Below are 55,752 nucleotides of genomic sequence, written 5' to 3'. Positions count from 1 at the left end.
GGGCGACCTCGAACCCGGCGCCCTCGGTGCCGAGCATCGCATCACTGCTGACCCGGACGCTCTCGTAGCGGACCAGTGAATGTCCGGGTTCGTGCCGGTGGGCTCCGAACAGGTGGTGACTGGCCTCGATGACCACACCTTCGGATTCGGCCGGGACCAGGAAGGTGGTGGCGCCTTTGTGGACCGGGACGTCGGGGTTGGTGATCGCGACGACGATGAAGAACGATGCGACCGCCGCGTTCGACGACCAGTATTTGCTGCCGGTGATGATCCAGTCGTCGCCGTCGCGCTCGGCGCGGGTGGTGAACACACCCGGATCGGCCCCGCCTTGGGGTTCGGTCATCGAGAAGCATGAGAAGACCTCACCGGCGAGCAGCGGCGCGAGGTAGCGCTCACGTTGAGCGTCGGTCCCGAACCGGGCCAGGATCTCGGCGTTGCCGGTGTCGGGTGCCTGGGTGCCGAAGATGATGGGTCCCCAGTCGGTCCGACCGAGGATCTCGTTGATGAGTGTCAGTTTGACGGCACCGTAACCCTGTCCACCGAGCTCGGCGCCCAGGTGCGCGGCCCACAATCCTTGATCGCGGACTCGTTGTTTGAGTGGGTCGACGATCTTGCGACGCTCATCGTCGAGTGGCAGATACTCACATCCGGGGAAGAGGACGTCGAGGGGCTCGACTTCCTGCTCGACGAATGTTTTTATCCACTCGAGCTTTTCCTGGAATTCCGGTTCGGTGGAAAAGTCCCATGTCATGGTCAATGCTCCTTCGTGTTCACGGGATGCCGCCGTCGACCCGAAGGGTCGCGCCGCTGGTGTAGCTGGATGCGCCGGACATCAGATAGAGGGCGGCGCCGATGATTTCGGGTGGATCGCCGGCCCGCTGTAGGGCGTGGGCTTTGGTTGCCTCTTTGGTCGCCTCGAGATCCCAGTGTTTGCTGACGTCGGTGTAGAACGGCCCGGACATCAGTGTGTTGACGCGGACGGTGGGTCCCAGGGTCAGTGCCAGGCCCTCGGTGAGTGCGTTGAGCCCGGCTTTGGCCGCGGCGTAGGGAATGATCCAGGGCGCTGGCCGGATGGAACCAGTCGAGCTGACGTTGATGATCGATCCACCGCCGGCCTTCGCCATCCGCTCACCGAAGAGGACCGAAAGGCGGAAAGGTCCTTTGAGATTGAGGTTGACCACCGAGTCGAACATCTTCTCGCTGATGTCGGACACCGAGTCGTAGACCGGGGACATTCCGGCATTGTTGATCAGGACATCCGCGCGACCAAATCGGTCGTAGACGGCGTCGGTCAGTCCGTCGAGTTGATCCCAGCGACCGACGTGAACCCCGAAAGGCATGGCGGTGCGGCCGGTCGCGTCCTCGATTTCCTTGGCCGTGGTCGCGCACGACTCGAAGTCGCGACTGGCGATCACCACATCGGCCCCGCACTGCGCCGCACCGAAAGCCATTTGACGCCCCAGGCCGCGGCTCCCGCCGGTGACGACGACCACCTTGTCGGTCAGATCGAACAGAGTATCGGCATATCCCATGTCACACACTCTCTTTCTGCGTGGTCAGGTCGGCGGCGGTCGCGATCAGGTCGAGGATCAGTGGGCCGAAAGTCTCGATCTTGTCGTCCTTGCGGTCGCCCTTGACCAGTGCCGCGTAGCTCTTCTCGAGGACCACACCGAGTTTCCAGTTGGCCAGCACCAGGTAGTAGTGGATGTCAGCTGTCGACCGCCCGCTGATCTTCTCGTAATGGGCGATCAGTTCTGACCGTTTCGGCATGCCCTCGAGGTCGACGTAGAAGTCGGTCTTCGGGGATTCGCCGTCCCAGCCCAGCAGTGCCCAACCGAGGTCGAGCAGGGGATCACCGATGGTGGTCATCTCCCAGTCGATGATCGCCGCGAGCTTCGCCGGCGCACCGTTCTCGAACATCACGTTGGCAAATTGATAGTCGCCGTGCATGATTCCCGGAGACCAGCTGGCCGGCCGGTTGTTGCGAAGCCAGTCCGCGGCTACGTCGAGCCCGGGGAGTTCACGGAACCGGTAGCTTTCCAAGAACGCGAGCCAGCGGTCTACCTGACGTTCGTGAAAGTTCTCCGGCCGTCCGAATCCCGTCAGACCGCGGGCCTGCCAGTCCACCTTGGACAGCTGGGCTATTCCGCCGACCAGTTCGAACGCCAGCTCGCCGCGGGCTTTGAGGTCGGTGTCGAACGGCGCGGCCCACGACCCTGTCGGGCTCCACCCGTCGATGGCCTCCATCAGATAGAACGGCGATCCCAGTACCTCGCCGGTCGGCTCGCCACCGATGAGTTCGGCGTGAGGAACTTCAGAACCCTTGAGTGCGGCCAGTAGTCGTAACTCACGGCGCAACCCATCGAGCCGGGCATCGTCGGCGCCCGTCGGCGGCATCCGCAGCACACCGGTGAGGCCACTACGTGTGACAGTGAACAGCTCGTTCTGAGATCCGCCGGTCAGGCGTTCGATCTCCGGTGCCTCACCGATGCCGGGTGCCCCGACGTCATCGAGCCACTTGGCCAACGCGGCCTTGTCTTCTGGATTTTCCACAGCTACCTCCGAATCGAGAATGTCGATACCTGGAGAATAGCGTTCTCCATTATGGAGGTCAAGAGGTTCCCAAAATGAGGTTCAGATGTGACCGCCAGTCGTGCTGGATGTTGACTCGCCAGGTCGCACGGCCCTATGGTCGGGGACATCGGTTCGGCGCGTGAATGATTGGATCGCACTCGAACGGATGTGGGTGACTTGGCCCGGTTCTCGGTGGAGAGGATGAGGAATGCCTTCAGTAGTGGGCTTTGTCGGTGCGGGCCAGATGGGTGAGCCCATGGTGATACGCATGCTCGCGGCGGGCCACGAAGTGCATGTGTATGCCCGCAGGGACAAAGTACTGGACAGATTGCGGGCCCGGGGAGCGTATTCGGCACCGTCAGTGGCGGAGCTCGGGCCGTGCGACGTCGTCGTCTGCACGCTGTTCTCAGACCTGCAGCTCGAGGATGTGGCGCTGGGCAACGGAGGTCTCATCGCTGCGATGAAAGTCGGAAGCACGTTGGTCTCGCACACCACGGGTAGCGTCGAGACGATCCGTCGACTCGCCGACGTCGCGGCAGCGGGCGGGGTAAACGTGGTCGACGCGCCCATCAGTGGGACTGCGGATGAGATCCTTGCCGGTACGTTGACTGTGTTGCTCGGCGGAGACCCCGAGCCGATCAACCGCGCAGTGCCAATCCTGGAAAGCTATGCACAACAAATTGTTCGGACCGGAGAGCTCGGATCTGCGTTGAAGGTGAAACTGATCAACAACCTGCTGTTCGCCGCCAACCTCCAACTGGTTGCGGACGCTGTGAGGCTCGGCCGGGAACTCGGCATCGAAGTTGACGGTCTGTTGGATGCGGTGCAGCACTGCAGCGGTGCCAGCTCGGCATCCAAGCGAGTCGTCGAAGTCGGCGGACTGGCGAACTTTGTGGACCGGGCGCGCCCGTTTCTCAGCAAGGACATCACGGTATGCCTCGATGCGGTGCGAGATCTCGGTGCACAGCAAGGAGTCCTCGGCGCCGTCGCGGTCGATGGACCGCTGGAATTGCGCGCAGATCCGTCGCGGTGAACCGTCCACGACGAGCTGTCAGTCTTCGACGACCTTGATCGCGCTCATCGGGCAGCGACTTGCGCCGTTGCGTGCTGCGGCCTCCATACCCTGGGGGACAGGAAAATCCGCGTTGGCGGCGTAACCCTCATCGTCGAGTTGGTACAGATCGGGCTCGTGTAGGGCGCACATCCCGTGCGCCTCGCATTCGTCGAGGGCGATGTGGATCCGCATGGTGATCTCCTAAAAGTCTTGTGGCATTTCAGGGCGTGTCGCCGAGGGTGAGTCGGCGTCGCCAGTGGTTTATCTCAGTCTCCGCGGCGCCGGCGTCGGCGAACCATCCGTCCACGCCGCCAGGCCATCCGGTGAGATGACCGATCACGTCGTCGATGGCCTCCGGTGACGTGGTCAGCCAACTGCGTGGCAAGGTGATCGTCGGTGCTGACTTGGGACCCTTGGCTTTCCACCGATCACGAAGAAGCGCCATGTTGGCCGTGGTGGCCAGGTAGTCATCTCGGACTGCCCAGGGTTCGACGCCCGCGACCAGCAGCAGTGCGGCAACGACGAGGCCGGTGCGGTCTTTGCCCGCCGTGCAGTGCACGAGGACCGGTCCGTCGCCGTGGGCAACGATCGCCAGGATTCGAGCGGCTCGATCAGCCTTGGTCTCGAGCGTGGTGAGGTAGAGAGCGCGCAGGTCGGGAGGTAGGACGTCGCCGGGCGCGGCCGCATCGTTGAGAGGAAGGGGGTGCACGACGGTGCCGCTGTCCCAGTCGAACCCGGTGCGATGCCGCTCTTTGACCGATCGCAGATCGACGACGGTGGCGGGTGGCCACGCACCGACGTGCGCCGGAACGGAGTCGCCGACATGGGGTGCGTCGCTGCGATACAGCACGCCGGAGACGGTGTGCCCGCCTGTGATCAAGGGCAGACCCCCGACATCTCGCAAGTTCACCAATTGATCGATCGTCGGCGCGCTCACGAGCGTGCCGGGGGTGGATCGGCGACAGCGAGTTCCCTCAACCGGGCCCGATCGGTCTTGGCCATCGCGGTCTGGGGGATGGCATCAACCACGATGACGTGATCGGGAGCCTTGTAGTCGGCCAGCATGGTCGTGGTCCATGCCCGCAGTTCGGCCAGTGTCGGTGGGTGGGCGGGATCGGCCGGTACGACGAACGCGACCCCGATCTCACCGATGACTGGGGCGCTGTGACCGATCACAGCGGCATCGCGGACGGCGGTATGACGGGCGATGACCTGTTCGACCTCGACGGGATGGACGTTGAAACCTCCGCGGATGTACATGTCGCCGAAGCGGCCGGCCAACACGAGATTGCCTTGCGGCGTGAACTTTCCGAGGTCGCCGGTCACGAAGAAACCTTCGGAATCGAACGCACCGGACGTCAGCTCGGGATCGCGCCAATATCCCCGCATCACGCATCCGCCCTTGATCCGGACGCGACCGACCTCACCGGACGGCAGTGTGGTGCCGTCGCTGCCGGTGACATGCACCGTCATCCCGTACTGAGGTCGGCCGACGGTCCGGAACTGGACCTCGGGAGAGTCCTCCGGGTCGGTCCCGCAGACGGTGGGCGATTCGGTCATGGCGTAACGGACGACCAGAGGCACCCCGATCAATTCGGCGGTGCGCTGGACCAGGTCGGGGGAGGCCGGTGCCGTGGCGACGACACCGACACGGAGGTCCGGGAAGGACGTGCGATCGAGACCGGGTTGTTCCAGCAGCTTGGCCCACTGGGTCGGTACACCGCCGCCGACCGTGACCCGTTCATCGGTCAGGGTGCGCGCCATGCCGGCTGCCGTCCATGGCGTCGGCGGGATGACAATGGCGGTGCCCCAGAGTAATTGGTCCCACAACTTGGACATGTATCCGGCATGGGAGAACGGAGTGGATGTCATCCGGCGGTCGTACGGGGCACTCATGATCCCGGCGGCCTGGGCGGAGGCGGCGAGGTTGGCGGCGTCGAACCAGGCGCCCTTGGGCAGACCGGTGGTGCCGCTACTGAAGATGATGGCCACCGGATCGTCGCGACCGATATCGACGGCCGGCAGATCGCCACCCTGATCGGAATACCACGTTCGGAGTTCTTCGAGGCTCACGCTCGCTCTGGTGGACTCCAATTCGGGCGGCGGCTGCGATCCGTACACCACGAGCGCCGGCGCGGACACCGCCAAGATAGATCGGGTCTCGGTCGGACCCAGTCGACCGTTCACACCCGAGGTGATGGCTCCGACCATCGCGGCCGCGGCGTAGCAGGTGGCGTAATCGATTCCGGAGGGGAGCAGCAGCGTGACGACGTCACCCTTGCCGACCCCGGCATCGACGAAGTGCCGGGCTACGGCCTTCGACTGAGATATCCACTGTGCAAACGTGGTTCGTGATCCTGGCTGGACGTAAGCGTCACGGTCTCCGTGCACCCTGGCGGCGGCGTCGAGCAGTTCGCGGGTGTTGGCAAAGGTGTCCTCTAGTGACGGACGGGTCGTTGTCGAGCGGGTCTGGGTGGTCACGGCTCTTCCGAGCCGAGCAATACGGTGCCGCTCGAGCAGAACCAGCCACCGGTTCCGCTGACGCAGGCGATCTTCGCGTCCGGAACCTGTCGGGCACCGCTCTCGCCCCGCAGCTGTCGGGCCGCTTCGACGAGGAGGAAGAGGCCACGCTGTCCCGGATGGCAGGCCGACAGACCGCCGCCGTCGGTGTTGGTCGGCAACTCGCCCCCGAGGCGCAGACTCTGTTTGGCCGCAAAGGCACCGCCTTCGCCCCTTTCGCAGAATCCGAGGTCTTCGATGGTCAGCAGGAGCATGTAGGTGAAAGCGTCGTAGATCTCGGCGACATCGACGTCGGACGGCTTGAGGCCGGCCCGTTCGAAGGCGAGGGGACCGGTCACCGTGGCGGGACCCACGGTCATGTCGTCCCATTGGCTGGTCAGCATGTGCGAGGTGGCATCGGCCGATCCCAAGACCCAGACCGGTGGCGACTTGAGGTCGGGTACCCGGTCTTCGGCGACCAGGATGACTGCGGCCCCACCGTCGGAGCGGATGCAGCAGTGCAGCTTCGTGAACGGATCGGCGATCATCGGTCCGGACAGCACGTCGTCGATGGTGATCGGATCCCGGTACATCGCTTCCGGGTTCTCGGCGGCGTTGAATCGCGCCGACACCGCGACCTCGGCGAGTTGCTCGATCGTTGTCCCGTACTGGTGCATGTGCCGGCGGGCGGCCATGGCGTACTTGGAGATCAGGGTGTGCCCATAGGGTGCATCCCACTGCAAGGGACCGCGCGCGCCCCAGTTGATGTTCGCGCCTCGCAGTCCCTTCTTGATGTCGGCACGTGCGGTGGATCCGTAGGTCAGCAAGACGACGTCGGCGTGCCCGGCGGCGATCGCGTCGGTGGCGTGGGAGACCATGACCTCCCATGACGCCCCACCAACCGAGGTGGAGTCGATCCACCGTGGCTTGATGCCGAGGTATTCGCCGACATCGGTGGGGGGCAACGTGCCCTGACTGGTCGACGCGAGCCCGTCGATGTCGGCAGGAGTCAGACCGGTGTCCGCGAGCGCTCGCCGACTGGCCTGGGCCATGAGTTCGTAGGCATTCTTGTTGTCCACCTTGCCCACATCGGACAATGCGACACCGGCGATGGCAACTTTGCGATTCATTGTGCAGCCTCCAGATCGAGCAGATCGGCGAGTACTTCGGACGCGCCGGCGAACAGCTGCTTGTAGACGATGGCCCGCTTCAGGTAGAGATGGGCGTTGTGCTCGTAGGTGTAGCCCATGCCACCGTGCACCTGGATGCTGCCGCTGCCGTTGCTGATCGCCGCCTGACCTGCGACGGTCTTGGCCGCCAGGATCTGGAACTCGGTGTCGGGGCGGTCGGCCTTGAGGGCGGCGGCGGCGAACAACGTTTGTGCCGAGGCGGATTCGGCGCGAACAGTCATGTCCACGACGGCGTGTTTGATGGCCTGGTGGACCCCGATCGGACGTCCGAACTGTTCGCGGGTTTTTGCGTGTTCGGTGCAGATCTCGGTGATCGCTTCGGCCAAGCCGGCGAGGTACGCCGAGGCGAGGATCTGACCGCGGCCCCAGATCCACTCGGTCTTCGCCGGAAGCCAGGCGGTGACGCGGCCCGAGGTGACCGTGGCCCCGCCCAATCGCGTTCCGGGATCTACCGATTCGGCTGAGGTGATCTCCCCGAACTCGCTGAGTTCGATGAGCGCGGCACCTTCGCGGGAGACGAGCAGGGCGTGGCTGCACCCTGCGCAGTCCAGGAGGTCAAATGACCCCTTGAAGCCGTCGGCCCCGATCTCTCCGTCTCCGCGCAGTTCGGCGAGACCGATCATCGCGGTTCCGGCGCCGATCCGGCGGACGAGTTCGTCCTCTCCGGTGGCGGCGGCGACCCGGGCGCCCAGGGTGGAAGCGAGGAAAGGACCGACCGCGAGGTGTTTGGCCAGCTCCATGAACAGCATGACCTCGTCGTCGATCGACTGGCCGGACCCGCCGAACTCTTCGCCGAGACCGAGTGTCAGCAAACCCAGTTCCGCGCCGTCGCGCCAGACTTCGGGATCGACCAGCGTCGTATCGTCCCGGTGCTTGCGGATCTCGTCGATGGGCGGCCGAGAGCTGATGAAGTCTCCGGCGGCAGCGACCAATTCGAGTTGATCGTCAGAGGGGAGCAGATTCATGGTGTGCTTCTTTCCTTCAGCGTGGGAGTCCGAGGACCCGGTCGCCGACGATGTTTCGCTGGATCTCGGAGGTGCCGCCGCCGATGGACTGGGAGAACGCGTAGAGGTAGTTGCCGACCCAACCGTTCTTGTCCCATCGGGAGGTGCTGCGCAGGGCGTCCGACCCGATGATGTCCATCGCCAGTTCCGCCACCTGTTTGGCCAAGTCGGCGTAGAACAGTTTGAGCATCGACCCCTTGGGGCCCGGGGTGTCCGTCTGCATGCTGCGACAGATTCCGACGTACGTCATGGCTCGCAGCGAGGTCACGGCCGCGCGGGCACGTGCCAGTCGCCGGGCGATCTCGTCGTCGGCGATGGCGGGACGGCGGCCGTCCGGTCCGACGTGGTCACGGGAGAACTCGATGAGGTCCTCGACGACCTTGGCGAGACGGACCTGGTTGGCCGTGAATGCGGTGCCACGCTCGAACGAGAGCGTCGACATCGCGACACTCCAGCCGTCATTGATCTCACCCACGATGTTCGACAACGGGATTCGAACGTCGTCGTAGAACACCTCGCAGAACTCGGCGCCACCCTCGATGGTCTCGATCGGACGGATCTCGATGCCGGGCGTTGCCATGTCGCAGATGATCCAGGTGATCCCCTGGTGTTTGGATCCGGTGTTGTCGGTGCGTACCAGCAGCTCTTGGTAGTCGGCGATCGTCGCGAAGCTGGTCCAGATCTTCTGGCCGTTGACCACGAGATGATCGCCGTCGATGACGGCCTTGGCGCGCAGTGAGGCGAGGTCGGAACCTGCTTCGGGCTCCGAGAACCCCTGGCACCAGATCACTTCTCCGCGCAGGATCTTTCGGAGGTGGAAGTCTTTCATGGTTTCGTCGGCTCTGGTGATCAGAGTGGGGCCGGCGTGCGAGAGCCCGACGAAGTTGGCGTCGATTCCTGGAAATCCCTGCGCCGCATACTCTTCGTACCAGATGAGCTGCTGCAGCAGGGTCAGGCCGCCGCCACCGTATTCTTTCGGCCAGGCAATGCCAGCCCAGCCGCCGTTCCACTGGGTGCGCTGCCACGCGGTGTCGTACTCACGGATGCCGTCGGCCTCGCGGGGGCGGGGCTCGGTGGGCTTGTTCTCCCGGAGCCACGTGCGCACCTCATCTCGGAACTCCAACTGTTCGGTGCTGAAGTCCAAATCCATGTGGGGGCCTTCCGTCGTCGTGCGTCGCGGTCTTCACTTCTATAGTGACACTATTGTCAGATCTAAATCACTCGGAGTCAAGTGTCAGATTTTGTCCGGTCCCGGGATGAAGCGCGCGGTCAGTGCCTCGCTGCCGCGGGCCAGCACCGTGACGTCGGCGCCGACCAAGACGAACGAAGCGCCCGCGGCCATGTATCGCTGAGCGAGTTCCGGGTTGAACGCGTTGACGCCTGCCGCCTTTCCGGTGGCTTTGATCTGCGACAACGCTTTCTCGATCAGTGCCACCATCTCGGGATGTTCAGGCTTGCCCAGGTATCCCAACGACGCTGCCAGATCAGCCGGGCCGATGAAGACGGCGTCGACGCCGTCGACTGCGGCGATCTCATCGAGGCGCTCGAGAGCAGCCGCGGATTCGACCTGGACGGTGAGTGACACGGAGTCATCTGCTGTGGCCAGATAGTCAGAAATGCGATTCCAGCGTGAGGCTCGGGCGAGGGCGCTACCGACTCCACGAATGCCCTCTGGTGGGTAACGCGTGGCCGCGACCAGCGCCCGGGCCTCGTCAGCGGATTCGACCATCGGAACGATCAGATTCGTCGCACCGATGTCGAGGAGCTGTTTGATGGCGATCGGGTCCCCGGACGCCGGACGCACCAACACCTGGACCGGGTAGGCCGCGAGGGCCTGGAGCTGCGCCAGAGTCGACCTGATGTCGTTGGGGACGTGCTCGAGATCGAGCATCAGCCAGTCGAGACCGGCGCCGGCGCAGATCTCGGCGCTGTAGGCGTTGCCGGACGCGATCCACATCCCGATCTGGGCGCGGTCTCCGTGGATCTGCCGATTCCAGGTGTTGGATTGCGCAGCGTTCGTCATTCGGAACTCTCCTTGGCGAAATGTATCGACACGGTCCCCATCGGTCCGTAGTCGGCGACGAAGGTGTCACCGGGCTCGGCGAAGACCGGTGCGGTGAAGGAGCCGGCCAGGATCACCTCGCCCGCGTTCAACGAAACCCCATGAGGTGCAAGTCGGTTGGCGAGCCACGCCACACCGTTGGCCGGGTGGCCCAATACCGACGCAGCAACACCGGAATCTTCGATCGAGCCGTTCTTGAGCAGCAGTGCGGCAACCCATCGCAGGTCGACGTCCATCGGCTTCATCACCCGCCCGCCGAGCACGATGCCGGCGTCGGCTGCGTTGTCGCTGATGGTGTCGACGATGGTGCGCAGGTGCCCGGTGTCCGGATCAGCCATCTGCACGCGCGCGTCGAGGATCTCGAGTGCCGGCGTCACGTACTCCGCCGCCCGCAGCACGTCGTACAGGGTCACGCCGGGTCCGGTCAGCGGCTCGCCGAGGATGAAGGCGAGTTCGACCTCGATGCGGGGCCGGATGAAGCGGCCGGCCGGCACGATTCCGCCGTCGTCGAAGAACATGTCGTCGAGCAGCGCGCCGTAGTCGGGTTCGGTGATGGAGACGGCGCGTTGCATCACCTTGGACGTGAGACCGATCTTCCGGCCGCGAACCACGGCGCCGCCGGCGACCTTCAGGCGGATCAGTTCCCGCTGGACCGCATACGAGTCCTCGACGGTCATCTCGGGATACTGCAGCGAGATCTGCCGGATCGGGACCCGCGTCTGTTCGGCCTCGTGCAGGCGGCGCGCCAGCTCGGCGATCTCCGTATCGGGCAGGGTCGTGTTCGTCATCGCCGCAAGAACTCCAGCGCAGCCGGGTTGAAGGCCGCGGGATCCTCGAAGTGCGGCCAGTGCCGGACCTCGGCCATCTGGAACACCTCGGCATTCGGGATCAAGCTGGCGACGATGTGCGCGGTGCTCTGATACTCGCCGTCGTCCTTGCCTGATGCCACCACCATGGTCGGGGCGGCGATGGTCGCCCACTTCTCCTCGGGAATGAGGTTGCGATCACGGGCTTCGGCCTCCTGCAGGATCAGCAGATGGTCGATCGTGGTGCGGGTGTCGTCGCGGCGGTAGATCGCCTGCCGGAGTGCGATGAGATCAGGCAGCCGGTTTGATTCATCCGCGATGAGGTGTGCGAACACCTTGTGGAGGGACTCCCAGCTGGGGTTGTTGACCGCTTCGGTGCGCTCGGCGCGGATGCGGGCCATGTTCGATGCGGTGGCGATCAGGCCGGCGGGCGACATCAGGATCACCTTGTCGACCCGTTCCGGGTGCTCCACCGCGATGGCAGCCGAGACCCAGGCGCCCAGGGACATGCCGATGAAGTGCGCCTTCTCCATTCCGAAGTGCTCCATCACGCCGAGGATCTGTTTGACGTAGACCGCGATCTCGTAGTCGTAGTCGGGCTTGTCGGAGAAACCGTTGCCGACCATGTCGATCGCGACGCAGTGGTAGTCCTTCGAGAGTGGACCGAGGTTCGGCGCGAAGGTCTCCCAATGTCCGCCGGTCCCGTGCAGCAGGATGGCGTGCGGTTTGTCGGGAGATCCAGCCTCGGCGAACCGTGTCCGCACCCCGCCGATGTCCACGAAGCCCTGCCGGAACTCCAATTCCCGCAGATGGCTCCAGATGCTGCGGTACTCGTCGGTGTCGGCCGCGGGGGCGGAAATCACTGTCTCAGTCATGGTCGGGGCCTCCGTTGTAGTACGTAATTCTCCACTGTGTGCACTTTCAGTCTTAGCACTCTTAGCGCCTTGAACTGGGTAGGTACCAGAAATTGAGTCTTGAATGCTCGGAATCGAGGGATTGTTTCTGACACCCGTATACGATATGACTATGAGGCGGGATCACCGCAAGAGCAAGTGCCTTGGACTAGTTGGTCACAACTTTTCCGAAAGTCACCAGAACAAGGTTGGGCGAACGGGTCGTCGATGACTATCACCGAACATGAAGATGCTGACGCCGGACACGGCGACGCCGATGCGCGCCGGGTGCGCCGTCGAGAACTGGCATCCCTGATCAACGAGTTCGCGGCGGTACGCGTGTCGCTGGACTCGACCGGTAACGGGGACAGGCTGCTCGTCGAAGACCTCGAGAGTGATGACTACATCTTCCTGTCACCGCTCGAACTCGTCAGCCTGTGTCTGGCGACGCCCGACGACAGGGAGGACTGGCTGCGCGTCGGGAACTACCGGGACGAGCGCCGTGACCGCTCTCTGGGACCCGTGCGCGGGAGGACACCGTGACGGCGACCGCAGGGATCGTTGGCTTGGGTATGACGCCGATGTCCCTCAAGCCGGGGGACAGCCCCCTCGAACTCGCCTGTAGCGCGAGCCGAGATGCAGTGGCCGACGCCGGGATCGAGCTGTCAGACGTGGACGGACTGCTGGTCGGTTCGTCACAGGGGATCCGGCCGGACCGGCTCGGCGTCGGGTTCGCATCGTCGGGTGGATTCTCTGATCTGCGACTGCTCGAGCACGTGGAGATCAAGGGCGCCACCACCATTGCGATGATCCAGCGGGCTCAGCACGCGGTGGAGACCGGGGCCGCACGCGTGGTCATGTGCGTCTTTGCCGACGCGCCCCTCGTTGCCGGGAAGGCTGCGGGCTCCACCTATGCGCAGAGCGGCGGCCAATCCGGATCACGTGGCCTGGAGCGCGCCAGTGGCGTGCTCGGCTCAGTACCCACCTACGCCCTGCTCACTCAGCGATGGATGCATGTCAGTGATGGTTTGCCCGAGGATCTCTGCGCGGTGGCCACGACGACGCGCACCTGGGCGCTCGACAATCCCGATGCGGTGATCCGCACACCGCTGGACATCCAGGGCTACCTGGACAGCCCGATGATCTCCGATCCGCTGCGACGGCTCGACTGCGCACGGCCCGTCAATGGCGCCGTAGCGGTCATCGTCAGTGCCGACCCGGCAGTGGGAAACCCGGTGCGCGTGGACATCCGCGGTACCGGCCGGGATCATCCGGTCCGTCACCGGCGCACCGGAGCAGAGTCCTGGTTCGGCGGGGGCAGGCGATGCGTGGACGACGCGCTGGCCAAGGCCGGGATGACTCGCGACAACTTGGACACGGTCCAACTCTATGACCCCTTCTCGGTGGTAACGCTGATCCTCCTCGAAGAATACGGACTCACCGGGGGAGCGCCGGCCGGAAAGTTTGTGCGCGAAGGCAACACTGCTGCGGGCGGCACTCTGCCCACCAACACCGGCGGCGGTCAGCTGTCCGGGTTCTACTTGCAGGGGATGACCCCGTTGGCCGAGGCGCTCGTGCAGTTGCGCGGCACCGGCGGCGGTCGGCAGGTACCGGGCGCCTCGACGGCGTTGGTCGGCGGCATCGGGGGTCGGATCGATCACCATGCCGCCCTGATCCTGGAGCGTGCGGCATGAGTGTCGCGACCGATTGGCTGCTCAGCGATTCTCTCGCACCAATGGTGACGGGTGACCCGCTCGAACAGCTGTACGTCGGCGCCGCCCGGGGAGCGCTGGTGCTCCCGTTCTGCGCGGTGTGCTCTCTTGCACTGGACCTCGAGCAGCACGTCTGCGATGGCTGCGGGTCTCACCGGATCGATTGGCTCGAAACAGCTCCGACCGGAGTTGTTCATTCGTCGACCCTGATGCACCGCCTCGAACCGGGACTGGTCACCGCGTCCGGTCCGTACCCGATCGTCGATATCGAACTCGCCGGCGGCCACCGGTTGATCATGACCACGGTCGAGTCGGTGACCCGGGCGCCGCGGATCGGCGATGTCGTCGACATCGGTTTCAGAAATCTCGCCGGAGTAGCGATCCCGGCCGTACAGCCCATCAATTCCCCTGATACGGAGGCCATCAATGACAACCACTGAGTCGAACCCCGGCACCGCCAATGACTTCGACGTGTCGAAGATCGTGCAGGAAGACCGCGTGCATGGTTCGGTTTACACGTCACCGGAGATCTTCCAGCGCGAGATGGACACCATTTTCCGCTCCGGTTGGGTCTACGTCGCGCATGACAGCGAGGTTGCCGAACCCGGCGACTACCTGACCCGTCGGATCGGCAGCGAACCGGTCGTCGTGTCCCATGGCAAGGACGGTGAGATCAGGGTTCTGCTCAACCGGTGCTCGCACCGCGCGAACAAGCTGTGCAACGCCGAGAAGGGCAATGCCAGCTCGTTCCGGTGCCCGTACCACGGGTGGACGTTCAGCAACACCGGTTCGCTGACCGCTGTTCCGATGAAGGAGGGCTACGGCGAGGCTTTCCGCGCTGTGAGGTCCGAGCTCGGGATGGCCGAGGCGCCTCGGGTCGACAGCTACGGCGGCTTCATCTTCGCTTCTCTGGCCGCCGACGGCCCTTCGCTCACCGAACATCTCGGCGGTTCGATCGCGGCCTTCGACCGCCTGCTGAACCTGTCGCCGACCGGGACGATCGATCTGCGTGCCAACTGGATGAAGCACCTGCATCACGCCAATTGGAAGATGGTGGTGGAGAACAACGTCGATGGCTATCACGCGCTGTTCACCCATGCGTCGGTCTACGACGCGATCCGCCCGGCCAAGGTGTCGCACATCCCGTCGAAGACCGACGTGGTGGTTCGGGACCTCGGCGACGGTCACTCCGAGATCGACTACTCTGCCGAATATCGCAAGCTGGACGAGGAGTTCATCTGGTACGGCCGGATGCCCCGCACCAAGCTACCCAAATATGTTGCGGCGCTGGAGAAGAAGTACGGCGAAGAAAAGGCACACGATTCGATGGTCGTCGGTCCGCCGCACACATTGATCTGGCCCAATCTGTTCCTGGCCGAGATGAACGTGATGTTCGTCGAACCCATCGGTCCCGACGAGACGATCGCGTACACCACGGCGGCCCTGATCCCGGGACAAGACGATCTGAACGTGCGCACCCTGCGTCGCTCCGAGGGCGCCATGGGGCCAGCCGGATTTCTCATCGCCGACGACGGTGAGATCGGCATGCGTAACCAGGCAGGTCTGGCAGCCCGGGATCCGGAATGGCTGCGGCTGTCCCGTGGACTCGAGACCGACATCACCGACGAGACCGGAATCGTGAACAGCGACAAAAGCGCCGAGACGCCCCAGCGGGGCTTCTATCGCCAGTGGGCCGGCGTCGTGGGACAGGAGATCAGCAAATGAGCACCCTCGATGACACCGACGTCTTCTCGTCGGCTCTGCAGCCGCTGCCGGCGCCGTCGCCGGAAGTGGCAGGCTTCTTGTATCTCGAGGCCCGGCTGGCCGACGAGGCGCGGTACTCCGAGTGGGAGTTGCTGTGGGACGACGACGCGCTGTATTGGGTGCCCATGCATCCCGACGACGATCCCGCGACCAACCTGTCGTACATCTATGACAACCGCCGACGCATCAAAAGTCGTGTTGCACAGCTCAACACCGGGAACCGGCATTCGCAGACCCCGCCGTCGGTGATGCGACGCCAGTTGACCAACATGGAGGTTCTCGACTCCACCGACGACACAGTCACGGTCGGCTCGAACTTCGCCCTCTTCGAATACCGACACACCCAACGGGTCTGGGCCGGCCGGGTGATCCACAAGGTCCGCCGCCATGCCGGCGGATTCAAGCTGGCGAGCAAAACCGTCCACATGATCAGCGCCGGTGGACCGGTCGACACTCTCGCATTCCTGATCTGAACCACCATCCCATCCCGCGAAGGACACCCCTTCGCGCCGAAGTACCTGTGAGGCAACGTGCTTGTAGGCGACATCTCCACGAACAACGCTCGTCGATACCCGGACAAACCCGCCGTCGTCGAGTCCGGGCGGACCCACACCTGGGGTGACGTCGATGAGCGGGCCCGCCGCCTGGCCAACCACATGCTTGCCGCGGGGCTGCGCAAGGGCGACCGGGTCATCGTGATCGCCCGCAACTGCATCGAATGGCCGGAGATCACCTTCGCCTTCGCTAAGGCGGGACTCGTGACCGTGCCGGTGAACATCCGGCTGGCGCCAGACGAACTGGCCCATGTCCGCGACGACTCGGGGGCGGTGGCCGCGGTGGTCCACACCGATCAGGTCGAGCGGTTCGGTTCAGAGCTGGGCGATCTGAAGGCACTACTCGAAATCGGCGGAAGCACGGTGGGAGCTGACTACGAGACAGCACTGCGCGCCGCCGACGACAACGATCCGACGCCGGAATCGCTGCGGCCGGACGATATTCAGTTCATCCTGTACACGAGCGGCACCACAGGCCGTTCCAAGGGCGTTATCAATACCCACCGCGGCATGCTCGCGCAAGCCGTCGACACCAGTCTGGTCACCGAGACCAACCGAAGCGACGTGTTCCTCGCGACCACTCCGTTCTTCACCGCGGGCGGAATGGTTCGGACGCTGTCGTGGACGTACCTCGGCCAGACCATGGTGATCCACAAGCGATTCGATCCGCAGGCGGTCATAGACGAGATCGAGCGCAGCGGAGTCACCTTCACCACGTTCATCCCCACAATGTTGCAGCGCACCCTGCGGATCCTCGAAGAAGGCCCGCCGCGGGACATGTCGAGTCTGCGCCGGATCAGCTACGGTTCGGCACCCGTTCCTCCGGGCCTGGCCAAGAAAGCAATGGATCTGCTCGGGTGCGATCTGCAGCAGCGCTACGGACTCACCGAATGTGGCGGTCAGGCAACCATCCTGACGCCGCAGGATCACCGCGACATGGTCGACGGCAAGACGAGCATCCTGACCTCCTGCGGCCAGGAGACCCCGATGTGCTCGATCAGGATCGTCGATGCCGACGGGAACGACCTGCCCACCGGTGAGGTCGGCGAGATCGTCATCGTGAGCGAAGCCAACGCCGTCGGGTACTGGAATCGTCCGGATCAGACCAAGCAGTCGTTCCGCCCGAGTGGCCTGTGGTCCGGTGACCTCGGATACCTGGACTCCGAGCGCTACCTGCACATCACCGGCCGCAAGACGGACATGATCATCTCCGGTGGCTTCAACGTGTACCCGGCCGAGATCGAACGCGTCATCGGACATCATCCCGCAGTGGAGATGGTCGCCGTCGTCGGTGTCCCGGACCCGGAATGGGGCGAGACGCCCATCGCTGTTGTGGTCCCCAAGGGAAACATCCACGAAGACGCCGTGACGGCCGAACTCACCGCGCTGTGCCGCGCCGAATTGGCCGGCTACAAGCAACCGAGACGCTTCGAGTTCCGGACCGAGTTCCCGCTCGGACCGGCCGGCAAGATCCTCAAGCGTGTGATCGCTGATTCGCTGGTCCCGGCCCCGGAGAAGGTTGCGGCCTCCCAGGTGTCGTCGTGACCTCCACACAGAACAAGCCGGTGGTCGCGATCGCAAAGGCGACGAACTACTGGGATCTCCTGAGCGAGCGGGTGGAACTGAGCCCGTCGCGGGAGTTCGCCGTCGACGAACACGGACGCCGCTTCACCTTCGCCGCCCTGTCGGATCTGGCAGAGACCACGGCCGCAGCCCTTTACGCCCACGGCGTCCGGGTCGGCGACGTGGTGTCGTGGCAGCTGCCGAGCAGTGTCGAATCCATGGCGCTGTCGCTGGCCCTGTCGCGCCTGGGCGCGGTGCAGAATCCGATCATCCCGATGCTGCGGGAGAGTGAGGTCGCGTTCATCACCGGGCAGGTCGGCGCATCGCTGCTTATCGTGCCCGCCGGGTTCCGGGGTTTTGATCACGGGGCCATGGCGATCGCGGTCGCCGAGCGGACCGACGGCCTGCGGACCTTGATCGTCGACGAGACGTGGATGTCCGGGGATCCCTCGACGCTGCCGACCCGCTCGGAACGCGACGACAACGCGGTGAGCTGGATCTTCTACACTTCCGGGACCACAGCGGCGCCCAAAGGCGTCAAACACGGTGATGCCGGATTGATCTCTGCTGCAAAGACCTTTGTCACCAATGTGCAGGTGACTCCCGATGAGCGCTGCGCCGCCTACGTGCCGATCACACACGTGGGAGGCATCGCCCACGTCTTGAGCAGTCTGTTGGTCGGGCACACCCTGATCACAGCGGCCGCCTTTGTTCCCGAGGACAATGCGAAACAGCTGATCTCCGAGGGCGCCACCCTGATCGGTTCGGGCCTGCCGTTCACCACCGAATACGTTCGCATCTCACGTGAGAGCGGTGTTGCTCCACTGTTCCCTCGGGCACGTGCCACTCTCGGTGGCGGGTCGGGTCGACCGGCCGAATTGAGCCGGGCGACATCACAACATCTCGGGGGAGTAGGCATCATCTCGGGATACGGGATGACCGAATGCCCGTACCTGACATGGGGTAGTCCGGACGACACGGACGACGAACATGCGGTCTTCGAAGGTACACCCGGTCCGCAGGGACGGGTGCGCATCGTGGGTGCCGATGGCACCGAACTGCCAGTCGGCGAGATCGGCGAGATCCGCGTGCACGGCCCACAACTGTTCCACGGCTACGTGGACTCGGCCCAGGATGAGGGTGCGCTCGACGAGCAGGGATTCTTCCGCACGGGCGATCTCGGTTTCCTGAACACTGCCGGCCGGCTCTCGGTGACCGGACGGATCAAGGACATCATCGTGCGCAAGATGGAAAACATCTCGGCGCGCGAGGTCGAGGAAGCGCTGATCAACGATCCCGCCATCGCCGACCTCACTGTGATCGGCATGCCCGACAACGTATCAGGGGAGCGGGTGTGCGCGGTGGTGGTGCCGAACGATCCGAATGTACCGCCGGACCTGGATTCTATCCGCGCATACCTCGCGACCACGACCCTCAACAAGCGCAAGTACCCGGAACAGGTTGAAGTAGTCGACCGGATTCCCCGCAACTCTCTCGGGAAGATCACCAAGTCGCAGGTGCGCAGCGATCTCCTCGACCCCGCAGAAAAGGTCTCGGTGTCCACGATGACGTCCGAATCACAGTACACAACAGTGGAGTTCGAGGTCGCCGACCACATCGCCACCATCACGCTGAACCGGCCTGATCGGCTGAATTGTTTCAACGAGACGATGGCCAATGAAATGGCGGAGATCTGGGGACGGGTCCGCGATGACGACGACATCCGCGTCGCTGTGCTGCAAGCCAACGGTGACCGCGCCTTCTGCACCGGTGTGGACGTCAGCGAAGGCGCCTGGTGGACACACATCAACCGATTCAACCAGGAAGACCCCGGCGTTCTGCTGGGACCGAAACAACATCGGGTCTGGAAGCCGGTTGTCTGTGCGCTCCATGGGATGGTCGCCGGTGGCGCGATGTATTTCGTCAACGAGTCCGACATCGTCATCTGCAGCGACGACACCACCTTCTTCGACCCCCATGCCAACGCCGGCATCGTCTCCGCGCTCGAACCGATGGGCATGCTGGCCCGTGGGATACCACTGGGCGAGGTATTGCGGTGGGCGCTGATCGGTAGTGACGAGAGGATGACCGCTGACAGTGCTCTGCGGACCGGCATCGTCACCGAGATCACGTCCCGAACCGAACTGCGTGATCGTGCGCAACAACTTGCAACCGAGATCGCCGGACGGCGCCCGGAGGCCATCCAGGGCACGGTGCGTGCGATCTGGGAGTCGCTGGACATGACACCGTCCACCGCGCTGCGAACCGGTCTGTCGTACACGCAGATCGGGAATGTGGGATCAGGCCGGAGCGATTCCCGGAAGAACAAGCGCACCCCACGTTTTCGCTGACCCGCCCGCCAGGTTTTCTAAGGAGTTCACGTGAGCACACATACCCTCACCGACCAGATCGCCAGCTATCCACTGCTCATCGGAGGCGACGAAATGGCGGCGGAATCAGGCAAGACGTACGAGAGTGTCGATCCTTTCACCGGTGAGCCATGGGTGCAGGTTCCCGACGCCGGTGCCGCAGACATCGACAGGGCGGTGAAGGCCGCGCGCGCAGCGCTGTCCGGACCGTGGGGCGACCTGACCGCCTCGGCCCGAGGCAAATTGATCTGGCGCCTCGCCGAGCTCATCGCGCGGGACGCCGACGAACTGGCCGAACTCGAGGTCCGCGACGGTGGCAAGCTGCTCCGCGAGATGTCCGGACAGATGCGCGGATTGCCCGAATACTTCTACTACTACGCGGGAATGGCCGACAAGCTCGAAGGTAGCGTGATCCCCACCGACAAGCCCAATTTCCTCGTGTACACCACCCACGAGCCGGTCGGTGTGGTCGGCGCGATCACCCCGTGGAACTCCCCATTACTCTTGCTGTCGTGGAAATTGGCCGCCGGCCTCGCCGCGGGCTGCACGTTCGTGATCAAGCCGAGCGACCACACCCCGGCGTCCACCCTGGCATTCGGGAAGCTCTTCGCCGAAGCCGGCTTCCCGCCGGGCGTGGTCAACGTGGTCACCGGCTGGGGCCCGGAGACCGGCGCCGCGCTGGCCTCGCATCCCGACGTCGACAAGATTGCGTTCACGGGGTCGACCGGAACCGGAATCCGGGTCGGTCAGGCCGCGGTGGCGAACATGACCCGGTTCACCCTCGAGCTCGGCGGCAAATCGGCGCAGGTGGTCTTCGGAGATGCCGACCTCGATGCCGCGGCCAACGGAGTCATCTCCGGGATCTTCGCCGCCACCGGACAGACCTGTCTGGCGGGCTCCCGGCTGCTCGTCCACGAGAGTGTGGCCGACGAACTGATCCAGAGGGTCGTCGCCCGCGCGTCGACGATCGTCCTCGGCGATCCCAAGGACCCACGTACCGAGATGGGGCCCGTGTCCAACGAGCCGCAGTATCAGAAGGTGCTGTCGCACTTCGACTCTGCGCGCGAACAGGGCGCAACCATCGCCTACGGCGGTGAGCCCGCCGGCGAACTGGGCGGGTACTTCGTCAAACCGACCGTACTGACCGGAGTCACCGCGGACATGCGTGCGGTGTCCGAGGAGATCTTCGGACCGGTGCTCACGGTCTCGACGTTCGCCGACGAGGACGAGGCGATCACGGTCGCGAACTCCACCGAGTTCGGGCTGGCCGGTTCGGTGTGGACCAAGGATGTGCACCGCGCCCACCGGGTCGCCGCGAAGCTGCGGGCGGGCACGGTCTGGATCAATTCCTACCGGACCGTCGCACCACACGTCCCCTTCGGTGGAGTGGGTGCCAGCGGTATCGGCCGCGAGAACGGCATCGACGCCGTCAAGGATTTCACCGAAACCAAATCCGTCTGGGTCGAACTCAGCGGTGCCACGCGCGACCCCTTCACGCTCGGCTAAGGCCGCGCACCCCGAACGAAAGGTTCACACCATGTCAGCCATCGAAGCCGTCATCGTCGCCGGAGCGCGCACCCCGGTCGGCACCTCCTTCAAGGGAACCCTGCGCGACACGACGGCGATGGAACTCGCCGAAGTCGTTGTCGCAGAGGTCCAGAAGCGCTCGGGCCTCGAGCCTTCGCAGATCGATGACATCATCCTCGCCGAGTCGAACTACGGCGGCGGCGATGTCGCGCGGCACGCGGCGGTGGTGACCGGGATGACCCAGGTCCCCGGCCAGGCCATCAACCGGCATTGTGCGGGCAGCCTGACCGCGATCGGAAACGCGGCAGCGCAGATCATCTCCGGTGCCGAGCGGGCAATCATCGCCGGCGGCACGCAATCGATCTCCACCAGCCCACTGCAGTCCTTCCGGACGCCCGGCACCGTCGACGAGTTCACCAACAAGTGGATGCCGCCGACCCATCCGGACAGCCCTGAGGCCCCGAACATGGACATGTCGATCACGGTCGGGTGGAACACCGCGACCGAACTCGACCTGACCCGCGAAGAAATGGACGCCTGGGCACTTCGTTCACATCAGCGAGCCATCGCCGCCATCGACTCGGGGGCCTTTGTCGACGAGATCATCCCTGTCTCGGCGCGACAGCAAGACGGCACGTTCGTCGAGTTCACCACGGACGAGCACCCGCGTCGCGACACCACAGCGGAACGGCTGGCCGGTCTGAAGACCCTGCACCCCGAGATCGAGGGATTCTCGATCACGGCCGGTAACTCCAGCGGCATCAATGACGCCGCCGCCGCCGTCATGGTGGTCGGCTCCGATCTTGCCGCGGCCGAGGAGCTCGAGGTCTTGGCCACCGTGAAGGCCTGGGCAGCAACCGGTATCAACCCGGCCCACACCGGCCTTGCTGTTCTGGACGTCATTCCCAAGGTCCTCGACCGCGCCGGCATCGGGGTGTCCGATGTGGCGCTCTGGGAAATCAATGAGGCTTTTGCCGCGGTGCCGGTCGCAGCGTGCAAGAAGCTCGGCATCAGCGAGGACATCGTCAACGTACTCGGAAGCGGATGCTCAATCGGTCATCCGGTGGCGGCGTCGGGCGCGCGCATGATTCTCTCCCTGATCAACGAATTACGCCGTCGCGGAGGCGGATACGGTGTCGCGGCGATGTGCGCCGGTGGTGGACAAGCCGGAGCAGTGGTCATCGACGTGCCCTCGCCCGCCAAGAGCTGAACCCAACCACAACAATCCGAAGGAATTGACATGACGGTAGATATCAACGCGGCAAATAAAACGCTGGCCGGCCTGCGCCCGTTCCCGGTCGCCATCACGACAGTCGACGGCGGGTTCGCCAACGGCCTGATGTCCTTGTCTGCCGGTTCGGCGAGCATCATCCCCGAAGCTCCGAGGGCGATGTGTGGGCTGACCAAATACAACATGACCCATGACATGGTCCTGAACTCGGGCGTATTCGTCATGCACATGCTCAGTGCCGGGGACGACGAGGTCGATGCGTCGATGGAAATCCTGATGACACTCGGCGGCAGCTCGGGCCGCGATGGTGACAAGATCGGGAAGCTGCGAACCAAGACCGGCGAGACGGGAGCGCCGATCCTTCTCGACGCGCACAGCTACGTAGAGTGCCGCGTGGTCGGATCCCTAGACGTCCAGGAGAGCACTATCTTCGTCGGCGACGTTGTCGCCTCCGAGGTGTTCAGCGAAGCTCAACGCATCAAAATCGGTGAGGCCTGGGGCAAACTACCCGAGGACTGGATCGAGCAGTACGACGCCAACCACGTTCCACAGTTGCAGAGCGCCAAGGACCACCGCTTCGGTCAGAAGGTCTGAGGCCACACATGACTGTGGATGCCGTCACAGACGTCCAAGGTCCGCCGCTCGGATCTTGGGAGCTGCCCGATGAGTTGCGCATGCTTCGCGAGACGGTGCGGCGGTTCATGGAGCGCGAGGTGCACCCGCTCGAGGCCACCCTTCCGCACGACGCCGCCGGACTTCCTCGGGATCAGTTGATCCGGTTGCAGGACATAGCCCGCCGACTCGGACTGTGGGCCCTGCAGACCCCGGAGGAGTTCGGCGGTGCGGGACTGAGCGTGCTCGGCCAGGTGGTGGTGGCCGAAGAAGCATCCAAGTGCCGAATGGGAGCGTTTTTCCCGGCGTTGGGTGCTTTCGGCGGCAATCCACCCAATGTGATGTTCAAGGCGTCGGCCGAGCAGTTCGAGAAGTTCGCGCAACCGATACTCGACGGCCGGATGACCAAGGCCTACACGGCCATCAGTGAGGCGACCGGCGGGTCGGATCCGGCCCGGGCCATCACCCTCAAGGCTGTGCGAGACGGCGACGACTACGTTCTCAACGGCAGTAAGATGTGGACCTCACACGCCGAGAACGCCGACTGGGGTGTGGTGTATGCCCGGACCGGTGAGGGCAGGGCCGGCATCTCGTGCTTCATTGTTGAAAAGGACACACCCGGACTGTCCTTCAGCCGTATCGGTGTGATGGCGTCGTTCTCGCCGTACGAGCTGCATTTCGACAACGTGCGACTGCCGGTGTCGAACCTGATCGGCGCCGAAGGCGGCGGGTTCAAACTGGCCAGCGACTTCCTGATCTACAGCCGGATCATCTACGCCGCCGGGCCGATCGGTATCGCGCAAGAAGCCCTGGACGCGGCGTGCCGCTGGGCCAAGGACCGAGAGGTCTTCGGCGGCAAACTCTCTGACAAGCAAGGCATTGCCTGGATGTTGGTCGACGCCGAAGTGGAACTGCGGGCGGCCCGGCTGCTGATGTATCAGGCGGCCTGGAACGCCGACCTCGGTAAAGACGTCAAGGTCGATGCGTCGATCGCCAAGATGTACGGCACCGAGGTGGCCTACAAGGTCATCGACAAGTGCATCCAGGTCCACGGTGCTCTCGGCCTCTCCGACGAATTGCCCCTGGAGCGGTGGTTCCGCGATCTGCGCGTGAAACGGCTCGGCGAAGGCGCTACCGAAGTGCAGCGTGTTGTGATCGCCCGCGAACTCTTCAAATGAAGGTGTGACGATGGCTTTGAAGTTCAATTTGATGTTCCCGATGCGTGCGGTCAAGCATTACCGCGAATGGATCGGGGACGGCAGTCTCGGTGAGGTCGCGAAGTATTCCGAAGAAGCTGGGTTCGAAGGCTTCTCGATGAGCGAACATCCCTATCCGGACCGTGAGTGGCTCGCGAACGGCGGCCACCACGCGTTCGATCCGTTTGTGTCGCTGGCGATCGCTGCCGAGGCGACGAAAGACATTCGACTGATCACCTACCTGATGGTGGTGGGATACCGCAGTCCGTATCTCGGTGCCAAAGCTGTTACCAGTCTGGATCTCTTGTCCGGCGGCCGGGTGACACTCGGTCTCGGTGCCGGTTACCTGGAATCAGAGTTCGATGCCCTTCGCGTCGACTACAAAGGTCGCGGCAAACTCTTCGACGAGGGCATCGACGCCATGCGCGCGACCTGGCGAGGCGAAGAACACGACGGTCCGGCGTTCGGTGTCGCAGGCCATGTGGCGTTGCCGCTGCCGCTGACCGTCGGCGGTCCGCCGATCTGGATCGGCGGCAACAGCAAGGCTGCGCGGCGTCGGGTGATCGAGAAGGCCGACGGCTGGATGCCCATCGCCCAGAAGGCCGAGATGGCAGCGATCACCAAAACCCCGCCCCTCGAGGACATCGGGGCTCTCGGTGCACAGGTCACTGCACAGAACAAGCTGCGCGCGGAGGCAGGCAAGTCCGACATCGACGTCTCGTTCGTGCCGTTCGAGAGTGGCGTGCTTCGCACGGGTGGCGCCAAGGAGTTCGTAGCCGCCGTGGCGCCGAAGCTGGCCGCCTACGAGGATGCCGGGGTCACCTGGATCACTATCGAGCCGACCAGCCGCACGTTCGCTGACTTCAGAACAGACCTCGCCGTGATGAGCGATGGACTCGTCAACCGGCCGCCCGCTCGCGCGTAGAAGGAGTCACAGATGACAGAGGCGCAGGCCTACGACACCGACGTTTTCGTCGACATGATCGAAGCGTTCCGAGACCTGCAGGCGACACTTTGCCTGGTCGCGCCGCCGCCCGAGGCGACCACCGAGCTGACGGCGACAATTGAGGATGTGACTAATCGGCTCAAAGAATTCGAGGCACCCGAGGGGGATCGCGTCGCTCGTGAGCTGGGGTTGCGGGGGATCGGACATCCGGTCCTCGTTCCGTACCAGGCGACCGACATGTCCGACACCGGCATGCTCGGATCGGTCACGTTCAGTTACGCACACATGGGAAGCACCAATACCGTCCACGGTGGAGTGATCACCATGCTGTTCGACGACGTCCTCGGGATGTTCGTCAGCCGTAAGGGTCAACCGAATTCCCGAACGGCGTTTCTGAAGGTCAACTACCGCAACACCACCCCCGTCAACCGCGAACTGCGGATGACCGCATCAATCGACAAGATCGAAGGGCGCAAGACGTTTGTGACCGGCACCCTGTCCGATGGCGACATCGTGTGCGCCGAGGCGGAAGCACTGTTCGTCCAGCTTCTGCCGGGTCGTCCGTGATCGACGGCTTCGGCCGGACCCAATTAGGGAGAAGATGATGACATTTGAGGATGCCGGTGTTTTGGTTACCGGGGCGGGATCCGGTCTCGGCCGGGCAATCGCGATCCGTCTGGCGAAAGACGGTGCGAAAGTAGTTGTTTCGGACATCAGCCAAGAAGGCGGCGCTGTCACGGTCGACGCCATCGAGGCGGCGGGAGGAAAGGCTGCCTTCATCGAGGCGGACGTTTCTGATGCCGACAGCGTCGAGGCGCTGATCGCAGGGTCGATCGAATACCTCGGCGGACTGGATCTGGCCGTCAACAACGCCGGTATCGCCCACACGCCGGGGGATCTGCACCAATTGTCGATCGCGGAGTGGGATGCGGTGATGGGTGTCGACCTGCGCGGCACGTTCCTGTGCATGCGTGGCGAATTGGCACATATGGTGGAGGCCGGTCACGGCAAGATCGTCAACATGGCGTCGAATGCCGGCACCAAGAATGCGCCCGGTATGGCCGCCTATACCGCTGCCAAGCACGGTGTCGTGGGTCTGACGAAGAATGCCGCGCTGCAGTACGCTCGTCGCAACATCCAGGTCAACGCGGTGGGCCCCGGGACGATCCTGACCGAAGGGATCATCGCTTTCGGTGCCGACCAGCAGGAAAGATGGGCGGATCTCATTCCGGTCGGCCGCATGGGAAAGCCCGAAGAGGTTGCAGCCGCCGTCGCCTACCTGTTGTCGGATGAGGCAGGCTTCGTCACTGGGCACACCCTTCTCATCGACGGCGGCCTGATGTGGGATTGACCTCCCGCGAGACAGCCGCCGACCGTGCCTTTGATTCCGTTGAGCGGGTCTCTATGCCGATCGAGCGGGCCGTTGAACTCCGCGGCGGCACGTTCGGTTGCAACAAGGGCACGCTCGGCGGAAACAAGGGCACGGTCGACGTAACCAAAGGCCCGCTCGGCGGAGGGTCAGGTGGTTGTGAATCCGTTGCGCACCAGAGCGAAAGCTTCCTCGAGCAGTCGATCCGGCCGAGCTTCGTCGGAATCGGCCCAGACGGTCAGTGCGGTCCAACCGGCGCTGAAGAGGCTCTGCGCCAACAATTTCGTGAACAGATCGTCAGCGTTGTGATGCGTGCGTTCCGTGATGAACCCGATCACCACGGATTCCCAGGGATTGAACCGGGTCGATCCGAGGGGCCAACCGTTGGACGACTCCGCGATGATCGACACTTGCGTGCGCAAGAGATCGATCTCGGAATCAAGGTAGGTGAGCATCGCGGGGAGCTCGACACAGAGAACGGCGATCGGCTCTTCGGAGTCCGGCACCGTCCGCAGCTTCTCGGCCAGCGCGGTGACTTCGTCGGTGGACCGATCCCAGAGGATGTCGGCCTTGGCGGCAAAGTACCGCAGGAGCGTGCTGCGCCCGATGCCGCATTCCTCCGCGATGTCGGCCATCGTGACCGAGTCGTAGCCGCGATCGGCGAACAATCGCAGCCCGACCGCCGCAATTGCGCTCTTGTCGGTGACGCGGGGCCGTCCGCCGCGGTTCGTCTTCTGTAGCTCGGTCATCGGGCCTCCTTCACGCGAGAACTGTACTACGAACAGGGGTTGTGGACCTTAGGTCCAAAAGGTACCGTATGTGACAGGGGACACAGGTCGCCCCGCACATGGATGTGCGGGATTGGAGGACACAAATGTCAGCAGCACAATCGGTTTCGGTCACCCACGAGGAGCGATTTCTCCTCGATGGCACCCTGAGGCACTCCGGAAACGGAGCGACCATCGACGTCGTGAACCCGGCGACCGGCGGGGTGGTCGGCGTCGTCGCCGATGCCACCGACGGCGACATGGACGCGGCGATCGCGGCGGCTCGTCGGGCCTTCGACACCACGACATGGGCTACGGACCTCGAGTTCCGGCAGCGGTGCCTGCGTCAGCTTCATGAGGCGATCAGTTCAGAAGCGGAAGAGCTTCGAATGGAGCTGGTCACCGAAGTGGGCGCTCCGCTCATGACAACGTATATGGCACAACTCGATTGGCCCTTGTCCGACGGACTTCTGTGGCCGGCCGAGGCTGTCGGGGATCTTCCCTGGCATCGGCGCATTGCCGACAGTTCGCTGCTCGGGATGATCAACATGCGCTACGTGTTCAAAGAGCCCGTCGGCGTCGTGGCGGGCATCATCCCGTGGAACTTCCCGTTCGAGATCTTGATCAGCAAGCTGGGACCGATTCTTGCGACGGGGAACACGGTGGTCATCAAAGCGGCGTCGGAGACTCCCTGGAACGCCACGCGCGTCGGGCGGTTGATCGCAGAGAAGACCGAAATCCCCGCCGGCGTCGTCAACATCATCACGACCGGCGACACCACCGTTGCGCAGCAGTTGGTCACCGACCCTCGTATCGACATGATCTCGTTCACCGGATCCACCAGGACCGGGCAGCTGATCACCGAGAAGTCCGCCCCGACGTTCAAGAAGCTCCTGCTCGAGCTGGGTGGCAAGAGCGCCGGAATCATCTTGGAAGATGCTGATCTCGCGTTGGCTCTGCCATCTGCAATGTCGGCGTGTATGCATGCCGGTCAGGGGTGCGCACTGCCGACTCGTCTGCTGGTTCACCGGTCCAAGTACGACGAGGCGGTCGCCACCCTGGAGCAGGTCTACGCCGCACTCCCGTACGGTGATCCCGCCGATCCCGGCGTGTTCTGTGGTCCGGTGATCACAGAGAAGCAGCGGACCAACATTCTCGATCTGATCGCGCGCGGTCAGTCCGAGGGTGGAAGGTTGGTCGTCGGTGGAAAAATCCCCGAGGACCAACCGAACGGCTACTTCGTGCAGCCGACGCTGTTCGCTGATGTCGACAACTCGGCCACGATCTCGCAGGCCGAGATCTTCGGCCCGGTCTTGTCGGTGACACCGTTCGACGACGACGCCGACGCGATCAGGATTGCCAATGACAGTGTCTACGGATTGTCCGGCAACGTGTTCACGAGTTCGCCTGAGCGCGCGCTGAATGTTGCTCGCGGGGTTCGCACCGGTTCTTTCATGATCAACGGCGGGATGTTCTACGGGTCGGACTCTCCGTACGGCGGCTACAAGCGCAGCGGCGTCGGCAGGCAAGGTGGCATCGAGGGCCTAGAGACCTACCTCGAGACCAAAGCGGTGGCCACCACGCTGCCGCTCGACATCCCCTGAACAACACATACAACACCATCGAGAACTGAACGAGGAGAACACATCATGGCGGGAAGAGTCGAAGGCAAAGTTGCTTTCATCACCGGTGCGGCACGCGGCCAGGGCCGAAGTCACGCAGTGCGACTGGCTGAAGAGGGCGCCGACATCATCGCAGTCGACATCTGCGAGCAGATCGAGTCGAATCCCTATCCACTTGCCACTGAGGAAGATCTGGCCGAGACCGCCAAGCTGGTCGAAAAGCTGGACCGTCGGATCGTGACCGTCAAGGCGGATGTGCGCGACCGGTCGCAGCTGCAGGCGGCGCTCGATGAAGGATTGGCCGCGCTCGGCCATCTCGACATCGTGGTCGCCAACGCCGGCATCCTGCCGATGGCCATGGGTGACCCGCACGCGTCCGACTTCGTTGATGCCGTCGACGTCGACCTCGTCGGTGTGATGAACGCTGTGGCGGTGTCCATGCCGCACCTGGGCAAGCAGGCTTCGGTCGTGATCACCGGGTCGACTGCCGCAATGTTGCCCAACACGACTGACAATCCAGCGATGGGACCAGGGTCTGCCGGATACGGATGGGCCAAGAAGACCTTGATGGGCTACTCAGAGCAGCTCGCGTTGCACCTGGCGCCAGAGTTCATCCGTGTCAACGTGATCCACCCGACCAACGTCAACACCCATCTCCTGCACAACGACGGCCTCTACTCGATGTTCCGGCCGGATCTGGAGAACCCGACCCGTGAGGACGTCGAACCCGCCTTCACGATGTTCCAGGCGATGCCCATCCCATACGTGGAAACAGTGGACATCTCGAACGCCGTGCTCTTCTTCGCGTCGGACGAATCGCGTTACATCACAGGCCAGCAACTCCGTGTTGATGCGGGGTCGCTTCTGAAGATGCCGGGCGGCCCCACCAACATGTAGGTAGCTGTTAGTTCCCTGTGGTCACCCTGCGCAAGGGTGACCACAGGTGTGGTCTGCGGTCAGTGCCCGGCGGCATTCTGCGACCGGCCGTGTGCGAAGACCGCTCTGGTGGACTGGGCGACTGCGCTCACTTCGGCGGTCCAGGCCCGGTTGACTTCGGTCTCTCGGGCGAGGGCATCAGCGATCCCGTCATCGGATCGCCCGTCGTAGAGCGACCACACCTGCTGCAGTGTGGTCGAATCGGCCGCCGGTGAAGGCTTCAGCGACGGCCAGTCCGCGGTCGTGCAACGCTGTCGGTTGTGCTTTCATACTCAGCCATTCCTAGCCCTACGACCGTCCGATACGGGCAGTCCGAACCCAGGAGTTCTTCATGAGTGCAGATGGATCCACGAGTCGTCCGTTGCTGAGGCAATCGGCGGAACCGATTGGGGTGAGCCGCGTTCGCGCACCGTGACTTGGCACGACCCGTCAATTTCATGCGTGGGGTGATACTCGATTCCGGACAATTGGCGGCGCGCGGTTGGGTGAGGAAACGTACGTCATCGGCGGCTCGGGTAGCGGGTGTGCCCGCTCGGCCCGGTAGGCGTCGGGCATGAGATAGAGGTAACGTCGCCATGCCCTGGGGCGCATCAACACTGGTGGCGTCGATGATTCGGCCCTTCGACCAGATGAGGTTGACGATGGCAGCGTAGGTGATGTCGACACGTGCCTCCGAGACACCAAGGAGGACTTCATCATGACGACCACCATCAGCATCATCGGCTCGGCCACGGAACCACCGTCGGCACGTTCGGCGTAATTCCGTCAGGTGACATCGTCTTCGTGGCCGTCCCGTACACCACTGTGGTTCCAGCGGTCGCGAATCTACGGGGAACCGCTGGCCGCAAGATCCTCGTCGACATCTCCAACACGTTCGACGCCGACGCCCGGCGGATTGACAACTGCCACAGGCACATCGGCGGCCAGGAGATCGCGGCTGTTGCCCCTGAGAGCGCACATGTGAAGGCATCTGAATACGATCTTCGGCCACGTCCTTGCTCAAGACAAGCCCTTGGGCGCGTTCGGTGCCATCGACCAGGTAGATTGCCGGTCGTCGAAAGGCTGAGCCCCGGCGTCGGCGCTAATTCGGCACAGGTCGGTGGAAAGCGGCCAGCTGTGCACCTGCGGCAATGAGCCCGAGACCGGCAGTCAATGCCGCAGCGTGATTTCCACTGATAGTGGTGTCGAGTCCGAGCGCCCGATCGACACTCCAACGACCGGGACCGATGCCGGCCAGGGCGACAGCGCCGACGGCGAGGTTGGCGACGTACTCCCATCCTTCCGAGGTTATGAAGAATCCTTTCGAGGCGTGCACTGAGCGGGCCGCGACGGCCATTGTCCCGACCACCGCCGCGGCAGCCAGCGGTGTTGCGGCGCCGGCGACTATCGCAGCTCCGGAACCGACTTCTACGACCGCACTGGCCTGGGCCTGAAGTCTGGGCCGGCGAAAGCCAATCGATCCGAACCAGCCGGCCGTGCCGTCGATGCTGCGGCCGTGCTTGACCCCATGAGCGATCATTGTGGCGCCGATTGCCGCGCGCAGTAGCAGCTGGACGCTGGAGTGGCCGGAATGGGTTGTTGCTGAATCGGGCTTGATTCGCACGCGGGTCATATGTGTAGTCCTTGGATCAGATGATGCGAGATCGGGTTTGCGGCACACTCGTTCCGCAAACCCGATCCCCGGTTGCTCACAAGATGGCGGAGCTGATCTTGAGTTCGATGATCTCTTCTTCGCTCAGACCGAGTTCGGTGAGGATCGCGTCGGTGTGCTCACCATGGCTTGGGGCCCGACGAAGTTCCAGTGGTGCCTCGTCGAATTGAACGGGACTCGCCGCGAGCGCGAACTCGTTTCCGCTGCTGTCCGAAGTCCTCGGCAAGTAGCCGTTTGCGATGACCTGCGGGTCGTTGTGCACCTCGTATGGGGTTCGCAGGACGTCCCAGACGCCGTCAAAGCCGCTGAACGCTGCTTCCCAGTGGCTCAACGGCTTCGACTCGAATGTGCCCCGCAGCTCCGTGATGCATTCGACCCGATTCTGAAAACGGACGAGCGCGTGTGAGAAGCGCTCGTCCTCGATGAGGTCGGTGCGACTGAGTCGGGTGCAGAAATCACTCCAGAATCGATCGGCCTGCAGCAATACGAAGCTGATGAATCGGCTGTCCTGAGTCTTGTAGATGTTGGCCACTGGGTTCGGCATGGCGCTCAGATCGAACTTGGGGATGTCGGCGCCGAGAACCCCGGCGCCAACGATGTCTGGCCCCAGTTGCCAGATGGCGGCGTTCAGAAGTGAGACGTCAACGACAGATCCTTCTCCGGTGCGTTCGCGCTTGAGCAAAGCCGCAGTGATGCCTGCGGCAATCGCGAGCCCGCCATACGAGTCGCCGAAAGCGGGCCGTTGCACCGGTGGGTAGTCGCCGTTGCCGGCCGAATAAGCTTCGGCGATGCCGCCGCGCGACCAGTAGGCCGCTAGATCGTAGCCACCCTGCGCGGCCAGATCGCCCTTCGTGCCGTAGCCGTGCCCGCGCGCGTAGATGATCTTCGGGTTGCGGGAGCGGATGGCGTCGACATCGACGCCCATGCGCGCACGCGAATCAGGCAGCAGGTTTGTCACGAACACATCGGCGGTCTCGACCAGCTTCATCAGGACTTCGAGGCCTTCGGGGGTTCCTGTGTCGATACCGACACTTCGCTTGCCGCGATTGGGTTGTTCGACGAAGTGATTGACGCCTCCGGAGCCGGTGACCACCCCGGAACTGATCAGTCCGCGCTGAGGATCGCCGGTCTCAGGGTGTTCGATCTTGATCACATCGGCGCCCCAGTCCGCGAGCACTGCGCCGGCAGCGGGAACAAAAGTCCAGGCAGCGAGCTCAACTACGCGGATACCGGAGAGAGTGTCGTTCATGGCGTTTCCTTTCATGCCGTCGAATCGGCGAGGCGACAGGCGGCGACCGAATAGCCCTCACAAGCGAGGTTTGGTGGGTCCGACGGGAGCTTGAACCACAACTCGGCCCGCGAACTCTTCTAGTGTACGTCCGTATAGATAACTAATTAACCGGTTTCGCAAAATCGGACATATTCTGACGGGATGAACTACTTGACCGGAGCCTCCTGAGGATTCGGCTGAACTGAGGGTCGCGGCCGGCAGCGGACCGGCGGTGGCAGCTGTGGAGCCGAGCCCTGTCGAACGCAGGTTCGGCATAACAATCGTGGAGGCTGATCCGAGGACCGGTCGCAGTTTGCTGACCATGGATGTCGCCTCTCTCGAGAACACGGAGACGGGAGTGAGGAGCCTGGGGCCACTGGCGCTGATGCTCGACGGATCCGGTGGGTTGTCGAACCATATTGTGCGACCGGACGACACGAGCACGCAACGTTGTTGGAGCAATTGTCACTCCGACTGGACGGCGCCGCGTCAGGATACAGCTTGATTCCGATGCCCTGCAATCGAAGCAGGGTGAGTCGGATGCCCATTATCTTGGCTCGCTGCGTATCAACTACCTCCGGCCGATGAAGGTGGGGGATGGGGCCCGTTACGACGCGACCCCGGTTCGGATCGGGCGCGGCACCGCAGTGGCCGACAGCGTGGCCATCGGCGCCGATGGCCAGGCATCGGCGATAGCGCGCGTCAAACACGTACCGATGATCGGTGCCACCGACCGGAAGCACCCCGGCTGTGGACCCCGGATGACTCTGCACCGATTGTGATCACCTACCGGAGGCGATCTGCGGTGCTGATCTATGACACCCGCCGCATTCTTTGAAAGTGTTCCGTCTTGTCCGGATCGGGGATAGCGTTATGAGGTCTTTCATTTAACTATTTGCTCCACTAGGGTGCGCAAAGGGAGCATACGGAGGTTATGCGTTGAACGTCGAACATCTCATCGCTCGGGAGCTGGTTCGCGATCGGTATGCCCGATACAACCGGGCGGGTGACAAGGGGCGACTGGACGAGCTTGCGGCATGCTTCACGGAGGATGGGTCTCTGGAGGCGCGAAACTCCTTTGCCACAACGGGGCGTCAGAACATCATCGACACGCTGACCTCGGTGTCTGCGGAACTGGTGGCGCATGCCACCGCTCAGGCGGCGACGACGCGACCCATCGTCCGGCACTTTGTCGCGAGCCTTCGCTTCGATTCGATCACGCCCGACCGGATCGAGTCCTCGGCCTACTTCGCGGTCTTCCATGCCGATGCCGCCGATCACTGGGGCACGTATCGCGATGTTCTGGTGCCGGTGGGAGATGAGTGGTTGTTCAAGCGCCGACTCGTTGTGATCGATGGAACACGCCCGGGTTCGTCTGCCGCGTCGAGCATGATCGGAGGATGAGGACTCGTCATGGATTTACAGCTCAAAGGCAAACGCGCACTGGTGACCGGTAGTAACGGGGGCATCGGCGCGGCAATTGCGCAGGCGCTCGCCGATGAGGGCGTATCGGTGGTGCTGCACGGCCGAAACGAGGAGAAACTGGCGGCGGCGGAGGCCGAGATCTCAGGTCGAGGTGGTGCCGTCGCATCGGCAGCCGGTGATCTGTCGACCGATGAGGGCGCCCACGGCGTCGCCGCGAAAGCCGTCGACGCGTTCGGGGGAATCGACATCTTGGTGAACAACGCCGGGGGCGCCTCGGAGACCGGAGGTGGTTCGTGGTTCGATCTCGCGCCCAGCGAGTGGGCCGCCACCTATGAGAGCAACGTCATTTCGGCGGGCCGACTGATCCACCAGGTCGTGCCGGGCATGAAGGCCGACGGTTGGGGACGGATCATTCAGATCTCCAGCGCCGCAGGCATCATCCCGACGTCTGGTCAACCTGACTACGGTCCGTCCAAGGCGGCGCTGGTCAACATGTCGATGGGCCTGTCGAAGGCGCTCGCCGGCTCGGGGATCACCGTGAACACGGTGTCGCCCGGCATGATCATGACCGACAAGCTCGTCGAGTTCCTGCGCAGATTCGCAGAGAAGCGCGGCTGGGGCGACGATGTCGACCGAGCGACCGACTACGTGCTCAAGGGCACTGGCCAAACCGTCACCCGAATCGGGCAGGTCGAGGACGTCGCGTATGCAGTGACCATGCTCGCCAGCCCTAACTCCGGCTTCATCAACGGGGTGAACCTCCACCTCGACGGCGGCGGAACCGGATCCATCTACTAGCGGTCGGAGACCGAGATGAAACTCAATTTTCAATTTCCCACCGGGTCGGTCAAGCACTGGGACACCTGGATCGGTGCACACGAGTTCGCCGAGATCGCCGTGGTAGCCGAGGCCAGTGGATTCGACATCGTCTCCACCACAGATCATCCATTTCCCTCGGAGGAGTGGTTGGTGGGCGGAGGTCACCACGCGCTCGACCCGTTTGTGGCGCTGTCGTTCATGGCTGCTACAACGTCCAGAATTCGACTGCTGACGTTCATTCTCGTTGCGGGATACCGTAATCCGTACACAACAGCGAAGTCTGCGGCGTCGCTGGATCTGTTGTCCGGCGGCCGGTTGATTGCCGGGATGGGTGCGGGGTACCAGGCAAATGAGTTCGACGTCCTGGGTGCGTCGTTCGATGACCGCGGACCGCGTTTCGACGAGGCGATCGTGGCGATGCAGGAAGCGTGGACCGGCGAAGTGATCGACCGGGAGGGGCCGTTTTTTCCCGCCCACGGGCACCGGATGCTCCCACGTCCGGCGCAGCGTCCGGGGCCACCGATCTGGATCGGCGGGAACAGTAAGGCGTCGATCCGCCGCGTTGCCGAGCTCGCCGACGGCTGGCTGCCGTTCGAGCAATCCGCGGCAATGTCTGCCATCACGAATACGCCTGCGCTGCAGATTGATCAGCTTGCCGAGCGGATCGATCAGATCAGGGATATGCGGAGCGTTCTGGGGCGGTCAGCCGACTTCGAGGTGTGCTTCACACCGACCGCGCGACGCGACTCGGATGAGACGGCCGACGCAGTGGCACAGCAGATCGGCCCGTTGTCCGAGGCCGGCGTCACCCACATCTCGGTGGAATCGAAGACGCGCAGCATGGATGCCTGCCTGGCGGAGATCGAACTGCTGGGCACGCGACTGGCCGGTGTCGGAACAGTCGGCTGAGGTGTCACTGCTGCCGTTGCGCGGACGTTATGACAACCATGTCACCGCTGTGGATGGTCTATAACTGCTTGTCAAGACAGTGATAGATCGGTCTCACCGACACTGTTTGACGTTTCCGTCAAACTCGTGCAAGCTGAACGAAGACTTCAGCCACCCGATAGAAAAGGCGGACCCATGACAGATTTGAACGATGTGCCGATTTTCGACGCCGATACGCACATGTACGAGACGCCGGATGCCCTGACCAAGTTCCTGCCTGAAAAGTTCTCGCCGGCAGTGCAATACGTCCAGGTCGGTAAGCGCACCCGGATCGCGATCCTGAACAAGATCACGGAGTTCATCCCGAATCCGACCTTCGAGAAGGTGGCCGCGCCGGGCGCGCACGAGAAGTTCTACTCCGGTCAAAATGTCGAAGGTCTGACCTTGCGAGAGATGCAGGGAACGGCCATCGAGGCGCCGCCTGCCTCTCGGGAGCCCCGCGCGCGGATCGAAGAGATCAACCGACAGGGCGTGGACGCCGCGCTCGTCTACCCGACCCTGGCCAACCTGGTGGAGCATTCTGCCGCCGAGGATCCCGACCTCACCGTCGCGATGATCCATGCCCTCAACCAGTGGATGCTCGAGACGTGGGGCTTCACCCACGAGAACCGGTTGTTCATGACGCCGGTCATCACGTGCGCTCTTGTGGATGAGGCACGTCGCGAGCTGGAATACCTGGTCGACAACGGTGCCAAGGTGGTGCTGATCAAGCCCGCGCCCGTCAACGGCTACAGAGGCTGGCGGTCGCCGGCATTGCCCGAGTTCGACCCGTTCTGGAAAGACGTCGAGGATGCGGGTATGCCCGTTGTGCTGCACGCCAGCCAGCCCCCGCTCGATGAATACATCAACAAGTGGGAACCGCCGTCCACCAACAACTTCATGACCATGAGCTCTTTCCGTTGGCTGGCGCTGGGCCACCGCGAGATCTCGGACATGCTGGGGTCGCTCATCTGCCACGGCACGCTGACTCGCTTCCCGAAGCTGCGCATCGCGTCGGTGGAGAACGGCAGCGCCTGGATTCATCCGCTGTTCCACGACCTCGCGGATCTGAACAAGAAGATGCCGCAGAACTTCCCGGAGGACCCGCTCGAGGTCTTCCGTCGGAACGTGTGGGTGAGCCCCTTCTGGGAAGGGTCGGTCAGTGATGTCGTGGAAACCGTCGGCTGGGACAAGGTCATGTTCGGTTCGGACTACCCGCATCCCGAAGGGTTGACCGAGCCGAAGGGCTTCTACAAGTATGCCGAGGGCATGAGTGAACGGCGTGCCTACGACTTCATGGGTGACAACGCACGCCGGTTCCTCGGTCTACCGCTGCGCAACCCGAGTCCGGACGCCGCCGAGGCGCCCGCGGACGCCATCTCGGTCTGACCCGCACACACGGGAAGACCAGGGTCCGAGCACATTGTGCTCGGGCCCTGGTCCAGTCCTACTCGGAGGAACTGGCTGTGTCCGAGTCAGCCGCACCCGGTCGCCCGTGCTCAGGGGCCGCTGTCCTGGTAGTTGCCGATCAACCCGTGAAGGGTCTCGAACTCAGAACGCATCACGTCTTCGGGTACCGAGCCTGGCGACCGTATCCACCGGTCGATCGAGCGTTCGACGACCAGCATCCCGACTGAAGCCAGGAGGATGCACCGCTCGTCGGCCACCGCGATCTTGCGACGCTCCGCGATGGCGTCAGTGACCGTCCTGGCGCTGGTGTCGTGGTTTTTTCGTTCTTGGCCGATGAGCTTGACCGATGAAGAGACAGCCTCCCGATAGAGCGTGATGCGCCCCCGTTGTCTCGACAATCCCGGTGCCAAAGTGATGAAAGCCTGTGCCATCGCATCGAGTTCGGACATCGACTCCGGTTGCGCCAGGTACACACCGCTGAAAGCCCGTACGAAGTCGTACTCACCGAGGAAGAGAACCGATTCCTTCGTCGGGAAATAGCGGAAGAACGTCCGCGGTGACACGCCGGCGCCCTTGGCGATCTGATCCGTGGTGGTCTGATCGAAACCGTTCGTGCTGAACAGGTTCAATGCCGCGTCGACCAATGCCAGCCGAGTCTGGGTGGCACGATCTTGCCGCCGTGACCGGTCGCCGGATTGCATCGCTGTGGTGGTCCTTTCGAAGCGGCACCTGCCTTCGGTGGATGTCGCCGGGATGTCGACCGTCCCGCGCGGTGGTCACCATACTGCTCTATCGACACTCAACTGTCATTTAGACACGGCGCATGGCGGCACGGACGTCGGACGGCTCCAATACGGATTTGGTTGATTGCAGGCCATCTGGCGAGTCTTCAACCAACATCGTCGTTGACGTGTGACAGTTGACTGCCATAAAGTCGAGAATGCGAACTGCGAAACGTATCAAGCGAAAGTGGGCGCCCTATGGCGGACAGCTATCTCTTTGTCTTCTCCAATCCAACAGAGGGCAACGACGACGAGTTCAACAGCTGGTACGAGACCCGGCACGTCCCTGACGTTCTCGAGGTCGAGGGGGTCACCGCCGCGCAACGCTACGATTTGGCTCCGATCACACCGCCGGAGGTCGAGGGAATCGCCGCGCCCCCGGCCCCGGCACACCGCTATCTCGCGGTCTATGAACTCGGCCGCGACCCAGACATCGTGATGGGGTCATTTCTCGAGCGGGTCGGTTCGGGGCAGATGCCGCTGAGCGATTCTCTCGACCTTGCGGGGGTGTCGATGGCGGTATGGCGGCCACGGGGCGAGCGGAAAGTCGCCGGACCAGTCAGATGAGTTGTGCAGTTGTCGGCATCGGCAGAACCGAGTATTCGCGTCGATCGAACCGAACCCCACTCGCGATGGCCATCGAGGCGTGCCGCGGTGCCATCGACGATGCGGGATTGACGCCTGCGGACGTCGACGGGATGAGTACCTTCATGGTCAACGACTCAGCCCAACCGATCACCGTCGGTTGGGGATTGGGCATCAACGAGTTGTCGTGGGCCAATGCCATGTATGGCGGCGGTAACCTTGTTGCCGATCAGATCGCAACGGCGGCAGCGGTGATCGAGGCCGGGATGTGCCGGGCAGTTCTGGTGTACCGATCCCTCAACGGCCGGTCCGGGCACCGTTTCGGAACGGTAGAAGGTCCGATGCTGGTGGATCAGGAAAACCAGTTCGACGCCGCATCGGGATTCCTTGTGCCGCCGCAGTGGTTTGCGATGTGGGCGCGGCGCCATCAGTATGACCATGGTTCCACCGAAGAGGATCTCGGGCACATCGCGATCACCCAGCGAACCCACGCCGGGCCCAACGACCATGCGCTGCGGCGTGAACCACTGACCATGGACGACTACCTGGCCGCTCGCTGGATCAACGAGCCCTTCCGGGTGCTCGACTGCACGTCTGAGGTCGACGGCGCTGTGGCCGTGCTCGTGGTGGGCGAGGACATCGCCGCCGGCACCGCACACGATCCGGTCTGGCTCGTCGGGTCATCCAATTCGCAGAGCGGGGCGGGCTGGACACAATGGGACGACCCGGCGGCGATGTACGCGCGTTCGGCGGGCCCGAAGATCTGGGAGCGCACCGGACTCCGCCCGGCCGACATGGATGTGGCGTGCATGTACGACTGCTTCACATACACGGTGATGGCCACCATGGAAGGGTACGGATTCTGTGAGAAGGGAGAGGTCGGCACGTTCTTTGCCACGGGGTGAGCTACCTATGGCGGCGACGTGGTGGTCAATCCGCACGGAGGACTGTTGTCCGAGGGGTACATACACGGTCTCAATCACCACTTCGAAGCCGTGACCCAGCTGAGGCATTCGGCCGGGGTGCGGCAGGTCGAGGGAGCCGAACTCGCGCTGGTCACCGCCGGTGGTGGCCCGTTCGGCGGCGCCAACATCTACAGCAGGCAGCACCCATGACCGACGCACTCATGTCGGCGCCGCTGCCCGTTCCCGATCCTGACTCGGCGTCGTACTGGGATGCCCTCGCGGAGGGCAAGCTCAAGATCTGCCGTTGCGTGGACACCGGAACATGGATCCACCCACCCCTCGAACGCAGCCGGATCACCGGCGGGCCGGTGCGATTCGACGAAGTGAGTGGTTACGGAACGATATTCAGCTTCATCGTCATTCGTCAGCCCACGGTGCCCGGCCACCGACCACCGTATGTGACAGCGCTCATCGAACTCGATGAACAGTCGGGGCTGCGCATGAGCGCGGTGGTGGACGCGCAGCCGCACACGATCCGAATCGGCCAGCGGGTGAGAGCCCGGATCGTCGAGATCGGCGACAGCGGCGTGTATGCGCCCGAGTTCGTCCCCATCGGCACCGACGAAGAATGAAAGCTGGGCCCGAGTGCACACAAGGTCGGCGCGACAGCGTCACATCCGGCCGTGGGAGCGCGACCTGTGTGCAACCAGGCACGCCGATCGACGTGGGTGGACGTTCAGAACGCCGATCGGTGATGGGCGCCGTCGACACAAATGTAATGGCCGTTGAGATATCCGGCCTGGTCTGAGCACAGATAGGCGATCGTCGACGCGATCTCCTCGGGCTCACCCGCCCGGCCTGCCGGCACACCGGCCTTCTCCATGAGCCACTTCTTGCGAGCGTCGTCATCGGTGAGCCCCTCGTGAGTAGAGAGGTACCAGTTGGTGGTCTTGGTCGCGATCCAGCCCGGGGCCACGGTGTTGATGGTGATACCGAACTGGGCATACTCGTCGGCCACGCTCTTGAGGAGTCCGACCGTCGACGGACGTGTCGCGTTGGCGACCGTGTGGGGCGGCAGGCTCTGCGGTTCCTTGGCGGTTCCTGACCCGATGTGGACAAAACGCCCCCATCCGGCCTCGCGCATGGCGGGCAGTACGGCGTGCAGCATGTGCACCTGGCTGAGCGTGTACGTACGGTATGAGTCGACGTAGTCCTCGGCGCGGGTGATCTCCTCGAAGTAACCGCGCACGTGAAAGTCGGCCTGTGTCACCACGATCAGGGGGTTGCCGAGTTGTTCGGTGACTGTCGCGACCGCGGATTCGATGCCTTCTCGTGAACTCATGTCCGCCGGGACCCCGAGTGCCTCGCCGCCTGCTGCGGCGATCTCCTCGACCGCGCGGTCGATGTGTTTCTGGGTACGGGCGACGATGGCGACGCGGCTGCCCTCCGCAGCGAGCATCTTCGCCGTCTCCTTGCCGATGCCCTTGCTGCCACCGACGACAAGTGCCACTCGTCCTTTGATCCGGTAGTCCATGGATGTGTCCTTTGATCGCTTGTGGTGCTCGGCAGCCGAGCAAGGCCGGGGACTGAGGCCGCACATGACGTGTATCACTATTAAGTTAGATAAATCAATGAGTTACACCTTTTGGTGACAGGATCTGATCGCGCTATGCGGTCTGAAAGCGTTTGCCGTGCAGCATGATTAGTGCGGCAGGGGCGTATTTGGAGAAATCCGGCAACGGGTTGGTGTTTACAGAGTGCCGCTCACGGGCGTATGGTCGGGCTATCAATTTTTGACGTCCGCGCCAAAAATGTCAGCCAATTCTTCAGGAGGTCTGATCGATGGGTCAGCTCAGCATGCATCCCACCGGGTGGTTCCAGGTCGCGTGGTCGGCCGATCTGGCGATCGGTGATGTTGTCCCCTTGCACTACTTCGGTGCTGAGTTGGTCGCGTATCGCGGCAACGACGGCCTTGCGCACGTGCTCGATGCCCACTGCCAGCATCTCGGTGCCAATCTCGCCTTCGGTGGTTGTGTTGTGGACGACGGGATCCAGTGCCCGTTTCACGGGTGGGTGTGGGATGGGCGAGGGCGTAATGTCCGGATTCCTTACGAGGCCAAACCGAACCGTGCCCGTAAGGTACGCAGCTGGCCGGTCAGCGAGCGCAATGATTCCATCTACGTCTGGCATGACCTTCTCGGCCGAGACCCGATGTGGGAGGTACCGGACGCTCTGCAGAGTCTGGGTGGCCACATCAGCGCAACAACGTTCCGGCCGATCGAAGCGAACGCACGTGTGCTCACCAAGAACGTGCGGGTTCATCCGCAGACCATTGCGGAGAATGCGGTCGACCCACATCACTTCCGATATGTGCATCGCACACCGATCAGCCCGGTTGTCCTGCGGGAGAGCACCGATGACGCCTCGTGGGCGGCCAAGGTGGGGTTCGGCAACAAGTGGCAGCACGGCGTGGACAACCCTGACGACACCATCAACACGCTCGAAATCCTCTGGAGCGGAGTGGGGTTGAGCTTCAGCGGTGAGCACATGCGCAACGGCATCCGGGTCACCGGGATCTGCCCGACACCGGTCGATGACGAGGTGAGTGACATCTTCGGCACGTACTGGATCGACGAGGGCAGCGACGACCCCGAAGGGTTCATCGAAAACGGGAAGGGCGCGCTCGTCGACGACGTCAAGATCTGGAATCACCAGCGCTACATGGACCCTCCGGGGCTGTCTCCGTCTGAGGCGGCCGGATTCCGCAGATTGCGCTTGTGGGCGCGCAGTTTCTATCCGCCGGCCGAGAACGCCGAGGTCGAACGTCAGACTGTCTCCGCAGAGTAATTCGTCCGGTGAAACTGAGTGAAGCGAAACATCCGAAGTCGGCGGTAACCCGACAAGCTTTCCTTGATGCGGCCCGGGATGTGTTCGAGCGCAAGGGTTATTCCGGTACTCAGGTGAAAGACATCACCGATCGGCTTTCGGTTGCGCGGGGAAGTTTCTACTACTACTTCCGAGACAAGCGGCACATCTTCATCGAGCTGGGTACCGTCACCACACGCGAGACAGCGGACGCCGTGCGGGCGCTCGAGCTCATCGAAATCGGTGCTGACAAGTCCGCCTTCGAAGCATGGGTACGTCAGCTGTTCGACTATCTCGACCGAACCGGAGCCTTCTCGATCAGGTCCGTTGATGATTCGCCACCGGACGCCCGGTTCCAGGCAGCGGTGGCACGAGTTCATGCCGAGACAGCCGGCGTCATCGGTCGCGAGCTGGAACGATTGTCTGGGCGCTCCCTGAGCGATCCCGCCACCTCGGGGGTGTGTGTGATGGCGATGTTGGAGCGGTCGTGGTTCCTCGCACGCAACACCAAGGCTCAAATGACCCGGGAGGGCACGATCGCGGCGATCACCGATTTGATATATGCGATGGTGGGTCCTGCGCGCGTCGAGAGTTCACCGGTGTCTGCCCGTGTCGCCCACTGATCAGGCGACCGGCAGCACGCTTGGGGCGCCCGCACCGAGTTCCCCGGGGGCGGTCGCGCTACGGGTGCGAGAGGTCATCGCCGAGACCCCCGATGCCAAGACGATCGTGTTCGATGCTCCCGGTGATCAATTCTCCTACCGGCCTGGGCAATTCCTCACCCTGAGGATTCCGAGTGATCGCACGGGGTCGGTGGCGCGGTGTTACTCCCTGTCGAGCTCGCCGAGACACGACGACACGCTGATGGTCACCGTCAAGCGGACAGTCGACGGCTACGGGTCCAACTGGTTGTGTGACAACATCGCCGCGGGTCAGATCATCGAAAGTCTGCCTCCGGCCGGCGCATTCACGCCCAAAGATGTCGACCGCGACCTGCTGCTGGTCGGTGCCGGGAGTGGCATCACACCGTTGTTGTCCATCATGAAGACCGCGCTCCTGGACGGCAGTGGACGTGTGGTGCTGTTCTATGCCAATCGTTATCCCGAGTCGGTGATCTTCGCGACCCAGTTGCGCTCTCTGTTCGGCGAGTATCCCGAGAGACTCACGGTGGTGCACTGGATCGAAAGCGTGCAAGGGTTGCCGACACACCTTGCGCTGCGGTCGGTGTTGCAACCGTACGGTGATTTCGAAGCGTTCATCTGTGGTCCGAAACCCTTCATGCAGGGAGCACGCCAGGCGCTCGAACAGATCGGACTGCCGCGGGCCCGGATCCACATCGAGAACTTCGTGTCGCTGTCCGACGATCCGTTCGGCCACCACGGGCCACCAATTGTCACTGCGGACAGCGTTGAGGACAAGCGGGATGCCGCCAGGGTCACCGTCGAGCTCCACGGCGCCACCCATGAACTCGCCTGGCCCCGGTCGAAGACGCTGATCGACGTACTACTCGCTCACGGAGTAGAGGCGCCGTACTCGTGCCGGGAGGGTGAATGCGGGTCGTGCCAGGCCACGGTGCTCTCCGGACAGGTCGAGATGGCGAACGCAGGCGCTCTCGACGAGGAGGACATCGCGGACGGACTCGTCCTCGGCTGCCAGGCACACCCGGTGTCTGACCATGTGGCTGTCGAGTTCTGATTGCCGGCAGTGACTTACGGCTCAGGACCGGCGATCTGGCCGGCGTTTTCTGGAGGTGGCACCAAGGAGAGGTTCATCGAGCTCGGAACGGTGACGTACAAGGAGGAATGCCGGCCGTCGAATAAGTCAGACGTGTTGCGCCCATATAGTGGTCCTGCGGCCCCCTAGCTGACCTTGCCCTCGCTGCCCAGCGCAGATACCTCGCGGACGTGGTGCGTGTCATTGAATCCCCACAGCCGCACAACAGCTTCCCCCTCGAACTCGAAGAGGAAATGGTACATCTGCTGGTAGGCGACGCCACTCACCGTGGTCGCGGCACTTTCTGAAACGACCGCCACCCCGGTTCGCCTCAGCGGTGAACATGATCGTTCGCTGCTCGATGGGGGGGCGCGCAGCATGCCGTTGTTCACCCGCCGGATCAGGCCGCGCATGTGCTCCTTGTCCGAGAACTGCCGACTCGCAGGAACCACGAACAGTCCGCTCTGAGAACGCCTCTTCGGTTCGGGGACGTTGTCGAACGAGGCGGTTCTGTACCGACGCTGTCGTGGGGCGGTACTGACGATTGGCTTGGCGACTGAAAAACGAGAGCTGCTGCATCGCGCTTCTTGCAAGCGATCCGGGCATCGGCGAGTCGGCGTCACCTACGAACGCTCGGTCACCGGCGGCCGTGAATATCTGGCGGCGTTCGAAACCTACGCCGCGGAAGCGCGGATCGACATCGTGCGTGCGTTGCCGGCGGCCCACATCGGGACTCGAACGCGTCCGGATGCTGCCATCCGCGGGCGGCAGCGAAGGGTTGAGGCTCTCGTTCGGTCCGGTTGGGCATCGTGCCTGGCAGGACGGCCGGTATCTCACTGCCCGCGAGGCGGTCGTACTATCGAATGCCAGCAGGGCATCCTCGGCAAGAAATCGATACTGCGGGACCTGCAATGCGACTCGGCGGCATTGGTTCCGCGATCGATGTCCTGCTCGATGCGGCCCGGACTTCGAGCGCCACCGTGGTGCATGCAATGCTCGAAGGACCGCTGGATGGTAAACCGTCGGGCACCGCACGGGTGTGGCGCAGCATGGGGCCGGCGACTCGGGACTGGACGCCCGGGTCCGAGCCCACTCGGGTCATCTCGGCGCTGCATGCGCCCGGCGTTCTCGTGATACCGCGCCACCACGGGTGGTCCCGCCCTCGGACTCCGAACTGATGGGCGGTCCTGCGTGGGCGTGGTGTACGGACCGTTGCCCTCATGGCCAGGATCACCACCACCGGCGACCGAGCCTCGTGTCGCGGGCCATGCGGAACAATGCACCTACACAAAAGACGATCCGCCCAGCACGCGGACCGTCTTTCGTATCTCGGGGCGTGCGAGGTCTCAGGCGTTACCGGTGACGGGTCTCAGTTCCTGGATCAAGTGGCGGCGCAGTATCTTACCGGTCGCCGTGGTGGGAAGTACGTCCCGGAAGACCACCCGGTCGGGGGTTCGGGAACCGCGCAGCGCCTTGCGCGCGTATGCCCGCAACTCCTCGCCGTCTGGCTCGGTACCTGGCTCCGGCACCACGATCGCGACGATGCTCTGACCCCACTCCGGGTCCGCCACACCGATCACGACAACCTGGTGCACTGCAGGGTGTTCGATGAGGACATCCTCGAGTTCGGCGGGAGCGATGTTCTCACCCCCGCGGATGATCGTGTCGTCGGATCGCCCGGTGATGAACAGGTAACCGTCGGCGTCCAGTGTCGCGATGTCTTTGGTGGGAAACCAGCCCTCCTCGTCGAGAACCGATCCGATCTCGTCGTATTTGCCGGATACCTGTTCGCCGCGGACGTACAACTCACCCGGCTCGCCCTGCGGGACCACCTCGCCGTCCGCGCCACGGATCTGCAAATCGATTCCGGGTACGGGTTGGCCCACCGAAGCCAGTCGCGCGGCCACAACGGGATCCGACGAACTGAGCGCCGCCCGATGATCGTCCGGTGTCAGGACGGCGATAGTGGAACTCGTCTCGGTCAGACCGTATGCGTTGACGAATCCGACGTCGGGCAGCAGCGCGAGAGCCTTGCGTACCAGCGGCAGACCCACCTTTGCGCCACCGTAGGCGAGGTTGCGCAGCGTGGGCAGTTCCACCGGATTCTGCTCGAGCGTGGTGATGATCCGGTCGAGCATCGTCGGAACGACGGTGGCAGTGGTGACGCCCTCTTGCCGGATGAGGCGTATCCACTCCACGGGATCAAAACGGCGCAGGTACACCATCTTGCGCCCGGAGTAGACGTTCGACAGCGCGGCGCCCACGCCGGCGATGTGATATGGCGGGACCGCGATCAGAACCGCGTCTTCTGGTGCGGCGCTGTCGAACTCGACGGTTTGCATGACGTAGCTGGTGAGATTGCTGTGCGACAGCTGGACCGCTTTGGGTCGTGACGTGGTGCCGGAGGTGAACAGCACCACCGCGAGATCATCAGGATCGACGAACCTGGTGAACGGCTCGGCGGTATGGGCACGGTCGAGGATTTCGTCGGAATCCTGAAGACGCTGCGCGGGAACGTCGATCATTTCGCGATACTCACGGTCCACGACGACCAGCGGATGCGGCAGGCGCGCGATCAGGCTGTTGATGCCGTCCGCGCTCAGTCGGTAATTGAGCGGGGTGAACGGGATCCCCGCCTGGGCGGACGCGAACAACAGGAACGGCAGATGGGCGCCGCCGGTGCCCACGTACACGACGTGCTGAGCACCGGACTCCGTGATCACACCGGCCCCGCCTGATGCGACGGTGGCCAGCTCGGTCACGGTCAACCTCAGCTCATCGGCCACCACCGCGGTGCGGTCTGGTTGTGCGGATGCGGCCATTTCCAACAGCAATGAGATCGACACGCGTAACCCTTTCCATAGCGCTTCGGCAGCGCAGAACCAGAGACTATTACCAGTCAGCCATATGATTACACTATTTACATGCCGGAGCGGAATTGCCCGGCGGGTCAGCCCCGATCGTTCGACAGAATGGTCACAGCCGACACCGCGGTCGGTCCACCGATATTGTGGGCGAGCGCGATCCGCGCGCCGTCCACCTGGTTTTCCGACTCGCCACGCAACTGGTTGAACAGCTCGTAGCACTGCGCCACCCCGGTGGCGCCCGGCGGATGTCCCTTGGCTTTCAACCCTCCGCTCGGATTGATCGGGATCGATCCGCCCACATAATGTTCTCGCGCCTCGACCAGTTTGTACGCCTCGAATCGGTCAGCGAAACCGAGGTCTTCGTAGCTGATCAACTCGACGCCGGTGAAGCAGTCGTGGACTTCGGCGACATCGATGTCAGAGGGTGTCACGCCGGCCATCGTCATGGCGGCCTTGGCGGCCTTGACGGTCGGCGGGAAGGTGGTCATGTCCTTCTTGTGCTGATGCATGACCCGGTCCATGCCGAGGCCGACCCCACGCACCCACACAGGACGGTCGGTGAATCGATCCACCGCATCCTCTGATGCCAGGATCACGGCCGCCGCCCCGTCGCTTTGCGGTGTGCAGTCGTACAGTCCGAACGGCGCGACAACCGTCGGTGCCGCCAGCGCCTGCTCGACCGTTATCTCGTATCGCAGTTGCGCTTTCGGGTTGTTCAGGGCGTGGAAGTGGTTCTTGACCGCGACCATCGCCATGTGCTCTTTCGTGGCAGGCGACTCGTGTAGGTACCGCGTCACGTGCAGTGCGAAGTTGGCAGGCGCCACCAGGCCGAGGGGATAGTCCCACGCGTTGTCGCGGGTCATGGCCGCCCACTCCCAGAAAGTGGTGTTCGACGCCGTCTCGCGGACCTTGTCCGCACCCACCACCAGTACGACGTCGTAGAGTCCGGACGCGATCGCGAGCGTCGCGTTCCGGATGGCGTCATTGCCGGTGGCGCAGGCGTTTTCGACACGGGTCACCGGGATGTCGGTCAGGTCGAGGGTGTCGGCGAGAATGCCCGACGGAAAGCCGTCGGTGGTGGCGAGCTCGCCGAACCACGCGGCCTCGATGTCGGCCTTGCTGAGCCCTTTGTCCACAGAGCCCGCAGCCTCGGAGTAGGCCATCGGGATGAGGTCCTTGATGCCGAGGTCGAAATGCTCGGCGAACGGCGTCATCCCGGCGCCGACGATCGCAACTTTCCTCATTGACGTGCTCCTTCGGTCGCGGCAGCGGTCACCGCGGTTGTGGGTTCGGCGGGCCGCCCTGGCCAGAATGCGTATCCGTAGTCGGGAATGCCGTTGCGCATCGCGACCCGGCGCAGCACCACTGCTCCGGGCTGACCGATCTCGATGTCGCCGGCGAGTGCGCCGGTGACCTTTAGGAGCACACGCACCGGGCTGTCGGTGAGCTGGACCAGCGCAATGGTGTACGGGCTGGGCAGGTCCGGCACCGGGATCTGGATCGTCGTGTGGGTGTAGACCTCACCCGTGCGCGGCAGCGGCTGCAGTGTGTAGTCCGATTGCAGGTTCCCGGCGTCGTCGACCCGTCGCCGCGGGGGGAAGACCAGCTCGTCATCACCGGGGAAGATGGCAGCTTCCCATCGCAATTTGGGTTCGAAGGCGCGCGCGTAGGCGGCCAGCGAGATGGGGATACCGATTCCTGGTGCGATGGTCGCCTTGGGGAGTTCGCCGGAGATCGTCTCGTCGCGGGCAACGACCGGGGGAGTGTCTCCGAGGTGCAGCGTGGCAACGCTTGCAACCGACTGCTCGGTGGCCAGGATCAGCCCGGCCTGGCCGGCTTCGACGGCTTCTGCGAGTACCCGGATCGCGGCGCTCGCCGATGTGCTCGGATCGTTGATCGCAGCTCGACCGAAGGCGCCACCGATGAGTGCGGCCTTGACGCCGGCGACGGCGGCGACCACGAGATCGGGCTGTTCGGAAACGCCGAGCCGGGCCACTGTCGTCTTGACGCCGACCTCCCGTTGGAGGCGCGGGTCGGCGTATTCGCGGCGTTCGCCCTGGTCGTTGCGAATCACCACCGGCAGGCTCCGGGTCTGCCCGCCCGCCGCGACCAGTCGGGTGCCCGTCGGCGCGGTCCCGGTCAGTACGGCACCGGCCCCGGCCGCTGTCGGAGAGTCGTCGGCCGCGATCACCAGGGTATGCGGATCGGCCATGGCCACCTGGTCGAGCGCCGCGGGAGCGCCGCCGAGGACTTCGGTGATGGGTACGTCGGGATCGAGCGAGAGACCGGCGAGCAATACCGCTGCATTACCGCCCTCGATGAGTGGCATATTGCGGGACACCACAACGATCCGCTGGGCGCGGACGTCGGGATCGGCGGCCCGTCCGGCCGCGACGGCCATGGTGACCGCGTCCTCGTCAGGACCGCGAACCCGTTTGCCTGCTTTCGTCCATGGCGGCACATACGTCCCGATAGCTACGATCTCACTCAAGGTTTCGCCATTCATCCAATGTGCGCCAGTGCGGCCCAACGACTTTCTAATAGGGTATATAGTTAGCTGATTAGGGGCAACTGTGCGATCAGTTCGCAACGGTAGGTCGACGGTGCCCGGAAGGGGTCCACGTGAGCGGTTCATATGCCCTGCTGGGCATGCATCAATCCGAGCTGGACGCGGTTCGCGGGCGAATCCGCGACTTCCTGGCGACCGACCGCGATCGGTTCGGCTGGCGTCCGGCCGTGGACTCCTGGTTGTCGCGCTGGGATGCCGACTTCAGCCTCAGACTCGGCGAGGCCGGCCTCCTGGGACTGACCATTCCGGAGAGTTACGGCGGCCGCGGCAGCGAGCATCTACAGCGCTACGTCGTCACCGAAGAGCTGCTCGCGCAGGGCGCGCCGGTGGCAGCGCACTGGGTGGCCGACCGCCAGGTGGCGCCGACACTGCTTCGTTTCGGTACCGAGGAACAGAAAACCCGCATCCTTCCCCAAATCGCCAGCGGCCATTTCTATTCGGCCATCGGTATGAGTGAACACGGTGCCGGTTCCGATCTGGCGGCGGTGAAGACCAAGGCCACCAGGGCAGACGGCGGCTGGGTCATCAACGGCACGAAGGTGTGGACGAGCGGCGCTCATCATGCGGACATGGTGGTGGTGCTGGCCAGGACCTCGCCCGCCGATCCCGAAGCCCGGCACAAGGGCTTCAGTCAGTTCCTGGTTCCGACCGATGCTGCGGGCGTCGGCATCAGCCCGATCGAATTGCTCTCGGGTGAGCATCATTTCAACGAGGTCGCCTTCACCGACGTCTTCGTCCCCGACTCCGAGGTCCTCGGTGAGATCGGTAACGGATGGCATCAGGTGACGGCCGAACTGTCATACGAACGCAGTGGTCCAGAGCGCCTTCTTTCCACGATGCCGCTATTGCTGGCGGTCATCGGCTGGCTGAGCTCCGACGACGTCTCGCCGTCCCCGTCCGTCACGGCCGCCGTCGGAGACCTGGGCGCGCGGGTGATCTCGCTGCGTCAGTTGTCCACGGCCGTGGCGCGAGCACTCGAGGCCGGCAAATCCCCGGCGAATCAGGCGGCGCTGGTGAAAGATCTCGGGACCAGGTTCGAGCAGGAATCGGTTGATCTCGTCGCGCGTTTGCTCGACGACGTCGAGGCCGAGACAGGCTGGCGACCAACCCCCGAGATCGCCGGCCTGCTGCGAGACGCCCGGCTGCATCAGGCGTTGTTCACCTTGCGCGGCGGAACCAACGAAGTGCTGCGTGGCGTTGTCGCCCGCGGCCTCGGGCTGCGTTAGAGGAAGTCGGGAATGACCACAGTCGACCCTGGAAGGGATGCGATGGCAGCGCTCGGTGACGCGCCGGCAGAAGGCAACGACGATCTGAGGGCACTGGTCATCGATCTGGGCACGCGGTCGCGAGATCGGCTCACCGGACAGCGCAGTCGGCCGGTCGGGCTCGACGAGGTTCTCTGGGCGAACCTCGAGGAAACAGGTCTGAGCCGGCTGACGAGCACCGCCGAGTTGGAGGCGGGGCCCGCGCAGGCGGCGGTGCTGCTGAGCGAGCTGGCCGGGTTCGCGTGTCCGGTTCCGATCGCCGAGACCGATCTGTTGGCGGCGTGGCTGTCGGCAGAGATCGGGCTGGTGGTGCCGGAATCAGGACCTCTGACAGTAGGTTTCGGCACCGCTGCCGCGGATGGCGATGTGCTGATCGCGACGGTGGAGGGCATTCCGTGGGCATCGGACTGTGCGGCAGTGCTGGTGGTGCTCGAGCGCGACGAAGGCCGATGCATCACCGTGATCGACCCGGCCGTGCATCCGGTGAGCACCACTGACAATCTGGCCGGTGAGCCGCGCGGACGCATCGAGGTGTCGGTGCGCGACGGCGAGTGCACCGAACTGTCAGAGTCGACGTACACCGAACTGATCCGGAGAGGGGCCTGGGCGCGATGTGTGCAAACTCTGGGCAGTGTTCAGTCGGCGGTGGAACTCACCGTCTCCCACACCCGCGAGCGTGAACAGTTCGGCCGTAGCCTCAGCAAGTTCCAGTCGGTGCAGCACCAACTGGCCGCGATAGCCGGCTCACTCGAGAGAGGTAGGGCGGCAGTGGCATTGGCAGTGGCCGCGGCCGACGACATGGGCTTTGGCGCAGACGAGGCGGACTTCGCGGTGGCCGTTGCGAAGGTCACGCTCGGACAATGTGTCGATGAGATCGTCGGTACCGCGCACCAATTGCACGGCGCGATCGGCGTCACTGCCGAACACTCACTCTGGTTGCACACCATGCGAGCTCGCAGCACAATCTCCGAATTCGGGGCGCCGCGCCGCTGGTCCGAACAGCTGGGTCGGCGGCTCCTTGCCGGTAATCCGTGGGACGTGCTGACGGCTTCGATTCGTCTTGACACCGAGCACGCGACGGACGGCTCGCGCCATGACTGACCACGAGTGGGTGGTCGACGATCACATCGGTACGTTGACGCTGGACCGGCTGAATCGGGGCAACGCTCTCACGTTCACGATGGTCGACGCGATGACCGACGTGATCCGGCGGGCCGTCGCAGACGAGTCCGTGCGCGTCATCGTCATCACCGGCCGAGGTGACCGCTCGTTCTGCTCGGGTATGGATACCCGCGAGTTCGCCGGACTCGAGCTGACGCCGCTGCAGCGCAAACGCCACCTCCACGAGCACGTGCATGAGCTGATCAGGACGATCAATGCGTGCGACAAACCGATCATCGCGGCGATCAATGGCAATGCCCAGGGTGCCGGCCTCGACCTGGCACTCGCGTGCGATATGCGAGTGATGTCGCGTGGCGCCAGGGCTTCGGAGGTGTACGTCTCTCTGGGGCTGACCTCCGGGGCCGGTGGCGCCTACTTCCTGCCGCGCCTGGTGGGTCGGGCCAAGGCGATGGAATTGTTGCTCAGCGGTGCAGCGATCGATGCCGAGGAGGCAGAGAGGATCGGCTTGGTCAACAGTGTTGCCGACAGTGCCGATCTGCCCGCCGCTGCCCACCGGCTCGCGAGATCGATTGCCAGACACGCGCCTACAACAGTTCGGGCGATGAAGCGTTCCATCGATCAGGCTTCGCGCTCGGACCTCGATACCTCCCTGGACCTGCTGTCATCGCACTATGCCGTCCTTGCCACCACCGACGATGCCGCCGAGGCGATCGCCGCGTTGCGGGACAAGCGAACTCCGAACTACACCGGGAACTGAGCGTGCGCTCGTCAATCCTCGTCGCCTGCCCAGACGCCGTGGATTGAGCGTTCGTGCACCGGCAGTGTCGGTGGTGGCGATGGGGTTCGCGAAAAGCGCGGAGCCGCTGCGGGCTGGGTCACACCCTCGAACTCGATGATCGAGTCGCGGTGACGGAACTGCGGATCGTCGGGGGCTTCGGAAAAGTCGAGGACCGGGGTGACGCAGCAGTCCACGGTCGCGAAGATCTGCGCCCACTGGTCACGTGGCTTTCGTTGAAAGCGGTTGGCGATCATTGTGCGCAACGCCGGCCAGGCATCTCGGTCGTACTGTGCCGGTGCGGCGGCCTGGTCGATGTCGAGTGTGGTCAGAAACCGGGAATAAAACTGCGGCTCAAATGCTCCCACTGCCATATATCGGCCGTCGGAGCACTCATAGGTATCCCAGAACGGGCAGCTGCCGTCAACCAGGTTGGTCCCGCGGATGTCGGACCAGTAGCCGCTCGGCCGCAGTGTCCACGCCTGCTGACTCAATATCAGAGCGCCCTCGGCCATCGACACATCGATGACTTGTCCCTGCCCGGATGTGTTGCGTTCCCACAGTGCCGACAAGATGCCGGTCACCGCGAACATGGATCCGCCCGCAAATCCGGCGACGAGGTTCAACGGCGGCGTCGGCCGGGAATCTGCCGATCCCATCGAATGCAAGATGCCGGTGGGCGCGATGAAGTTGATGTCGTGCCCGGCAGCGCCGCTCCGCGGACCGTCTTGGCCCCACCCGGTCAGGCGGGCGAAGACGAGGCGCGGATTCCGCGGGAGCAGGTCGCCGGGTCCGAGGCCCAGACGTTCGGCCACCCCGGGTCGAAATCCTTCCAACAGGACATCGGCGCGGGTGGCGAGTGCGACGACGTCGGCGATCGCGGCCGGGTTCTTGAGATCGGCGGTGATGAGCCGACGCCCGCGCAGCATGTGGAGGGGTGTGCCGCCACCATCCCCGGGACGCTGCACTCGAACCACGTCGGCACCGAGGTCCGCGAGCACCATGGCTGCGTGCCCGGTGGGACCGATGTTCGCCAGCTCCACCACTTTCAACCCGGCCAAGGGGCCGAGTGCCCGCTCGCCGGTAGAGTCCCCCGCCGAATTGACCGGACCGCAGGGCGACACCGTCAACGTGCGCTCTTGTTCTGCGCGCGACCGTGTTCGAGGACAGCTTTGGTGGTGTCGACCAGAGCGAGGGCCTGTGCGGACCACGCCCTGTTGATGTCCGCCTCACGGTCGACGGCCTGCGCGATGTGGTCCCGCGACACTGCATCGTAGAGTTGCCAGACCTCGGCGAGAGTGGCGGCATCGGTGGCGGTGAACGCCTCCGCGATGGCCAGCCCGCGTTCGCGCAGGCCGGCGGACTCCACCACCTGGTTGACCAGACCCCAGTCGAGCGCCGTCGTGGCATCGATGTACTGCCCGGTTCCGCTCATCTGCCGGGCGCGCCGGACTCCGATCGCTTCGACGAGTCTCGCGGTGAGGCCGCCGCCGGGCACGATACCGACCCGGGAGTGGGTGTCGGCGAATCGCGCGTTCTCGGACGCGATCAGGAAATCACACGCCAGCGCGAGTTCGAAACCACCGGTCACCGCCGATCCGTCGATCAGACCGATCACCGGCGTGCGGCAGTTCGACACCCGATCGATGCAATTCTCGGTCTTATCGGTCCCGGTGAATCCCCGTTCGGCCAGCTCCTTGAGGTCCATTCCTGCGCAGAACGCGCCGCCGGCGCCCGCCAGGAGGATGACCGAGGTGTCCGCGGCGGTGTCGGCCGCCGCCAAGGCGTCGATGAGCTGCCGATTCAGGGCTTGGGAGAGTGCATTGCGGGCCTCGGGCCGGTTCAGCGTGATGAGGCGGCATGCACCGATCTGTTCGATGAGCACCAGGTCTGGGGATGTCATGACTCTCCTGTTGTGGGCGTGGATGGAATGCGGGTGGAGGAGACCGATCGGCGACGGCTCATTCCGCGGATGCGACGGCGAACGCTGCGAACCGCCGCCACGGTGTCACCGACCTCGAGCGCCTCGACGAGTTCCACGCTGTGTTTGTGTATCCACTGGTGTTCACTCTGCGAAGGACGGACGCCGTGTGTGCGCGCGAGATTGTTTCCGATGTGGATGAACAACGAGAGCACGGGATTGCCCGACAGCCGTGCCAGCTCGGTGTAGACAGTCACCGGCTCGAACCGCAGGTCGCCGACATCGACCTCGGCCGCGAGTACCTCTCGAAGTCGGGCCAGGCCCTCGGCGTCGATGGTTGCCGAAACATGCTCGACAGCAGCAACCTCGAGAAGTTCCATAATCTGGAACAGGTCGTCAGCAGCGAATCCGTCGTATTCCAGGAACAGTGATGCCTGGTCGAGCACGGCCGACCGGTCAGGGGCCGTCACCACAAGCCCTCCACCTGGCCCTCGGCGCGGTGTGGCGACGTGGCGGCTCTCCAGGATCCGGAAGGCCTCGCGCACAACTGATCTGCCGACCTCGAATCGAGCCATGAATGCGGTCTCGGACCCGAGGGCGGTGCCCACACGCCAGCCGTCGGCTATCACCT

55 protein-coding genes and 2 pseudogenes (2 of these 57 running past the window's edge) are annotated in these 55,752 nt (G+C 63.9%); 32 read left to right on the top strand and 25 right to left on the bottom strand.

Annotated elements, in window-relative coordinates; all coding sequences use genetic code 11:
• The 3 genes in view from DFR67_RS13855 to DFR67_RS13845 are tightly spaced (at most 19 nt apart) and all read right to left on the bottom strand, a layout consistent with a single transcriptional unit that may run on beyond the window.
• Positions 1 to 751: the 5' portion of an acyl-CoA dehydrogenase family protein gene (locus tag DFR67_RS13855; RefSeq protein WP_110470076.1), read on the bottom strand. It extends 569 nt beyond the left edge of the window; 751 of the gene's 1,320 nt are visible here — the first part of the coding sequence; it begins with the start codon at positions 749 to 751; its stop codon lies beyond the left edge, outside the window.
• A 19-nt stretch (positions 752 to 770) separates the two neighbouring features.
• Complete coding sequence (locus DFR67_RS13850) at positions 771 to 1,532, bottom strand: SDR family NAD(P)-dependent oxidoreductase (RefSeq protein ID WP_084836474.1); 762 nt, start codon at positions 1,530 to 1,532, stop codon at positions 771 to 773.
• 1 nt (position 1,533) lies between these two features.
• Positions 1,534 to 2,574 (bottom strand): phosphotransferase family protein, encoded by a 1,041-nt coding sequence (locus DFR67_RS13845; RefSeq protein WP_425451279.1) that lies wholly within the window; start codon positions 2,572 to 2,574, stop codon positions 1,534 to 1,536.
• A gap of 208 nt (positions 2,575 to 2,782) precedes the next feature.
• Between DFR67_RS13845 and DFR67_RS13840 the strand changes: the two genes are divergently transcribed.
• Positions 2,783 to 3,607 (top strand): NAD(P)-dependent oxidoreductase, encoded by an 825-nt coding sequence (locus DFR67_RS13840; RefSeq protein WP_110470074.1) that lies wholly within the window; start codon positions 2,783 to 2,785, stop codon positions 3,605 to 3,607.
• A gap of 18 nt (positions 3,608 to 3,625) precedes the next feature.
• Here the strand turns inward: DFR67_RS13840 and DFR67_RS13835 are convergent, their stop codons facing one another.
• From DFR67_RS13835 to DFR67_RS13795, 9 genes are all read right to left on the bottom strand, one after another.
• Positions 3,626 to 3,820 carry a ferredoxin gene (locus DFR67_RS13835; protein WP_110470073.1) on the bottom strand — a complete coding sequence of 65 codons (195 nt, stop codon included), beginning with the start codon at positions 3,818 to 3,820 and terminating at the stop codon, positions 3,626 to 3,628.
• A gap of 28 nt (positions 3,821 to 3,848) precedes the next feature.
• Positions 3,849 to 4,565: a tyrosine-protein phosphatase gene (locus DFR67_RS13830; protein ID WP_110470072.1), complete on the bottom strand. Its 717-nt coding sequence runs from the start codon at positions 4,563 to 4,565 to the stop codon at positions 3,849 to 3,851.
• Complete coding sequence (locus DFR67_RS13825) at positions 4,562 to 6,109, bottom strand: class I adenylate-forming enzyme family protein (RefSeq protein ID WP_110470071.1); 1,548 nt, start codon at positions 6,107 to 6,109, stop codon at positions 4,562 to 4,564. Before DFR67_RS13825 ends, DFR67_RS13830 begins: the two co-directional genes overlap by 4 nt.
• Positions 6,106 to 7,257, bottom strand: a complete 1,152-nt coding sequence (locus tag DFR67_RS13820; protein ID WP_110470070.1) for an acetyl-CoA acetyltransferase — start codon at positions 7,255 to 7,257, stop codon at positions 6,106 to 6,108. The genes DFR67_RS13825 and DFR67_RS13820 overlap by 4 nt, the downstream gene beginning before the upstream one ends.
• Positions 7,254 to 8,282, bottom strand: coding sequence for an acyl-CoA dehydrogenase family protein (locus DFR67_RS13815; RefSeq protein ID WP_110470069.1), 1,029 nt, complete (start codon positions 8,280 to 8,282; stop codon positions 7,254 to 7,256). The genes DFR67_RS13820 and DFR67_RS13815 overlap by 4 nt, the downstream gene beginning before the upstream one ends.
• 16 nt (positions 8,283 to 8,298) lie before the next feature.
• Positions 8,299 to 9,471: an acyl-CoA dehydrogenase family protein gene (locus tag DFR67_RS13810; protein WP_110470068.1), complete on the bottom strand. Its 1,173-nt coding sequence runs from the start codon at positions 9,469 to 9,471 to the stop codon at positions 8,299 to 8,301.
• Positions 9,472 to 9,555: 84 nt separating this feature from the next.
• Positions 9,556 to 10,344 (bottom strand): aldolase/citrate lyase family protein, encoded by a 789-nt coding sequence (locus tag DFR67_RS13805; protein WP_110470067.1) that lies wholly within the window; start codon positions 10,342 to 10,344, stop codon positions 9,556 to 9,558.
• A complete protein-coding gene (gene hpaH / locus DFR67_RS13800; protein WP_110470066.1) occupies positions 10,341 to 11,171 on the bottom strand; it encodes a 2-oxo-hept-4-ene-1,7-dioate hydratase in 831 nt (276 codons plus the stop codon). Before hpaH ends, DFR67_RS13805 begins: the two co-directional genes overlap by 4 nt.
• Positions 11,168 to 12,064: an alpha/beta fold hydrolase gene (locus DFR67_RS13795; protein ID WP_110470065.1), complete on the bottom strand. Its 897-nt coding sequence runs from the start codon at positions 12,062 to 12,064 to the stop codon at positions 11,168 to 11,170. The genes hpaH and DFR67_RS13795 overlap by 4 nt, the downstream gene beginning before the upstream one ends.
• A 246-nt stretch (positions 12,065 to 12,310) precedes the next feature.
• Here DFR67_RS13795 and DFR67_RS13790 point away from each other — a divergent pair, with 246 nt between their 5' ends.
• The 15 genes and pseudogenes from DFR67_RS13790 to DFR67_RS13725 all read left to right on the top strand — a co-directional run bounded on the left by DFR67_RS13790 (position 12,311) and on the right by DFR67_RS13725 (position 26,907).
• Positions 12,311 to 12,625, top strand: coding sequence for a hypothetical protein (locus DFR67_RS13790; protein WP_245937931.1), 315 nt, complete (start codon positions 12,311 to 12,313; stop codon positions 12,623 to 12,625).
• Between the two features lie 29 nt (positions 12,626 to 12,654).
• Entirely contained in the window at positions 12,655 to 13,776 is a 1,122-nt protein-coding gene (locus DFR67_RS13785; protein ID WP_110470064.1) for a thiolase family protein, read from the top strand.
• Entirely contained in the window at positions 13,773 to 14,234 is a 462-nt protein-coding gene (locus DFR67_RS13780) for a Zn-ribbon domain-containing OB-fold protein (protein WP_110470063.1), read from the top strand. Before DFR67_RS13785 ends, DFR67_RS13780 begins: the two co-directional genes overlap by 4 nt.
• Complete coding sequence (locus tag DFR67_RS13775; RefSeq protein ID WP_211325044.1) at positions 14,221 to 15,519, top strand: aromatic ring-hydroxylating oxygenase subunit alpha; 1,299 nt, start codon at positions 14,221 to 14,223, stop codon at positions 15,517 to 15,519. The genes DFR67_RS13780 and DFR67_RS13775 overlap by 14 nt, the downstream gene beginning before the upstream one ends.
• The gene (locus tag DFR67_RS13770) at positions 15,516 to 16,031 is read left to right on the top strand and encodes an aromatic-ring-hydroxylating dioxygenase subunit beta (RefSeq protein WP_110470062.1); all 516 of its coding nucleotides are present in this window, start codon (positions 15,516 to 15,518) and stop codon (positions 16,029 to 16,031) included. The genes DFR67_RS13775 and DFR67_RS13770 overlap by 4 nt, the downstream gene beginning before the upstream one ends.
• 57 nt (positions 16,032 to 16,088) lie before the next feature.
• Complete coding sequence (locus DFR67_RS13765; protein ID WP_110470061.1) at positions 16,089 to 17,657, top strand: class I adenylate-forming enzyme family protein; 1,569 nt, start codon at positions 16,089 to 16,091, stop codon at positions 17,655 to 17,657.
• Positions 17,654 to 19,165 (top strand): annotated as a pseudogene (locus DFR67_RS31140) (class I adenylate-forming enzyme family protein); the annotation flags it as partial. The gene DFR67_RS13765 and the pseudogene DFR67_RS31140, both read left to right, overlap by 4 nt.
• A gap of 75 nt (positions 19,166 to 19,240) precedes the next feature.
• Positions 19,241 to 20,026, top strand: coding sequence for an enoyl-CoA hydratase/isomerase family protein (locus DFR67_RS31135; RefSeq protein ID WP_245937943.1), 786 nt, complete (start codon positions 19,241 to 19,243; stop codon positions 20,024 to 20,026).
• Positions 20,027 to 20,119: 93 nt separating this feature from the next.
• A complete protein-coding gene (locus tag DFR67_RS13755; protein WP_110470135.1) occupies positions 20,120 to 21,550 on the top strand; it encodes an aldehyde dehydrogenase in 1,431 nt (476 codons plus the stop codon).
• 31 nt (positions 21,551 to 21,581) lie between these two features.
• Complete coding sequence (locus tag DFR67_RS13750) at positions 21,582 to 22,781, top strand: thiolase family protein (protein WP_110470060.1); 1,200 nt, start codon at positions 21,582 to 21,584, stop codon at positions 22,779 to 22,781.
• Between the two features lie 30 nt (positions 22,782 to 22,811).
• The gene (locus DFR67_RS13745) at positions 22,812 to 23,396 is read left to right on the top strand and encodes a flavin reductase family protein (protein WP_110470059.1); all 585 of its coding nucleotides are present in this window, start codon (positions 22,812 to 22,814) and stop codon (positions 23,394 to 23,396) included.
• Positions 23,397 to 23,404: 8 nt separating this feature from the next.
• A complete protein-coding gene (locus tag DFR67_RS13740) occupies positions 23,405 to 24,592 on the top strand; it encodes an acyl-CoA dehydrogenase family protein (RefSeq protein ID WP_110470058.1) in 1,188 nt (395 codons plus the stop codon).
• 10 nt (positions 24,593 to 24,602) lie between these two features.
• Positions 24,603 to 25,535, top strand: coding sequence for an LLM class F420-dependent oxidoreductase (locus DFR67_RS13735; RefSeq protein WP_110470057.1), 933 nt, complete (start codon positions 24,603 to 24,605; stop codon positions 25,533 to 25,535).
• 12 nt (positions 25,536 to 25,547) lie between these two features.
• Positions 25,548 to 26,123, top strand: coding sequence for a PaaI family thioesterase (locus tag DFR67_RS13730; RefSeq protein WP_110470056.1), 576 nt, complete (start codon positions 25,548 to 25,550; stop codon positions 26,121 to 26,123).
• Between the two features lie 37 nt (positions 26,124 to 26,160).
• Positions 26,161 to 26,907 carry an SDR family NAD(P)-dependent oxidoreductase gene (locus DFR67_RS13725; protein ID WP_110470134.1) on the top strand — a complete coding sequence of 249 codons (747 nt, stop codon included), beginning with the start codon at positions 26,161 to 26,163 and terminating at the stop codon, positions 26,905 to 26,907.
• A 167-nt stretch (positions 26,908 to 27,074) separates the two neighbouring features.
• On the opposite strand, the gene DFR67_RS13720 is transcribed toward DFR67_RS13725, so the two are convergent.
• Positions 27,075 to 27,674: a TetR/AcrR family transcriptional regulator gene (locus tag DFR67_RS13720; RefSeq protein ID WP_084836495.1), complete on the bottom strand. Its 600-nt coding sequence runs from the start codon at positions 27,672 to 27,674 to the stop codon at positions 27,075 to 27,077.
• Positions 27,675 to 27,799: 125 nt separating this feature from the next.
• Here DFR67_RS13720 and DFR67_RS13715 point away from each other — a divergent pair, with 125 nt between their 5' ends.
• Positions 27,800 to 29,296 carry an aldehyde dehydrogenase family protein gene (locus tag DFR67_RS13715; protein ID WP_110470055.1) on the top strand — a complete coding sequence of 499 codons (1,497 nt, stop codon included), beginning with the start codon at positions 27,800 to 27,802 and terminating at the stop codon, positions 29,294 to 29,296.
• A 45-nt stretch (positions 29,297 to 29,341) separates the two neighbouring features.
• The gene (locus tag DFR67_RS13710) at positions 29,342 to 30,211 is read left to right on the top strand and encodes a mycofactocin-coupled SDR family oxidoreductase (RefSeq protein WP_084836497.1); all 870 of its coding nucleotides are present in this window, start codon (positions 29,342 to 29,344) and stop codon (positions 30,209 to 30,211) included.
• 59 nt (positions 30,212 to 30,270) lie between these two features.
• Here DFR67_RS13710 and DFR67_RS30520 read toward each other — a convergent pair whose 3' ends face one another.
• From DFR67_RS30520 to DFR67_RS13695, 3 genes are all read right to left on the bottom strand, one after another.
• On the bottom strand, positions 30,271 to 30,432 hold the full coding sequence (locus tag DFR67_RS30520; protein WP_158539960.1) for a hypothetical protein: 162 nt from the start codon (positions 30,430 to 30,432) through the stop codon (positions 30,271 to 30,273).
• Positions 30,433 to 31,331: 899 nt separating this feature from the next.
• Complete coding sequence (locus DFR67_RS13700; RefSeq protein WP_110470054.1) at positions 31,332 to 31,862, bottom strand: DoxX family protein; 531 nt, start codon at positions 31,860 to 31,862, stop codon at positions 31,332 to 31,334.
• A 76-nt stretch (positions 31,863 to 31,938) separates the two neighbouring features.
• Positions 31,939 to 33,150, bottom strand: coding sequence for a CaiB/BaiF CoA transferase family protein (locus DFR67_RS13695; RefSeq protein ID WP_110470133.1), 1,212 nt, complete (start codon positions 33,148 to 33,150; stop codon positions 31,939 to 31,941).
• 605 nt (positions 33,151 to 33,755) lie between these two features.
• Between DFR67_RS13695 and DFR67_RS13690 the strand changes: the two genes are divergently transcribed.
• The 5 genes from DFR67_RS13690 (at position 33,756) to DFR67_RS13670 (ending at position 37,731) form a co-directional block, all read left to right on the top strand.
• Positions 33,756 to 33,953, top strand: coding sequence for a hypothetical protein (locus DFR67_RS13690; RefSeq protein ID WP_110470053.1), 198 nt, complete (start codon positions 33,756 to 33,758; stop codon positions 33,951 to 33,953).
• A 157-nt stretch (positions 33,954 to 34,110) separates the two neighbouring features.
• Positions 34,111 to 34,575, top strand: coding sequence for a nuclear transport factor 2 family protein (locus DFR67_RS13685; RefSeq protein WP_084836500.1), 465 nt, complete (start codon positions 34,111 to 34,113; stop codon positions 34,573 to 34,575).
• Between the two features lie 9 nt (positions 34,576 to 34,584).
• The gene (locus tag DFR67_RS13680; protein ID WP_110470052.1) at positions 34,585 to 35,394 is read left to right on the top strand and encodes an SDR family NAD(P)-dependent oxidoreductase; all 810 of its coding nucleotides are present in this window, start codon (positions 34,585 to 34,587) and stop codon (positions 35,392 to 35,394) included.
• 15 nt (positions 35,395 to 35,409) lie between these two features.
• Positions 35,410 to 36,324, top strand: coding sequence for an LLM class F420-dependent oxidoreductase (locus tag DFR67_RS13675; protein WP_084836502.1), 915 nt, complete (start codon positions 35,410 to 35,412; stop codon positions 36,322 to 36,324).
• A 174-nt stretch (positions 36,325 to 36,498) separates the two neighbouring features.
• Positions 36,499 to 37,731: an amidohydrolase family protein gene (locus DFR67_RS13670; protein ID WP_084836503.1), complete on the top strand. Its 1,233-nt coding sequence runs from the start codon at positions 36,499 to 36,501 to the stop codon at positions 37,729 to 37,731.
• A gap of 110 nt (positions 37,732 to 37,841) precedes the next feature.
• Here the strand turns inward: DFR67_RS13670 and DFR67_RS13665 are convergent, their stop codons facing one another.
• Positions 37,842 to 38,453: a TetR/AcrR family transcriptional regulator gene (locus DFR67_RS13665; RefSeq protein WP_110470051.1), complete on the bottom strand. Its 612-nt coding sequence runs from the start codon at positions 38,451 to 38,453 to the stop codon at positions 37,842 to 37,844.
• 279 nt (positions 38,454 to 38,732) lie between these two features.
• Between DFR67_RS13665 and DFR67_RS13660 the strand changes: the two genes are divergently transcribed.
• From DFR67_RS13660 to DFR67_RS13650, 3 genes and pseudogenes are all read left to right on the top strand, one after another.
• The gene (locus DFR67_RS13660; RefSeq protein WP_084836505.1) at positions 38,733 to 39,101 is read left to right on the top strand and encodes a DUF4286 family protein; all 369 of its coding nucleotides are present in this window, start codon (positions 38,733 to 38,735) and stop codon (positions 39,099 to 39,101) included.
• Positions 39,098 to 40,234 (top strand): annotated as a pseudogene (locus tag DFR67_RS13655) (thiolase C-terminal domain-containing protein). Before DFR67_RS13660 ends, DFR67_RS13655 begins: the two are co-directional and overlap by 4 nt.
• Complete coding sequence (locus DFR67_RS13650) at positions 40,231 to 40,656, top strand: Zn-ribbon domain-containing OB-fold protein (protein ID WP_084836507.1); 426 nt, start codon at positions 40,231 to 40,233, stop codon at positions 40,654 to 40,656. The pseudogene DFR67_RS13655 and the gene DFR67_RS13650 overlap by 4 nt, the downstream one beginning before the upstream one ends.
• Before the next feature lie 104 nt (positions 40,657 to 40,760).
• Here DFR67_RS13650 and DFR67_RS13645 read toward each other — a convergent pair whose 3' ends face one another.
• Entirely contained in the window at positions 40,761 to 41,558 is a 798-nt protein-coding gene (locus DFR67_RS13645; protein ID WP_084836508.1) for an SDR family oxidoreductase, read from the bottom strand.
• Positions 41,559 to 41,866: 308 nt separating this feature from the next.
• Here DFR67_RS13645 and DFR67_RS13640 point away from each other — a divergent pair, with 308 nt between their 5' ends.
• Genes DFR67_RS13640 through DFR67_RS13630 form a run of 3 tightly spaced genes read left to right on the top strand, consistent with a single transcriptional unit; the run spans position 41,867 to position 44,584 of the window.
• The gene (locus DFR67_RS13640) at positions 41,867 to 42,871 is read left to right on the top strand and encodes a Rieske 2Fe-2S domain-containing protein (protein WP_110470050.1); all 1,005 of its coding nucleotides are present in this window, start codon (positions 41,867 to 41,869) and stop codon (positions 42,869 to 42,871) included.
• An 8-nt stretch (positions 42,872 to 42,879) separates the two neighbouring features.
• A complete protein-coding gene (locus tag DFR67_RS13635) occupies positions 42,880 to 43,512 on the top strand; it encodes a TetR/AcrR family transcriptional regulator (RefSeq protein WP_158539959.1) in 633 nt (210 codons plus the stop codon).
• Positions 43,499 to 44,584, top strand: a complete 1,086-nt coding sequence (locus DFR67_RS13630) for a 2Fe-2S iron-sulfur cluster-binding protein (RefSeq protein WP_425451274.1) — start codon at positions 43,499 to 43,501, stop codon at positions 44,582 to 44,584. The genes DFR67_RS13635 and DFR67_RS13630 overlap by 14 nt, the downstream gene beginning before the upstream one ends.
• 164 nt (positions 44,585 to 44,748) lie before the next feature.
• Here DFR67_RS13630 and DFR67_RS13625 read toward each other — a convergent pair whose 3' ends face one another.
• The 4 genes from DFR67_RS13625 to DFR67_RS13605 all read right to left on the bottom strand — a co-directional run bounded on the left by DFR67_RS13625 (position 44,749) and on the right by DFR67_RS13605 (position 49,960).
• On the bottom strand, positions 44,749 to 45,015 hold the full coding sequence (locus DFR67_RS13625) for a hypothetical protein (RefSeq protein ID WP_146240442.1): 267 nt from the start codon (positions 45,013 to 45,015) through the stop codon (positions 44,749 to 44,751).
• A gap of 933 nt (positions 45,016 to 45,948) precedes the next feature.
• Positions 45,949 to 47,448: a class I adenylate-forming enzyme family protein gene (locus tag DFR67_RS13615; protein ID WP_110470047.1), complete on the bottom strand. Its 1,500-nt coding sequence runs from the start codon at positions 47,446 to 47,448 to the stop codon at positions 45,949 to 45,951.
• Between the two features lie 104 nt (positions 47,449 to 47,552).
• Positions 47,553 to 48,713, bottom strand: coding sequence for a thiolase C-terminal domain-containing protein (locus DFR67_RS13610; RefSeq protein ID WP_084836513.1), 1,161 nt, complete (start codon positions 48,711 to 48,713; stop codon positions 47,553 to 47,555).
• Positions 48,710 to 49,960: a Zn-ribbon domain-containing OB-fold protein gene (locus tag DFR67_RS13605; RefSeq protein ID WP_110470132.1), complete on the bottom strand. Its 1,251-nt coding sequence runs from the start codon at positions 49,958 to 49,960 to the stop codon at positions 48,710 to 48,712. The genes DFR67_RS13610 and DFR67_RS13605 overlap by 4 nt, the downstream gene beginning before the upstream one ends.
• 131 nt (positions 49,961 to 50,091) lie before the next feature.
• Here DFR67_RS13605 and DFR67_RS13600 point away from each other — a divergent pair, with 131 nt between their 5' ends.
• Genes DFR67_RS13600 through DFR67_RS13590 form a run of 3 tightly spaced genes read left to right on the top strand, consistent with a single transcriptional unit; the run spans position 50,092 to position 53,182 of the window.
• Positions 50,092 to 51,264: an acyl-CoA dehydrogenase family protein gene (locus tag DFR67_RS13600; protein ID WP_425451273.1), complete on the top strand. Its 1,173-nt coding sequence runs from the start codon at positions 50,092 to 50,094 to the stop codon at positions 51,262 to 51,264.
• A gap of 12 nt (positions 51,265 to 51,276) precedes the next feature.
• Positions 51,277 to 52,404 carry an acyl-CoA dehydrogenase family protein gene (locus DFR67_RS13595; RefSeq protein ID WP_245937928.1) on the top strand — a complete coding sequence of 376 codons (1,128 nt, stop codon included), beginning with the start codon at positions 51,277 to 51,279 and terminating at the stop codon, positions 52,402 to 52,404.
• A complete protein-coding gene (locus DFR67_RS13590; RefSeq protein WP_110470045.1) occupies positions 52,397 to 53,182 on the top strand; it encodes an enoyl-CoA hydratase/isomerase family protein in 786 nt (261 codons plus the stop codon). Before DFR67_RS13595 ends, DFR67_RS13590 begins: the two co-directional genes overlap by 8 nt.
• An 11-nt stretch (positions 53,183 to 53,193) precedes the next feature.
• Here the strand turns inward: DFR67_RS13590 and DFR67_RS13585 are convergent, their stop codons facing one another.
• The 3 genes from DFR67_RS13585 to DFR67_RS13575 form a co-directional block, all read right to left on the bottom strand.
• Positions 53,194 to 54,261, bottom strand: a complete 1,068-nt coding sequence (locus tag DFR67_RS13585; protein WP_084836606.1) for a CaiB/BaiF CoA transferase family protein — start codon at positions 54,259 to 54,261, stop codon at positions 53,194 to 53,196.
• Between the two features lie 65 nt (positions 54,262 to 54,326).
• The gene (locus DFR67_RS13580; protein ID WP_110470044.1) at positions 54,327 to 55,103 is read right to left on the bottom strand and encodes an enoyl-CoA hydratase; all 777 of its coding nucleotides are present in this window, start codon (positions 55,101 to 55,103) and stop codon (positions 54,327 to 54,329) included.
• Positions 55,100 to 55,752 carry the 3' portion of a FadR/GntR family transcriptional regulator gene (locus DFR67_RS13575; protein ID WP_245937927.1) on the bottom strand. Its footprint extends 64 nt past the window's final position, so only the last 653 of its 717 coding nucleotides appear in the window; the start codon falls outside the window, past its right edge; the stop codon is at positions 55,100 to 55,102. The genes DFR67_RS13580 and DFR67_RS13575 overlap by 4 nt, the downstream gene beginning before the upstream one ends.

It is taken from the genome of Williamsia limnetica (assembly GCF_003217475.1).
GTDB lineage: Bacteria > Actinomycetota > Actinomycetes > Mycobacteriales > Mycobacteriaceae > Williamsia > Williamsia limnetica.
This window is presented reverse-complemented; position numbering and strand designations above follow the sequence as displayed.

What these genes read in the sequence shown, in the direction of transcription:
- DFR67_RS13740 (WP_110470058.1), top strand. Translation starts at nt 23,405, where the DNA reads ATGACTGTGGATGCCGTCACAGACGTCCAAGGTCCGCCGCTCGGATCT.
- DFR67_RS13715 (WP_110470055.1), top strand. Translation starts at nt 27,800, where the DNA reads ATGTCAGCAGCACAATCGGTTTCGGTCACCCACGAGGAGCGATTTCTC.
- DFR67_RS13805 (WP_110470067.1), bottom strand. Translation starts at nt 10,344, where the DNA reads ATGACGAACGCTGCGCAATCCAACACCTGGAATCGGCAGATCCACGGA.
- DFR67_RS13755 (WP_110470135.1), top strand. Translation starts at nt 20,120, where the DNA reads ATGGCGGCGGAATCAGGCAAGACGTACGAGAGTGTCGATCCTTTCACC.
- DFR67_RS13810 (WP_110470068.1), bottom strand. Translation starts at nt 9,471, where the DNA reads ATGGATTTGGACTTCAGCACCGAACAGTTGGAGTTCCGAGATGAGGTG.
- DFR67_RS13835 (WP_110470073.1), bottom strand. Translation starts at nt 3,820, where the DNA reads ATGCGGATCCACATCGCCCTCGACGAATGCGAGGCGCACGGGATGTGC.
- DFR67_RS13680 (WP_110470052.1), top strand. Translation starts at nt 34,585, where the DNA reads ATGGATTTACAGCTCAAAGGCAAACGCGCACTGGTGACCGGTAGTAAC.
- DFR67_RS13675 (WP_084836502.1), top strand. Translation starts at nt 35,410, where the DNA reads ATGAAACTCAATTTTCAATTTCCCACCGGGTCGGTCAAGCACTGGGAC.
- DFR67_RS13610 (WP_084836513.1), bottom strand. Translation starts at nt 48,713, where the DNA reads ATGAGGAAAGTTGCGATCGTCGGCGCCGGGATGACGCCGTTCGCCGAG.
- DFR67_RS13750 (WP_110470060.1), top strand. Translation starts at nt 21,582, where the DNA reads ATGTCAGCCATCGAAGCCGTCATCGTCGCCGGAGCGCGCACCCCGGTC.
- DFR67_RS13730 (WP_110470056.1), top strand. Translation starts at nt 25,548, where the DNA reads ATGACAGAGGCGCAGGCCTACGACACCGACGTTTTCGTCGACATGATC.
- DFR67_RS13645 (WP_084836508.1), bottom strand. Translation starts at nt 41,558, where the DNA reads ATGGACTACCGGATCAAAGGACGAGTGGCACTTGTCGTCGGTGGCAGC.
- DFR67_RS13640 (WP_110470050.1), top strand. Translation starts at nt 41,867, where the DNA reads ATGGGTCAGCTCAGCATGCATCCCACCGGGTGGTTCCAGGTCGCGTGG.
- DFR67_RS13665 (WP_110470051.1), bottom strand. Translation starts at nt 38,453, where the DNA reads ATGCAATCCGGCGACCGGTCACGGCGGCAAGATCGTGCCACCCAGACT.
- DFR67_RS13725 (WP_110470134.1), top strand. Translation starts at nt 26,161, where the DNA reads ATGACATTTGAGGATGCCGGTGTTTTGGTTACCGGGGCGGGATCCGGT.
- DFR67_RS31135 (WP_245937943.1), top strand. Translation starts at nt 19,241, where the DNA reads ATGACGTCCGAATCACAGTACACAACAGTGGAGTTCGAGGTCGCCGAC.
- DFR67_RS13625 (WP_146240442.1), bottom strand. Translation starts at nt 45,015, where the DNA reads ATGCGCGGCCTGATCCGGCGGGTGAACAACGGCATGCTGCGCGCCCCC.
- DFR67_RS13590 (WP_110470045.1), top strand. Translation starts at nt 52,397, where the DNA reads ATGACTGACCACGAGTGGGTGGTCGACGATCACATCGGTACGTTGACG.
- DFR67_RS13595 (WP_245937928.1), top strand. Translation starts at nt 51,277, where the DNA reads ATGACCACAGTCGACCCTGGAAGGGATGCGATGGCAGCGCTCGGTGAC.
- DFR67_RS13815 (WP_110470069.1), bottom strand. Translation starts at nt 8,282, where the DNA reads ATGAATCTGCTCCCCTCTGACGATCAACTCGAATTGGTCGCTGCCGCC.
- DFR67_RS13745 (WP_110470059.1), top strand. Translation starts at nt 22,812, where the DNA reads ATGACGGTAGATATCAACGCGGCAAATAAAACGCTGGCCGGCCTGCGC.
- DFR67_RS13820 (WP_110470070.1), bottom strand. Translation starts at nt 7,257, where the DNA reads ATGAATCGCAAAGTTGCCATCGCCGGTGTCGCATTGTCCGATGTGGGC.
- DFR67_RS13840 (WP_110470074.1), top strand. Translation starts at nt 2,783, where the DNA reads ATGCCTTCAGTAGTGGGCTTTGTCGGTGCGGGCCAGATGGGTGAGCCC.
- DFR67_RS13735 (WP_110470057.1), top strand. Translation starts at nt 24,603, where the DNA reads ATGGCTTTGAAGTTCAATTTGATGTTCCCGATGCGTGCGGTCAAGCAT.
- DFR67_RS13700 (WP_110470054.1), bottom strand. Translation starts at nt 31,862, where the DNA reads ATGACCCGCGTGCGAATCAAGCCCGATTCAGCAACAACCCATTCCGGC.
- DFR67_RS13850 (WP_084836474.1), bottom strand. Translation starts at nt 1,532, where the DNA reads ATGGGATATGCCGATACTCTGTTCGATCTGACCGACAAGGTGGTCGTC.
- DFR67_RS13770 (WP_110470062.1), top strand. Translation starts at nt 15,516, where the DNA reads ATGAGCACCCTCGATGACACCGACGTCTTCTCGTCGGCTCTGCAGCCG.
- DFR67_RS13650 (WP_084836507.1), top strand. Translation starts at nt 40,231, where the DNA reads ATGACCGACGCACTCATGTCGGCGCCGCTGCCCGTTCCCGATCCTGAC.
- DFR67_RS13775 (WP_211325044.1), top strand. Translation starts at nt 14,221, where the DNA reads ATGACAACCACTGAGTCGAACCCCGGCACCGCCAATGACTTCGACGTG.
- DFR67_RS13710 (WP_084836497.1), top strand. Translation starts at nt 29,342, where the DNA reads ATGGCGGGAAGAGTCGAAGGCAAAGTTGCTTTCATCACCGGTGCGGCA.
- DFR67_RS13790 (WP_245937931.1), top strand. Translation starts at nt 12,311, where the DNA reads ATGACTATCACCGAACATGAAGATGCTGACGCCGGACACGGCGACGCC.
- DFR67_RS13690 (WP_110470053.1), top strand. Translation starts at nt 33,756, where the DNA reads ATGAAGGTGGGGGATGGGGCCCGTTACGACGCGACCCCGGTTCGGATC.
- DFR67_RS13795 (WP_110470065.1), bottom strand. Translation starts at nt 12,064, where the DNA reads ATGACTGAGACAGTGATTTCCGCCCCCGCGGCCGACACCGACGAGTAC.
- DFR67_RS13660 (WP_084836505.1), top strand. Translation starts at nt 38,733, where the DNA reads ATGGCGGACAGCTATCTCTTTGTCTTCTCCAATCCAACAGAGGGCAAC.
- DFR67_RS13785 (WP_110470064.1), top strand. Translation starts at nt 12,655, where the DNA reads ATGACGCCGATGTCCCTCAAGCCGGGGGACAGCCCCCTCGAACTCGCC.
- DFR67_RS13695 (WP_110470133.1), bottom strand. Translation starts at nt 33,150, where the DNA reads ATGAACGACACTCTCTCCGGTATCCGCGTAGTTGAGCTCGCTGCCTGG.
- DFR67_RS13670 (WP_084836503.1), top strand. Translation starts at nt 36,499, where the DNA reads ATGACAGATTTGAACGATGTGCCGATTTTCGACGCCGATACGCACATG.
- hpaH (WP_110470066.1), bottom strand. Translation starts at nt 11,171, where the DNA reads ATGACGAACACGACCCTGCCCGATACGGAGATCGCCGAGCTGGCGCGC.
- DFR67_RS13720 (WP_084836495.1), bottom strand. Translation starts at nt 27,674, where the DNA reads ATGACCGAGCTACAGAAGACGAACCGCGGCGGACGGCCCCGCGTCACC.
- DFR67_RS13580 (WP_110470044.1), bottom strand. Translation starts at nt 55,103, where the DNA reads ATGACATCCCCAGACCTGGTGCTCATCGAACAGATCGGTGCATGCCGC.
- DFR67_RS13780 (WP_110470063.1), top strand. Translation starts at nt 13,773, where the DNA reads ATGAGTGTCGCGACCGATTGGCTGCTCAGCGATTCTCTCGCACCAATG.